Source organism: Microbispora amethystogenes, from assembly GCF_016863015.1.
GTDB lineage: Bacteria > Actinomycetota > Actinomycetes > Streptosporangiales > Streptosporangiaceae > Microbispora > Microbispora amethystogenes.
On the sequence record NZ_BOOB01000066.1, the window covers coordinates 1 to 45,446 of the forward strand.

Below are 45,446 nucleotides of genomic sequence, written 5' to 3' on the forward strand. Positions count from 1 at the left end.
CTCCCACCGCCACCTGCACCAGCCCCTGATCCGCACCTCCTGATCGGGGAGCCCTGATCGGTGGACACTGAGCCTCCGGTGCGCGGGACCTCCACCCGCGCACCGGAGGCACGCCGCACGGCCTCACAGTCCCCTGGCGAGGAGATCCTTGGCGGCCTGCGGCGCCTTGGCCGGCGATCCCGCGTCGTACGGCGGTTGCGGGTCGTACTCGATGGCGAGCTGGATCGCCTCGGCCGTGGTCTGACCGGCGACGCGCGCGACGAGCGCGAGCGCCATGTCGATGCCGGAGGAGACCCCCGCGGCGGTGACGATCTTCCCCTGGAACACCACCCGCTCGGCCGTGTAGACCGCGCCGAACGACTCCAGCACGTCCGCCGCGCCCCAGTGGGTCGTCGCCGAGAGCCCGGCGAGCAGCCCGGCGGCTCCCAGCAACGGCGAGCCGGTGCACACCGAGGTCGTCCAGGTGCTCGTCTCGTGTATCCCGCGGATCCAGCCGAGAAGCTCCTCGTCGTCCAGCAGCCCGCGCGCTCCCGGGCCTCCGGGAACGACCAGGACATCGCAGGAGCCGACCTCGGCGAACGCCGCGCCGGCGGTGAGCGCCAGCCATGCCGGGACGTCGCGCACCGGCCCGGGCGTGGCGGCCGCGAACACGATCTCGGCGTCCGGCAGGAACCTGAGCACCTCGTACGGGCCGACGGCGTCCAGCGGGGTGAACCGGTCGAAGAGCGGTATGACGATGCGCACGGGGACACCCTCCGGCGGCGGACGAGCGGGACGGGCGGAGGTCAGGACGATACCTGTCCTGTCTCGGTGGAAGTGCAGGGGGAGGCCGAGGTGGGGTCGAGATCCTCGAGCGACGCGTCAGCCGAGGCGAGCCAGGCGCGTACGGCGGCGTCGTGTTCGCCGAGCGCCGGCGGCGGCTCCGCCGGGCGGACCAGGTCCTCGGAGTAGCTCACCGGGTGGCGCACCTGCGGCGCGCGGTCCGGCCGGGGGCGTACGGCCGGATCGAGGCCGAGGCGCTCGGCCAGGCCGAACGCCTCGCCGATGTCCGCGACGCAGCCCGCGGGCACCTGTTCGGCGGTCAGCCGTTCCTGCCATTCGGCCGCGTCCGCGGCGGCGAGGAGGCGTTCCAGTGCCGCGACGAGCTCCTCGCGGTTGGCCACCCTGGAGGCGTTCGTCGCGAAGCGTTCGTCGGCGGCCAGCCCGGGATCGCCGAGCACGCGGGTGAGCCGGGCGAACTGGCCGTCGTTGCCGCAGGCCACGGCGAGCAGGCCGTCTCGGCAGCGCAGGGTCTCGTACGGCGCGATGGAGGGGTGGCGGTTGCCCATCCGCCCCGGCGGCGCGCCGGTCTCCAGGTAACCCTGCGCCTGGTTGACCAGCGCGGCGAGCAGGCTGGACAGCAGGTTCACCTCGACGTGGCATCCCTTCCCGGTGTTCGCCCGGGCGGCCAGCGCGGCCAGGATCCCGATGGCGGCGTCCTTGCCGGTCAGCACGTCGACCAGGGCCACCCCGGCCTTCGTCGGCTCCCCGTCGGCCGCGCCGGTGACCGACATGAGCCCGCCCACGGCCTGGACGATGAAGTCGTAGCCCAGCAGGCCGGCGCCGGTACCCGCGCCGAAGCCGCTGATCGTGCAGTAGACGACCCCCGGGTTCGCGGCCGCGACCTGCGCGTAGCCCAGCCCGCGCCGGTCGAGCGCGCCCGGCCGGAAGTTCTCCACGAGCACGTCGGCGCGCCGGGCCAGCTCGCGGGCGAGCGTCAGGTCGGCCGGATCGTCCAGGTCCAGCGTGACGCTCCGCTTGGTGCGGTTCACGCTCTCGAAGTACGTCGAGGAGGTGGCCGTCGAGGAGGTGGTCGTCGAGGAGGTGGCCGACCACGGCGGTCCCCACGAACGGGTGTCGTCCCCGGTGCCGGGGCGCTCGACCTTGACCACGGTCGCGCCCAGGTCGGCCAGGGTCATCGTGCAGGACGGGCCGGCCAGCACGCGGCTGAAGTCGGCGACGAGCACGCCGTGGAGCGGACGGGTCACGACACAAAACATACTAAATCGGATGTACGCGTAGCTTCTTGGCCGTCTTGCGACCGTAGCCTGGTGTAAGTCATTCGCGAAGTTTCACGCGTTAGGGTCGTTTTATGCGGGTTACCACCGACGCTGACGTACGACGGGTGTTCGACCGGATCGCGGATCGGTACGACGACCAGATGCGGGTCTGGGAGCGGCGCCTGTTCCCCGGCAGCCGGGAATGGGCCGTCGGGCAGGCGCGCGGCCACGTCGTGGAGATCGCGGTCGGCACCGGGCTGAACCTGCCGCTCTACGACGCCGGGACCACCGTGGTCGGGATCGAGTTGTCCGAGCGCATGCTGGACCTGGCACGGCGGCGGGTGGCCCGGGACGGCCTCGGCGCGCGGGTGGAACTGCGGCAGGGCGACGCGCAGCGCCTCGACCTGCCCGACGGCGTCGCCGACACCGTGCTGTCCACGTTCACGATGTGCACGATTCCCGACCCCGCCGCGGCGGCCCGTGAGGCCTACCGGGTGCTCCGGCCGGGCGGGCGGTTCGTGCTGGCCGAGCACGGGCCCTCCAGCAACCCGATCCTCCGGGCCGGGATGCGGCTGGTGGAACCCCTGTTCGTCCGGTTCGAAGCCGACTATCTCACCCGCGACCCCCGGCCGTACCTGGAGCGGGCGGGGTTCGAGATCGAGTCGGTCGCCCGGGCGGCGCGCGGCGTCAGCTTCCGGGTGCTGGCTGTACGGCCCTGACACGCCTATGGGTTTTAATCATTTGCCTAGTGTCATTAGGAATGACTAGCCTCGCCGCTCATGAGGCCGGTCACCGAGCACGAAGTGCGCACGTCGTTCATCAACTGTTCCAAGGGCGAGGCCAAGCGTCTCGACCTGCCCAGGGACCTCGCGGATCGTCCGTGGGAAGACCTCGACTTCCTCGGCTGGCGGGACCCGGGCGCACCGGAGCGGGCGTACGTGGTGGCGGAACGTGACGGCTCCCTCGTCGGGATCGCGCTCCGGGTGACCTCCGGCGTCTCGCGTAGCTTCACCTCCCGCAGCATGTGCTCACTGTGCCTGACCACCCACACCAGCGGCGGCGTGGCGCTGATGACCGCGCGCCGGACCGGCGAGGCGGGCCGTCAGGGGAACACCGTCGGGCAGTACCTGTGCACCGACCTCGACTGCTCCCTCTACCTGCGCGGCAAGAAGGAGGCTCCCGGGGCCGGGGTCGTCGAGGAGTCGCTCACCGTTGAGGAGAAGGTCGCCCGCACGAGAGCCAACCTCTACTCCTTCCTCGACCGGGTCGCGAACGGCTGACCGCCGGTGGGCGATCAGAGGGACATCCAGCAGTAGAGGTGCTGTTCCTGCCGGACGGCGCGCACCGCCAGGTCGCGCAGGTCGCCGAGGATCTCCGCGACCTCGGCCGGGTCCGTGTCGCCCCAGAACTCCTCCGTACGCGACCAGGGCTCCGCCACGGCCCGGATCTCCTCGTCGCCGGCCGCCGCGAGCGCCGCGGCGAACTCGTCGGCGAGGGCGAAGACGGCCTGTTCCCCCTCGTCGCCGATCCTGAGCACCCGGGCGTGCCCGGGCCGGTCGGTGATGTCCTCGTATCGATGTCCGGTGAGCAGGGCCTCCAGGGTTCCCATCATCACGTGCGGGTCGATGCCCTTGAGTTCGGCGCTGTCCTTCGGCTCGACGCCATCGGGCGGGCAGGTGGGACCGGCAGGCCAGTCGTGGACGGCCACAGCTTCGTCGTCCGTGCCGGCCCTGAAGTAATCGAAGAGGACTCCCATGATCGGGCAGCGTGCCAGGAACCGGGGCTCACCGCCATGGAAGCGCCGAAACCGGCGGGATTGGAGAGAATCGGCGGTATGAACACGAAGCCTGTCAACCTGACCGAGGCGCTGGCGTCGTTCGATGACGTCTACAGTCCGCGCATCGTGGCGCGGATGAACGACTACGACGTGCGGATCGCCCACACCCTGGGGGAGCACGTCTGGCATGTCCACGAGGACACCGACGAGTTCTTTCTCGTCCTCGACGGCCGGTTCGACATCGCCATACGCGACGCCGCCGGTGATGAGACGACGGTGGTGCTCCACAAGGGCGACACGTTCGTCGTCCCCAGGGGCACCGAGCACAAGCCGTCGTCGCCCGGAGGATCGATCCTGATGTTCGAGCCGTCGGGAACCCTGACGACCGGGGATCGCCACGACGGAGAGGTCCCGGCCAACGTGGACAGCACCACAGGCCACGAACTGCCCTGATTCGCCCGCACGCCGCCGCGCGCTTGTCAGGCCTGGTCCTTCCTGCGGCCGCGGGCGATCAGCCAGAGGAGCCACGCCTGGAAGAGCCCGGCGGCGGTGAACATGAGCAGGAAGATCTGCGGACCCGGTGGGTCGTCCGGCAGCGAGGCGAGCGGCAGGAACATGAGAAGCATCGATATCGGCGCGGTCACCGCGAAGAGAACGACCGCTTCCAGACCTTGACTGCCCGGCCTGTGCGTCGAGATCGCGACGTAGACCGTCGCGGCGACGACGATCAGCGCGTAGGGTCCGGCGATCGACGCGGCGAAGCCTCCGCGTTCGTATCGGGAGACGTAGCGGGTCAGTGCTCGCAGAGGTCGCATGGTCCCCACTTTGACCGACTGCGGGCGGCCTGTCCTGAGCGTGAATACTCAAGTGGCCCTGCGTGCGCCGCCAGGCGCGTGCGGCACGTCCCGCACGGCACGGCGGCCGCGTGGTCATGGCTACCCATCATCCGGCCGATGTGGCTCGCGGGCCCGGCCAGTTCACGGCCGGGCACGCCGCCGCTCCGGACGCGAGGCAGCCCTCGCGGGCGCGGACGTCGAGCCACGCCTGATGAGCGGCGTAGATCCGGTGCAGCCCGTCCTGCTCCTGGCGCAGCGTCAGGAAGTCGTCAAGGCATCGAAGCAGCGTCTCGACTGCGCGGGCGTCGGTGTCGGGGTCCAGGTCACGCGGGTTCTTCGGGCCTTCCGGCTCGGTCAGACGCAGGACCAGGTTCCACCAGACGACGTTGTCCCCACACCCGGCACGGGTCACCAGCCATTCCTGGAAGCCGGTGAGCAGGCTGCGAGCATTGCCGTGATCGCAACCCTCGACGAACGCGACGACACCGGTGAAGTCGGCCCGGGGCAGGTAGACAAGCGGCCGCTTCCGGAGCGCTGCGAACAGCTCCCGGTAGTCCTCGATCCTCAACCCGCTTCACCGCCTGTTCGTCCGTCGACGAGCCCGGGCGCTTCACCGCGGTGACGATCGTCGTCCTGGTGGTGCGTCCGGTGGGGCCGATTGACGAGGCCGGCCTTCCTCCGGGCTCTTGGTCGTGGAAACGCAGTGCGGGCGAGCAAAAGAAGGATCAAGGTCGACGAGTAGAGTGCGCCGCCTGGCTCCCGGTCGTACGGTCAGCCTGGTGCGGTGGAGGGGGCCGGGTGGTCCTGGTGGTCGTTGCGGACCAGAGTGCGGGTGGCGCGGTCGAGGAGGCTCGCGGTCACGGCGAGGACGATGAGCGCGGCGCCCGCGGTCAGCGTCGCCTGGGCGTTGAAGGCCGAGGCGGCGAGGGCCGTGACGGCGAGCCCGGCCGGTCGCAGGATGAAGGATCCCGCGTAGTCGAACGACGAGACCCGTGACAGCGACGAGTTGGGGATGTGCTGCTGGAGCGCCGTCTCCCACAGGGTGTTGGGGAAGGTGGTCGCGATCCCGGCCAGGAGCCCGCAGAGGATGAGCGGGATCGGTTCCGGCGCGACTCCGAGCACGACGATCAGCGGAGCCGCCGGCAGCATCATGAGCCGCCCGGTGAACAGGAGGCGGCGCGGCCGGAACCGTACGGCGAGGGCGTTGCCCAGCACGTCGCCGATGCCGAGGCTCGCGGTGACCGCTCCCCAGAGCAGGCCGCCGTTGTCCGAGCCGGACAGCGACACCGGCCCCAGCACGTAGAGGAAGGAGTAGACGAAGTTGAAGATCATGAACATGGCGATGCCCGTCCAGACCCAGGATCGCTTCGCGACCTCCTGCCACCCGCCGCGGAAGTCACGGAGGAAGCCGCCGCCCTCGGACGCGGGCCGGGCGGGGACCGCCAGCCGGCGGAGGAACAGCAGGCTGCCCAGGAAGGTCAGCCCGTCGGCGACGAGCACCCAGCCGGCGCCGGCCAGGACCACCGCCAGTCCCGCGATCATCGGCCCGACGCTCACCGAGATGTTGCGGGTGAGCGACAGCAGGGCGTTGGCCTCCTGAAGCAGGCGCGGCGGCACGGTCTCGGCGACCAGCCCGACCGACGCGGGCATGAAGAGGGCGCTCGCCGCGCCGGCGAGGCCGTGCAGCGCGATCATCGCCCAGAGCGGCGGATGTCCCGTCAGCAGGAGCAGGCCGAACGTGATCTGCGAGGCCGCGCTGACGGCGTCGGACAGCACCATCAGGCGCTTGCGCGGCAGGCGGTCGGCCCACACGCCGCCGCCCAGCATGAACACGATCTGGGCCGCCGAGTACGCCGCCAGCACCAGGCCGAGGTCGGCCGCGGAGCCGGTGGCCTCGAGCACGCCGAAGGACAGCGCGACGGGTGTCAGGGCGCTGCCCACCGAGGAGAGGGCGCTCGCGAGGAACTGGTTGCGGAACTGCGTGAACCCGGCCAGTTCCGCGAGGTTGCGCCAGTGGACCGCGGCCATCAGAGGCCGGTCGGCTCGAACTCGACGACGTACTCCCGCATGACCCTGCGGGCGGCGGCGCGAATGCCGCGCTCGTCCGGCCCGGTCAGCCTGAAGCGCCCGGGCACGTGGAAGTAGCCGCCGGTCCCGTCGAAGACGTCCCCCGGCTCCGGCAGCACCTCGGCGTACACCTGGGGGACGATGCCCGTCATCGGCGTACGGTGGACCACCCGGCCGGGGCGGAGGGCGGGTTCGGGCATCACCACCCACCCGGCCGGAGCGTCGCCGAAGCGGGCGCCCGCCGACTCCAGCGGCATGCCCAGGACCGTACGGAAGCTCTCCGTCACCAGGTCGACGCCGTGGAGTTCCCGGTGGACGTAGGGCACCTCGGCGCCGCCGGCGCGCATCCCCGCTTCGAGGAACACCAGGCCGCCGTCGGGCCGGCGGATGATTTCGAGGTGGAAGCAGCCGGTCTCCAGGCCGAGAGCCGTGAGACACGCGACGGCGAACTCGCGAAGCTCGTCCCGCAGCGGGCCCGGATCGAGCGTCGCCGAGCCGAGCGGCCTGCCCCGCAGGAAGTCCAGGGGCGTGTTGACGTAGCCGGAGACGCTCAGGAAGTGCGGCAGGCCCCCGGAGAGGACGCCGTCCGCGTGGTAGATCTCGGTGGAGACGAACTCCTCGCACTCGAACGCCGTGACGTCGAGACCGTCGAGCTCGGCGGCGAGTTCCGCCTCGTCGCGGATGATCCGCACCCCGACGGAACCGGCCTCGGCCCGCGGTTTGAGGACGAGCGGGAAACCGATCCCGGCGGTGATCTCGGCGATCGTGGTGGAGGCGCCGAGCTCCATGAACCGGGGCACCGGCAGGCCCCGCTTCGCCAGCCGCTCCTTCATCACGATCTTGTCCTTGAACGCCCGCACCAGGTCGGCGCCCGGGCCCGGGGCGCCGAACTCCTCGCGCAGCAGCGCCGCCGTCAGCACGTCGAACTCGGAGAGCGCGACGACCCCGTCGAACCGTCCGTACCGCTCGGCGAGGTCCCGCGCGGCCGGCACCAACGTCGCGAGCCGCAGGTCGGGAAGGGAGCTGACCCGGCCCGGCTCGACCGGGCCCAGCGCCGTCGTCCGCATCGGCAGGGTCAGGTACGACAGGTCGCACGGCTGATCCGCGCAGTAGCGGAAATACTCGGCGTCGCTGTCGTCGTAGCGGTTGACGACGAGGTAGTGCGGGCGGTCCGGCATCGTCGTTTCCGTCGGTCGGAGTGGCAAAGGACAGTGGCAAAAGGACAGTGGGAAAGAACAGTGGCGAGGGTCAGGCCAGGGCGTACCGCGAGGTGGCGGGCAGGACCGGCACGAGGTCGCCGATGCTCATCGTGCCGAATCCCAGCGGACGCGTGGCCTCGCGCGGTGACGTCGGGGCCAGGAAGTCCGCCAGCCGGGGCTCTCCCACACCGCCGAGATCCTCCCAGATGCGGCGGCTCAGCCGGGGCATGATCGGGAATCCGAGGACGCTCACCCCCTTGAGCCACCAGTAGGGGCTCTCGTCGAGGTCCGCGCCGCTCCGCCACCAGGCGTCGAAGGCCTCCAGCGCCCGGGAGGTCGCGACGACCGGGCCGTCCAGCGCCGACCGCTGCCGGTCCAGCAGCGTCTCCAGCCGCGTGAGCTGCGCAGCCGAGATCGCCTCCGGCACGGAGACCCCGGCGAGCCCACGGCGGGCTCGTTCCAGCAGGGGCGTCAGGCCGCCGGCCAGTCGCTGGTTGACCACCTCGACGAACGACTCCGGCTCCATGCTCTCCCGGCGCTCCTCCAGCCGGGTCCCGGCGAGGAAGTACCGTACGGCGTCGACGTCGACGTTCGGGGTGCCGGCGATGTCGGCGGCCCCGATCACGTGGCCCCTGCTGGTGGAGAACTTCTCCCCTTCGAGCCCGTAGAACTCGTTGATCAGCGTCCGGTCGTACGTCTTCATGTCCCCGTGGAGCAGCGACGTGCCGACGATGCAGACGAGCGTGGGGACGACGTTGTCGACGCCGAGACTGGTGACCGTGACGACGTCCGAGCCGGGGTCGAACGCGTTGACGCCGGTGCCGCTCAGCGAGCCGTGGACGGCGCCGGTCAGCCGGGCGAACATGAAGATCCCGGCGTACGGGAAGAGCGTGCGCGGCACGCCAGGGTCCACCTCGTCCAGCGGGATCCCCCAGCGTTCCGGGGCGCTGACGCGCACCATCCCCCCTTCGCGGCTGAGGTAGCGCCTGACCGTCTCCTGGTAGCGCGCGGGGACCCCGATGTCCGCCATCCGCGCCCCCAGGTCGCGGGGGTCGGCCGGCCGCAGGAACAGCGAGGTGATCTCCCGCCACTCAAGCGGGCCCACTCCGTTGGTGCCCTCGGGGTCGCGCAGGTTCTCCGGGCGGAAATGTCCTCCGCAGGCCTCGCAGAAGTAGCTTCCCGCGCCGGCGTCGCAGTCCGGGCACCGGCCCGCGAGCCAGGGGCCCACGGCGAACCGCCCCGCGGAGGGGCTGTAGGGCACCCGCTCGCGCAGCGTCGTCACGGCGCCCCGCTCCCGCAGCCGCCGGAGGCAGCCGGCCACCTCGCCCTCGAACGCCGTACGCCACGGCTCCTCGGCCGGGTTGACGAACGCGTCGAGGCCGATGTCCATCGCGGCCAGGTCCTCGGCGATGAGCGCGTGGTATTCGGCGGCGATCTCGCCTTCGGGGCGTCCGTCGACGGCCGACTTGAGCGTCATGTACGGCTCGTAGACGTCGATCCCCGTGATCGTGAGGGGCAGGTCCCCCCTCATCCGGGCGAACCGGCTGAGCATGTCCGACCGCAGGTAGGGGCCGGCGATGTGGCCTAAGTGGAGCCGTCCGTTGGGGGTCGGCTCGGGCGGGACCAGCAGGTAGTGGCGCGGGGGGCGGGAGCCCGCGCTGCGGATGAGGCCCGTGGAGCGAGTGCTCATGAGCGACCACTTCCAAGTGACTGGGGTTCCAGGTAACCGGGGCTGAGAAGAGCGAGGGCGCGTTCGGCGATCGCGGGCGCCAGGCGGAAGCCCGATCCGTTGCCGCCGACCGCGACCACGACGCCGGGGTGATCGGGCACCGGTTCGACCAGCGGCAGCCGGTCGGGGGTGTAGCCGTCGTAGAAGGCGCGCCCGCCGGAGAGCGCCCCGGCCAGCCAGGGGACGTACCGGCGCAGCACGCGCACCGCCTCTCGGTGATCCCCGTCGCTCAGGGCGGGCGGCCCCAGGACCGGAGAGCCGTCCCACTCCTGGGAGGTGAAGCTGAAGAGCCAGCGGCCGCTCTCCGGCTGCGGCAGCAGGAACGCGTCGTCGTCCTCGAAGATCAGCGCGGGCGCGTCGCCGGCGGGCCGGAGGTCCAGATGGAACGCGGCGACCTTCTTGATCCGCAGCCCGGCCGCCCGCATCCGCTCGCCGAACGGTCCGTGCAACGCCCACGGGCCGGTGGCGACGACCGCCGTACGGCACCACGCGAGTGCCCGTCCGCCCTCGCCGGCCAGGAGAAACCCGTCCCCGTACGGCCGCAGGGAGGTGACCTCCTCGTCCTCCCGGACGGCGCAGCCGGAGCGGCCCCGCTGCTCGTCGAGGAGCGCGCGGGTCAGCCCGGCGACGTCGGCGCGCCAGGAGCCGCCGGAACGGAGCAGAGCCTGGTCGCCGGATGGGCGCAGCCCGGGAAAGACGCCGCTGAGGGCGTCCGGGTCGGCCTCCTCCAGGACGGGACCGGCCATCGTCTCCCGGAGACGGCCGACGTTGTCGCGCGCCAGCAGCCAGAAGGTGTCGAGGGGACGGACGGGCAGGCCGGGCCGTCCGGCTCTGAGCCGCCGGTAGAGGGCGGTGCTCCGGGCCGCGAGCTCGCGCTGCCGTTCGTCCCGCCCCGTCGGCACGTCGAGCCCCGCCGACAGACCCGTCGCGTTGGGGCTCCCCTGGTCCAGTTGGTCCAGTTGGTCCAGCTGGTCCACGGTGAGCAGGCGCAGGCCCGGTTCCCGCTCCAGGGCGAGATGGCCGGTCATCGCGCCGACGATGCCGGCTCCGACGACCGCGAGGTCGAACTCCCGGAGGGCGCCGGTCATCCGGTCGTGCCCCACCAGATCGACAGCACGGAGAGCGGGACGCCGCGGTCCGCCATCGCGACATGTTCGGCGAAGGGCGCGAAACCGAGCAGATCGCCCTTGCCGACCTCGTACGGCCGGCCCTCGTAGAGCACCGTTCCGGTGCCGTCGAGGACCAGCCAGATCTCCTTCACGGCGTGGCTGTCGGGCGGCGTCGCGCCGCCGGGGGCCACCGTGAAGCGCGCCATCGAGAAGGGACGGTCGCCGTCGAACGGCCCGAGGAGCGCGGCCCATTCGTCCAGCTCCTCGAACTCGCGCGGCAGCGCCTCGAAGCCGAGCCGGGGGAGGCTCATGTGTTGTACCTCCGGTAACCGAGAATCGCGTTGAGGATGACCGCGCTGCGCCACGCCAGCAGGCTGAGGTTGGGATCGGCGATGCCCCAGGCGTGCCGGGCGCCGTTCTGCAGGAAGACGCGGCCAGAGGTCCGCAGGTCCAGCGACAGTGCGTAGTCGTCGCCGACCACGAGCCCGTCGGAGGTTCTGGCCAGGTGGGGAGCGAGCTCGGCCATGCAGTCCGGAAGGCGGTACTCGTACCCGGTCGCGAGGACCACGACGTCGGAGCGGACGACCGGGGCGTGCGGGCCCTTCACCTCCAGCTCCCAGCCGTCGGAGAGCCGGGCGCAGCCGGTGACCTCCGACCGGGGCATCAGGCGAAGCCAGTCCTTGCGGCCCAGCAGGCACTCGTGCCGGTAGCGCTCGCGGTAGACGTCCTGGAGCGTCGCGAGGTCGATCCCGTCGCTCGCGTACTTCTGCTCGGCCAGCAGCTCCCGCTTGTCGGCCTGCGGCAGCCCGTGGAACTCCCGCGCGTACGCCGGGAAGAAGTACTCGTTGGTGAAGGGGGAGTCGTCCATCGGCAGGAACCCGGGCCTGCGGGTGATCCAGGTGATGCTGCGCGGTGGCTCGTCGAGACGCATGAGGTGGCGGACGATCTCCGCCCCCGACTGCCCGCCGCCGATCACCGCGACGGCCCGGCCGGGCAGTTCCCGGGGCCGCGACAGGAACTCCTCGGCGTGGAACACGTCGGCGCCCAGGTGGGGGCGCAGGAAGCCGGGGACGAACGGCGTCTGGCCGGTCCCGAGCACCACGTTCCGCGCCGTGACCTCGCCGCGCCCCGTGTCGAGGACGAAGTGCCCGTCAGAGGAACGCCCGTCAGAGGAACGCCCGGCACGGACGCGGACGCCGCGCACCTCCGCGCCGAACTCGATGGACGGGATGCTCCGGGAGGCCCACTGGAGATACTGGTCGAACTCGGCGCGCAGGACGGCCGGGAACTTCGCGGTGAGGAACTGGTACAACCTGCCCTCGTTGGCGAGGAAGGCGAGGAACGAGTAACGGCTGGTCGGGTCGACCAGCGTGACCAGGTCCTTGAGCGGCGAGACCTGCAAAGTCGCCTCGGGCAGCAGGAGGCCGGGATGCCAGGAGAAGCCGGGGCGCGCCTCGAAGTGCACGCTCCGCAGGTTCTCGACGTCGGCGCCGAGGGCCGCCAGGCTCAGGTTGGCCGGGCCGACGCCCACCGCCGCGTAGTCCAGGACGTCGCTCACGGGAGCACCGCCAGGTCGTCCAGGCTCTTCCAGAACGCCTGGACGGCCTCGTACGACTCCGCGGTGTAGCGCACGCTGGCGAGCCGCGAACGGCAGTCGCCGGTCGGGGGGATGGGTGTGCCGGGTGGGATGACCAGCTGCCTGCCGATGACCTCCGGCCGGCCGTCCAGTTCGTCCCATCCGCGGATCCCGCTGTAGGAGTCGAGGTCGTCGGCCGTGAGGAAACGTATGGCGGCGTACGGCGCGGCGGGCGTGCCGAACGCCGGCAGCTCCGCGGCGCCGACGCCCAGCCCCGCCGCGAGCATGACCGCGGCGAGGTCGGTCCCGGTGGCGAGCCGGATCAGCTCGGGGATCCCGTCGCCGGGCAGCCGGGCGCCGAGCTCCATCAGGACCGGCCCCTCGTCGCTCAGCCGCACCTCGCAGTGGAACGGCCCGGCGGTCACGTTCAGCGCCCGGACCACCTGTTCCGTGTACGCGACGACCTCGCTCGCCACGTCGTCCGGGAGGTCGGCCGGCGTCAGGTGCCCCAGCTCGACGAAACGCGGCTCGGCGCCGAGAACCGTCCTGGTGATCGCGACGACGGTGGCCCGGCCGTCCTCGACGTAGCCGTCTGCGCTGACCTCCTCGCCCGCGACGTACTGCTCGACGACGACGGTGTGCCCCATCGGGCGGCCGAGGTCGAGCTCCCGGTCGCCGGTCAGGGCGGCGTACGCGGCGGCGAGCCCCGCCCAGTCGTCGGCCCTGCTCACGTGGATGCTGCCGGAGGACTCCACCGGCTTCATGACGCACGGGAAGCCGACGGTCCCGGCCGCCGTGCGCAGCTCCTCCGGCGAGGACGCCTCGGCGAAGCGCGGCGTGCGCAGCCCGGCGGCGGCGACCCGCTCGCGCATGCGCGCCTTGTTCCGTACGGCGTCCACGGTCTCCACGGGCAGGCCGGGCAGGCCCAGACGCGCCGCGAGCCTGGCCGTCGTGGCCACGTAGAAGTCGCAGCCCGGGAGCACCGCGGCGAGCGGTTCACGCTCGTGGTGCTCGGCGACCACGTCGAACAACGTCCGCTCGTCGTTGGTGTCCACGGTGAGCACCGTGGAGGCGAGCTTTCTCAGGTCGGGGGGTATCTCGCAGTCGCCCACGTCCTGCGAGGCGATCACGACTGTCATGCCGAGGTGGTGCGCGAGCCGGGCGACGTCTGCGCCGCCGGAGACCGGTTCTACGACGAGGACGGACGAGCCGACCGGATCGAACACGGACTGACCTCCACTTCCGGGTTCATGACTGCTTGGCCGTAGTGTTGACTACCAGCTCCCCCTCTCCGATCACTATCCGCACGTCGACCGAGGCCAGCTCGCCGAGACTGCCCAGGTGGGTGCCGCCGCAGGGGAGCCGGGCGTGACCCGGGGGCAGCGCGCAGCTCCACCAGCGGCGGGAGTTGATCCAGGGCCCGTCGGTGTCGATCGCGATCCGCCCGCCGCCGGCGATCCACTCCGCCAGCCGGGCCGTGACGCCCTCGCGCACCGCGTCGAGCCGCCCGGAGAGGGCTTCGGCGTCGAAGCCCGCCCTGCGGAGCGACTTGCCGAGGCGGTAACGGTCGACGCTCTCCCAGGGGGTGATGCTCGACCGGGTGATCGCCGTCTGGTCGAAGTCGGGACTGCCGAGACAGTCCGTACGCGGGACCTTGCGCCACAGGTCGCGCAGCTCCGTGTTCAGGGCGAGGGACATCAGGTGGCAGGCGGTGTGCGCGGCGCTCAGGCTCGACCGCCGCGCCACGTCCACCGCCAGGCCCGCCTGTTCGCCGGCGAGATCCGCCGGGTCCCCGTCCGGCGGCGTCTCGAGGACGTGACCGACCAGGAAGGACCAGCCCGGGTCCGTACGGCGGGCGGGGATCGCCTCCGCCCGGTACAGCGTGCCGTCCGGCCCGGCCGCCATCGTGACGGTGTCGACGACGGCGTGCTCCCGGCCCCCGAGCGTCAGGGTGCCCCGGTCGCCCGGCTGGTCGGGCCAGGTGTGGTCGAGCGGGTGGAACGGCGTCCGGTCGGTGGCGATCACGAACGGGCCGTCGTCGCCGGCCGCCTCCGCGAGGACGACGGTGGCCTCACAGGCGCTCACGCCCTGCGGGAACAGGGCGACGGTGCTGGGGGCCGAGGTGGTTTCGCCCATGGCGCGGTCCTTGTCCTTACACGAAAGGGATCAGACGGCGAACGCGGTGTCGATGATACGGCCGCGCATTCTCCGGTGTCCGGCGGAAGGAACGAGGTCCCGGACCACGCAGACGCGCTGGAGCCAACGGTCCCGGCCGTCGTACCTGGGGGTGAACTCCGAGCGGCCGTGGACAGCCCTGCGGTTGTCGACGATCAGCAGGTCTCCCGTGTCGAGGCACACCCACCGCCTGACCTCGTGGAGCACCGCGTGCAGCCGCTTCAGGGCGGCGTCCGCCTCGGGCACGATCCCCATCATGAGGTCGGGGTCGACGGTGAGATAGGGGTCGAAGGGGTCGCCGTAGAGCACGCGAAGCAGCGGCCCGTTGCCCTTCGTGCCGTGGGAGCTGCCGAACGAGTAGTCGATCCCGGTCCGGTAGAGGGGCTCGCTGAGGATCGCGCGCTCGCGGAGGCTCAACCGGGGCAGGGCCATCCGCAGGCTGGCGCTGATCGTCCTGGCCGCCCCCTCGTGGTCGGGCCGCAGGCAGTGCAGCAGCACGTAGTCGGGCATGAAGGGGTGGAACGCCGTCTCGGTGTGGTAGTCGAGCAGGATGGCCGAGCTCTCGGAGGAGAGCTTCGCGGCGTTGTGGGGCGTCGGCACCACGTTCTGGAACAGCAGGCCGTTCTTCTCCTGCCGGTAGCCGATGGGCTCGCCCAGCGCCTGCGCGAAGGCCGCCAGCCACAGCTCGCTGAGCGGGTTGGCGAAGCGGACGCGCGCCTTCGGGTCGGCGGGGGTGGGGGGCAGCCCGGGGTCCACGGGCAGGCCCTTCACCAGCAGGACGCCCGAGTCGGTGCCGTGCTGGCGGAACCGGCTCACCGCCTGCCTGACGACGCGCGGCATCTCGTGGAACCGCAGTTCGGCCTCGCGGAGGAACGCCTCCTCGTCGGTCTCCGAGTCGGGCAGGAACCCGTCGGCGAGCCCGGTGAACAGGTGGGCGTAGACACCGGCGTCGACGACGTGCGGCCCGGGCTCGTTCTTCAGGTTCTCCGTGGGGGAGAAGTCCCGGCCGGAGAACCGGTAGGCGCCGGTCACCTCGGCCGCCCGGTCGGCGGCCGACCCCTGGTGCCGGCCGTCCAGCAGCCAGGAGAGCAGGTTGAGCAGGAGCCGCGCGTTGTCCTCGCGGCCGAGGAAGGGACGCGCGAACATCTCGGCGTTGCCCACCGCGGCGACCCTGCCCGACCCGTGCCGCGCCGTCCCCAGGAAGATCTGCCCGTCCTTCTCCACCAGGCCGGTCAGCGGGAGGCGGGCGCCGACGGGCTTGGGCCGGTAGAGGTACGCCCGGGAGACGCCCTCCAGCGCGGGGTGCGTGCCGGTGACCCCGGCCGCGAACTGGTAGGGCCGCACATGGGGCTGGGCCGGATCCGCGGGGTCGCCGATCGCCAGATGGCCCGAGACGAACCCGAACGGGGCGGGGCCCTGAGGCGGCCGCGGCCACTCCCCGTCCCCGAGGATCAGCACCGCGCCACCCTCCTGGACGTACCGGTCGAGGGCCTCGCACTCCCCGGAAGTGAAGACCGCTCCGTCGACGCCCGGAGCGGGAATGAGCACGAGGTCCAGGCCCTTGAGCGCGTCGCCTTCGAAACCGTTCTCGAGAGCGGCCACCGTTCCGCCCAGAAGGTCGACGGCCAATTCTCCGAGGTCGGCGACGACACTGACCTCGGAGAAGTCGGCGGCCCGGCCGGCTCCCGATTTCCGCTGAATGTCGAACCTCCACACCGCAGCGTGCACCAGATCGATACCGATCACCATGTCGGATCCTCCAGGTGAGACTTCGCGAGGTGAGACTTTCGCGTCCATCGGAGAGGCTAGAGGACGAAGTTCGGATTTCTGTACATTCCTCGTATATCGGCGGAGGCTTTCCGGGCCTGTCCCGGGCGGTGGGGCATCGCGACCGTGCGCGCCGCATATACGGCGCTTATACAACGGCCGCCTAGCCTCATGTCCCAGCACGTCGCCCGGAGGAAACCGCTGATGTCGATCGAAGAGCCCGCCGCGCGGAAGACGGACGCGCCGGCCGCATGGATCGCCGAGTCGGGTCTCGTCGTGGTGGCCGCCGTTTTCGGGCTTACTTTCGTGGTAATTCAGGACGCCATAGAAGACGTGCCGCCGTGGTCGTTCGTGGCTCTCCGTTTCCTGCTGGCGGCCGGTGTGGTGGCCGTTCCGTACGCCGCGCAGATCGCCCGGCTCTCGCGTTCGGGATGGGGCGCCGGCGCGGGCCTGGGCCTGCTGCTGGTCGGCGGGTACGCGTTCCAGACGATCGGTCTCGTGTACACGACCGCGTCCAACTCGGGCTTCATCACCGGCCTCTACATCGTGTTCACCCCGCTCATGGCCGCGTTGCTGCTTCGTCAGCGGGTCACCCGCTGGAGCGCCCTGTGCATCGCGACCGCCGCCGTGGGCCTGCTGCTCCTCTCGGGGTACGGAGGGGCCTTCCACCCGCTGGGCGACGCGCTCACCCTGGCCTCCAGCCTCTGTTTCGCGCTGCACATCATCGCCATGGACCGGGCGGTCCGCCTTTTCCCTACGGGAGCCCTGGTCGCGGTGCAACTGGCGACGTGCGGAACGCTCGCCCTGTGCATCGCGCTGATCAAGGAGGATTTCCGCCTCCCCGGCGAATGGGACGCCTGGGGCGCGATCGCGTTCACCGGGCTGGCCGCCAGCGCCTTCGCCTATTTCGTTCAGGCGTACGCGCAGCGGCGTACCTCGCCGACCCGGGTCTCCGTCATCCTCGGGATGGAACCCGTCTTCGCCGGCGTCTTCGGATATTGGCTCGCGGGAGACCGTTTGACGCCGCTGGGCTGGGCGGGCGCCGCGACCATGGTGATCGGCGTGCTTCTCATGGACGTCAAGCCGTCCCGCATGTCGCTGAAGTGGGCGCTGGAGTGGGGGCGAAGCGTTTTCACAGGCCGCCCGCAGGCTTTTGACATAGTATTTACCCGCCATGGCCGGGGGAGAGCAGCATCCAGATCTGCGGTTCCGCATACTCGGACCGCTGGAGCTGACGGCGAATGGCTCCCAGGTCACCTTGAAGGGCCAGAAGGTGCGAACGCTCCTGGCCCTTCTGCTCTGTTATCCGAACACGGCCGTACCGGATGACCGGCTGATCGACGGGCTGTGGCCGACGGACCCGCCGGCGTCCGCGGCCGCCAACCTGCGCGCCTACATCCGCGGCCTGCGGACGACGCTGGGCGACCCGCGCCGCATCACCCGCGTCGATCGCGGCTACCTCCTCCACGTACGGCCTCCCGAGGTGGACGCCCTGCGGTTCTCCGCACTGGTCGCCGGGAGCGAGGAGGCGGCCGCCGGCGGCGACGTCGCGCGGGCGGCGGAGATCCTCCGCAGGGCACTGGACGAGTGGACCGGCGTGCCCTTCGCGGGGCTGGACGACTGCCCCGCGCTGCGGGCCGAGGCCGCGGTGCTGGAGGAGCAGCGGTTCACGGCGGTCGGCCAGTGGGTGGAGCACGAACTCGCGCTCGGCCGGCACGCGGACATGATCCCCGTCCTGGTCCAGCTCGTCGAGGAGTTCCCGCTGCGTGAGTCGCTGCGCGGCCGGCTGATGGAGGCGCTGCACCGGTCGGGCCGCCAGGCGGAGGCGCTGCAGCTCTATCGGGACACGCGCGCCCTCCTCGTCGAGTCGCTCGGCATCGAGCCCGGCCCGCAGTTGCGGGAGCAGGAACAGGCGATCCTGCGGGAGGCCGTGGCACCGGGCGAGGAACCCGCCGCCGCCTCCCCGCGCCCGTGCAACCTCCCGGCCGACACCCCCGACTTCACCGGCCGGGCCGAGGAGATCGCGCGGATCACCCGCTGGCTGACCTCCGAAGACCGGGTCGGCCCGTCGATCGTGGCGGTGTCCGCCCGCGGCGGCGCGGGCAAGACCACCCTGGCCGTTCACGTCGCCCACCGGTTGCGGGAGGACTTCCCGGACGGGCAGATCTTCGTGCCGCTCCGCGGGGCCGAGGCGGCGCGCCGCATCCCGCCGGGCGTCGCGCTGGCCGGCTCGCTGCGCACCCTGGGGGTGCCCGACCACCGGCTGCCCGAGCACATCGAGGAACGCAGCGCGATGCTCCGGGAGGTGCTCTCGGAGCGACGTGCGCTGCTGATCCTCGACGACGCCGCGGACGAGAGCCAGGTGATGCCGCTCATCCCGGGCACGAGCGGGTGCGCCGTCCTGATCACGAGCCGGCACCGCCTCACGGCCGTTCCGGGCATCCGGCGGCTCGAACTCGAGTCGTTCACCGAGGAGCAGGCGATCGACTTCCTGCAGCGGATGCTCGGCGACGACCGCATGAGGAGCAGCCCGGAGGCCGGCGCGCGGCTCGTCCGCCTGTGCGGGCGTCACCCGCTCGCGTTGCGCATCGCGGGCGCGCGGCTCGCCGCCCGGCCGCACTGGCCCGTACGCCGCATGGTCGACCGGCTGGCCGGAGAGCACCATCGGCTCGACGAGCTCGTGCACGGCGAGCTGGACGTGCGCGCCAACCTGATGCTCTCCTACGCGGCGCTGGGGCCCCGGGCGAGGCTCCTGCTCATGCTGCTCGGCAGCCTCGACCTCGTCGAATACGAGGAATGGGCGGCGGCGGCGCTGCTGGACTGCCCGCTCCGGGAGGCCGAGGACCTCCTGGACCAGCTCGCCCACAGTCACCTGGTCACCGTGGCGACCGGAGACCACAGCCAGCCCCGGTACGGCCTGCACGATCTGGTCCGCATCTTCGCCCGGCAGCAGGCGCAGGCGCAGCTTCCCTGCGAGGAGGTGCGCGCCGCCCTGGAGCGGGCCGTCGCGGCCCTGCTGACGGTGACCGAGTACGCCCACACCCAGCTCGCCGGCCACGACCATCTGGTGCTGCACAGCACGGCCCGGCGCCGGCCGATGGCGGAAGAGCAGCTCAGGGAGATCGTCACCGATCCGGTGACCTGGTGCGAGGCCGAACTGCCGAACATCCAGGGAGCGGTCCGGCAGGCGGCGCACCTGGAATTCGACGACCTCTGCTGGGATCTCGCGGTGACCGCCGCGCCCCTTCTGGAGGTCCGCAAACACCACGACGAGTGGGAGCAGACGCACGAGATCGCCCTCGACGCCACCCGGGCCGCCGGCAACCGCCGCGGCGAGGCGGTCATCCTCGCCGAGCTCGGCGAGCTCAGCCTGCACCGGCACGACTACCGCGCGGCGGCCAACTTCATCGGGCAGGCCGCCACGATCTTCACGGCGTTGCGCGACCGGCACGCCGAGGCCATCACCGAGCACAAGCTGGCCGTGCTCGACCGGCTCGGGGGCCGGCTGCACGACGCCCTCTCCCGCGCCCGGCGCAGCGCCGCCGCCCTGAGCGCCCTTGGCGACGTCGGCAACGAAGCGCTCGTGCTCCGCCAGGTCGGGCAGATCCATCTCCAGCTCGGCAATCACGAAGAGGCCCGGATCAACCTGGAGCAGGCCCTGCAGATGGCGCAGAAGGCGCAGGGCGCCCGCCTGGCCCAGCAGGTGAACTACCGGCTCGGCGAGCTCAGCCTGGAGTGCGGCGAACCGGCCGACGCCCTCCCCCGGTTCGAGCGCGTCCACGAGTTCTGCCAGACCATCGAGGACCAGGTCGGCATGGCCCACGCCCTGTACGGGATGGGCCGGGCATGGGCCGCCCTGACGCGATGGGACACCGCCCATCGCACTCTCACGCTCGCGCTGGCGCACGCGAGGGCGGCGGGGGAGCGGATCGTGGAGGCCGACGTGCTCCACCACCTCGGACGGGTCGCCCGCAGCCGGGGGAGAACGGAGGAGGCGGCCGAGTCCTTCGCCCTCGCCGAGGCCATCTGCCGGAACCTCGGCATCACCCCGACCTGGCTCGGTGAACCCGAGGCGGCGGCCCATCCCTGACGGGGAGCGCCTGCCCGAGTGCCTGCCCGAGTGCCTGGCCGAGTGCCTGGACGAGCGTGGGAAGCGCCCGGCGCGCGACGGGGCCGCACGCCACCGAGACGCGCAGTGCCGGGCCGAGGCCCCCGGCCGTGCCCAGGTCGCGGATCCGGAAGCCGGAGGCGCTCATCAGCGCCTCCACCCGGCCGGCGACGTCCGGGTCCCGTACGAGGATCGGGACGAAGTTCCCCCCTGACGGCAGGGTCTGCCAGCCGAGTTCGAGCAGGCTCGCGTTCCATCGGTCCCGTTCGGCGGCGAGGTCCTGCCAGATGCGCGCGAACTCGCCGTACACCAGACCGGTCCGGGCCACCGCGTGCAGCGTGAGGGCGCTCAGCTGACGTTCCGCCTCCCAGCTCCGCAGGCGTTCGACGAGGCGTGCGGACGAGAACAGCGCCGCGACCCGGCCGCCGGCGAAGCCGAAGATCTTCGACCAGCTCAGCAGCACGACGCACGCGTCTCCCGCCAGGTCGACGACATCCCGCGGGTCGGTGGTGAACCCGGCGTAGCACGCGTCGATCACCAGCAGGTGCCCGCGCGCCGCGCACCGGCCGGCGAACGCGCGTACGGCGGAGAGATCGGGCGTGAAGCCGGCGGGTCCGTTGGGCCAGGACATGACCACCAGGGACGGCTCGGCCGACGCGATCGCCGCGTCGAGGGCGGCGAGCGAGCCTCCGGAGGTCCCGTCGGGGGAGAGCACCTCCCGCACGGTCCAGCCCTGTGCCTCCCGGGCGGTCCACCAGGCGGCGTAGTTGGGCGTTTGGATCAGGAGCCGCCCGCCGAAACGGCCGGCCGTCTCCCGCAGGAGCAGCCGGATCCCGCTGTCGGAGCCGGGCGTGAGGGTCACCTCGGTCTCGCCGCACCGGAAGAGCACCGCGACCTCCCGGACGGGCCTGTCCAGCACGGGGTAGGTGCGAAGCTCGTCCCCGCACAGCCCTTCGAGCATCCGCCGGTGCAGTGGCGCCACATCCGGATGGATCAGTTCGTTGGACGCGAGGTTGACGCGGCTGTCGGCGCCTCGCCGCGGCATGGCGGTCCCCGGCGTCACGCCGGATCCATGGCGTGCGACGGAGTCCCGGCGGCCTCGGCGCGGCGGGCCTCCGCCCACCTGGCCACCGGCGGGAGCAGGGCGCCCGTCGCGGCGAACAACGCCGCGATGAGCAGCCACCCCGTCATCCCCCAGGTGATCGCCAGCGTGGTGAAGACGAGCGGCGCGAGCAGGCCGCCGATGTCGAGCCCGGCGTTGAAGAGCCCCTGGTACTGGCCGTGCGCGTGGTCAGGGGCCAGGTCGTAGCTCAGCGTCCAGGCGGCCGCCGCCTGCTTCAGTTCGCCGGCGGTGTGCAGGGCCGCCGCGACCAGGAGCAGCGGGGCCGCGACGGCGACAGGTACGCCGCCGGTGAGGGAGACCGCGACGCACGCGGCGGCGAGCAGCAGACCGGCGTGGCGGGCGGCGGACGCCGCGCGGGACACGTCGGTGATGTGCACGGTCGCCTTCACCTGGAAGACGATCACACCCAGGGTGTTGAGCACGAGGACGAGTGAGATCGTCCACGTCGGCGCGGTGGTGTCGCGCGCGATCCACAGGGGCAGGCCGATCTCCAGCATGCCGACGTGCAGGAGGAGAACCGCGTTGAGCCCCGTGACCACGAGGTACGGCACGTCGCGGATCGCCGTCGCGGGCCGCGCGGGGTGACGGGCGGGGTGACGGGCGGTGGGCCGCCGGGCCTCCGGCGGGTTGGCCTGGGCCCCTCGCGCGCCTCTCATCGTGAGCACGAGGATCGCCGCGGCGGCGAACGTGGCCGCGTTGAGAGCGGTCGCGGCGAGGAACGCCGCGTGCGTTCCCCAGGCCAGGATGACGCCCCCGAGCATCCCTCCCACGGCCGAGCCGACGTTGGAGGCCGACCGGAGGGCGGCGCGGTAACGGACGCGGTCGGTCCGATCGAACAGCCCGGCGATCAGCGCTCCGCGGGCCGCGGACGCTCCCCGCTCACAGGCCGTGGCGACGCCCACCAGGACGATGAACGCGAGGACCCCCGTGACCAGGACGTATCCGATCACGCACACGCCCTGGGCGGCCAGCAGCAGGGCGTAGACGCGGCTCGGCTCGCGCGCGTCGACCAGGTGACCGATCAACGGGCCGGCCACGAGGCCGAGCACTCCCGCGACGCCGAGACCGAGCCCGATCTCGGTGGGGGACAACCCCATGACGCGGATGAACAACAGGGCGCCGACCACCAGGAAGGACCCGTTGCCGACCGCGTTGACCACCAGGGCGACGGCCAGCCGGCGTGCCTGCCCGGTGCCGAAGGAACCCTCCGGGAGGAGACTCTCCCGGAGGGCCCGTACGGGGGACCGGCGGCGACGGGGATCGGTCATCGAGTCTGTGGCCGTGGCTTGCCGATCCAGGTGCACAGGTAGTCCATGTGCACGAGTCGTTTGTCGGTGGGCACCGTCGGCCGCTGCGGGAAGGTCTGGGCGGGCGCGACGTCCCTGGGGCAGTAGGGATCACGGGCGAACAGGGACCGGTGCCCCGTCTCGTGGGCGTGATGGAGGTAGGAGCGGCCCGCGCAGCCGCCGCGGCACTGCGCGAGCAGCCCGCAGCCCTCGCAGCCGTCCACCTTGTCGGGGTTGGCGTTCCTCCTACGGAACGACCGGAACTGCGGCGAGCGGACGATGTCGTAGAGGTCGTCCTTGCGCAGGTCTCCGAACTTGTAGTCGTGCAGGTAGACGCAGGGCGAGACCGGGATGCGGCCGTCGGGGGTGATCGAGTGGATCCGGAAGGACGTCCGCCCGCACGGGCATCCCTTCGCCCCCTGGTAGTCGGTGACCGCGGCGATCGGCGGCTCGCCCAGGTCGACCGGATCGCACCGGCTCATCAGGAGGGAGAAGCCCTCGTAGTACTGCTCGGCGGGGAGCAGTGAATCCATGTGCGCCGGCTCGACCGGCTTGATGGGATTGATCCGGATATGCGCGTCGTAGCTTTCGGCCAGTTCGAGCAGCTTCTCGATGTGCCGAGGGGTGAAGTTCCAGTTCATCCCGCACATGATCACCGTGTGGGGGATGTCGTACTTCCGGGCCAGTTCGAGAGCCTGGATCGCCTGCTTGTAGATCTTCGCGCCGCGGTTCGCGTTGTGCTCGTCCTCGAAGGGCGAGTCGAAGCTCACGTCCAGGTCGTTGAGCTTGCGCCAGCTCTCGTTGTGATCCCGTTCCAGGTGGATCGCCGTGATGCCGGAGGTGGTCAGGCCGACCAGGATGCCCGCGTCGACCAGCCTGTCGATGATCTGCGGAAGCAGGGTGTTCCGGGGGTTCGCCCCGTTCGTGAACAGCGGTTCGTTGCCGCCGAGGTTCACCGTCTCGACCCCGTTGATCGCGAGCTGCTCGACGATCCGGTCGATCATGTCCAGGCTGAAGTCCATGCCCTTCTCGCGCGCGGACATGGAGTAGCAGTGCGTGCAGCGGTAGGGGCAGTCGTTGCCGAGGGTCCAGCCGATGTTCCTGATCGTTATGGGGCACTCGTCGAGATCCTCGTGCTCGATCGGCCCGACGGCCCTGTCGTAGTGCTCCTTGGGGTTGATCTCGCTGGGAGAGTTCGGCTGGGGGCGTTCCCAGGGGAAGGAGGGGCGGAGTCCCAGATCAACGATGTCGCTCATGCGGTCTCCTGTCCAAGGTGGTGCACGGGGGGGATTGCTACGGCGTCGGGAGCGGCTCAGAAGGGCGTTTCCGTGGGGAGCAGGGGCAGCTCGGCCCGTTCGAAGCCGACGAGGCGGCTGCCGTCGATCGTCGACCACAGCTCGGGATGCTGGCGCCTGGACTGGTCGATGTGGAACGGGTTGACCAGGGGGCAGCTCCAGCAGGTGGTGCGCTGGTAGCCCAGTCCGTACAGCGGGTTCACGGGCAGGTCGTAGGTGTGGATGTAGCTCCAGATGTCGAAGCCGTTCCAGTCGGCCACCGCGTGCGCCCAGATCTGCTGGGAGTTGCGGTAGCCCTCGATGCCGGTGACGAAGTTCACCCGGGGGTGCGAGCGCCGGAAGTCGTTCTCGTACCAGCGGGAACCCTCGAACGCGATCGGCACGCCGTCGGGATAGAGCCGCTCCACCGCGCCGTTGCGGATCGGATACTTGAGCTTCGAACGGCACCACATGTTGGAGGGTTCGAGCTTCCCCTCGGTCTCCAGGAGCTGACGGGCCAGCGCCTGGTCACCGGGCTCGATGTGCAACTGGAAGAGGTCGCGGTACTCCGGCCCGCGGAGGAACCCGGCCAGCTGCTCGATGAAGGCCTCGTCCTCGGGGAAGTCCATGCCGACGCCGGCGAAGAGCAACTGGGCCTTCACGCCGGCCCGCTTGAACAGGTGCATCGTGACGATGCTCTCCTTGCCGCCGCTGAAATACAGCAGGGGCAGGCCGAGGTCACGCGAGCAGATCTCCTCGATCAGCATGACGGAGTCGAGCGCCAGGCGGTCGAGAGCGGCGGCGTTGGCCCGGATGTGCCGGTCACGCTCCTCGGTCTCGTCGCCGGTGACGCTGAACGACCAGTCGACCTCCTCGAAGGCCGAGGTGTAGCCGATGGTCCACTCCTCCTCCCGCTCTCCGGTGAAGTCGATCCGCATCACGACGCGGCCGTGCGCGACCACCTCCCAGAAGAAGACGCCGTCCGAGAGCCCGTTGTTGGCGAGCAGCAGCGTGTCGGGCGGGAGCGCCCGCCCGAGGCGCCGTTCGATGAGCCCGCGCAGCCAGTCGCGCTCTACTCCGGTGCAGAACCAGGGGTCGCAGGGAGGGGAGAGCGGCACCTGCACCAGAGAGGGGTCGCGCAGGGCGGCGTCGAGCTCGTTGACGTACAGATGCTCACGCTGGTTCCAGTGCAGCTTGTTCCACCGGTGCAGCGGCACGAGGAACTGGTCGCCGGCATACCGCTCGTACGTCTCGCGGACGGATTCCTCCGTCGTCCCGAGGGCGGCGGCGATCTCGGCCGTGGTCCGGAAGCCGCGCATCTCCCGGAGCACCGGCGCGTCCTCGGGAGCGACGTGCTTCAGGGTGCCCTCTCCCGCGATGAGGGCGTGCCGGCCCGAGTCGTACCGCTTCAGCTTGCTCAGGAGGATCGGGGTGAGGTCAGAGGTGGGAGGGGAGGTGTCCATGTTCCGCTGCTCCTTCCGGGATCGGGAACCCGCTCAGCTGACGAGTGCTCCGCGGTCGGTGGGGCCGACGAGACGCCGATAGCGGCGCAGATAGGGATACTCGCGCGGCACCGGGGGCGGCGGCGGGGCCCCTTCCGCGGCCCGCCTGGCCAGTTCGGCTTCGTCCACCAGCAGGTCGAGCCTGTTGCCGGGGATGGAGATCTCGATGGGATCGCCGTTCCTGACCAGGGCGAGCGGGCTGCCGGGCTCGGCCGCCTCGGGCGCCAGGTACCCGATGATGAAGCCGTTCGAGGCCCCGGAGAAGCGGCCGTCCGTGATCAACAGGAAGTCGTTGTTCAGCAGGTTGAGGTGGTTGATCACTTCGGACACGCGGTGGGCCTCGCGCATGCCCGGCCCCCCGATCGGCCCTTCGAAACGGATGACCACCGCGGCGCGCGGGTCGAGCGCACGGGTCGCCACGTCGGCCGCGAAGAGCTCGTAGGAGTCGTAGACCGCCGCCTGGCGGACCTCGCTGAGCCCGAGCCGGTCGCGCGGCACGTTGGACGCGTTGAACAGGGCGCCTCTCGGCGCGAGGCTGCCCCGGAGCACCCTGATCCCGCCTTCGGGCGCGAGGGCGCGGCCTTCGTCCGCGATCGAGGAACCGACCTTGGGGAGACCGTCGAGGAGAGTGCCGAGCTCCACGCCGTCGACCGTCATCACGTCGCGATGCACGCGCGAGCCCAGCCGCTTGAGCACGCCGAGCACGCCTCCGGCCGACCGGAACAACGTCATGTTCAGGGTGTGCTGGTTCTTCAGGTCGACGAGGAAGGGCGTGCTCGACGAGAGCCGGGAGATGCCGGAGTAGTCCAGGTCAACGCCGGCCGTGTTGGCGACCGCGAGGGCGTGCAGGATCGCGTTCATCGAGCCGCCGCTGGCGATCACGCTGCGGATCGCGTTCTCCACCGACCTCTCGTTCACGATGGCGGACGGCCGGATCCCGCGCCGGGCGAGCTCGACGACGCGGACTCCGGCGTCCTTCGCCCGCAGCGCCTTCTCGGTGGAGAGCTCGGGCACCAGCGCGCTTCCGGACAGGGCGAGCCCCAGGGCCTCGGTGAAGTAGTTCATCGTGCCCGCGGTGGCGTACGGCCGGCATATCCCGATGGTGGAGTTGGTGCTGTAGTAGAGGTCGACGAACTCCTCTTCGGTGATGAGGTCGTCGAGATAGAGGGACTTGATGTACTTCTCGTCGCCGATCCGCTCGGTGTCCACGTCCAGGCGCCGGCGCCGCTGAATGTCGGCGCAGACGGACTGGTTGACGTCGTGATTGAGCTCGGCTATTTGCGGCCCGCCGGTGACGACGACAGCCGGGACGTCGACCCGGATCGCGGCGATGAGCATGGCGGGCAGCACCTTGTCGCAGGTGCCGATGAACACCAGGCCGTCGAAGACGCCGTGCGCGTTGACATAGGTCTCGATCGAATCGGCCATGACGTCCCGGCCGGGCAGGATGTATTTCTCGTGCAGCCGGCCGTGCGCCATGGAATCGCACAGCGCGATCATTCCGGACTCGATCGGCATTCCCCCGGCCATCAGCACGCCCTCCCGCACGCGCTGGGCCATCGCGCTGAAGCTGAGCTGGGCGAGGTTCAGCTCACTGTAGGAATTGACGATCCCGATGACGGGTTTCGAGAGGTCTGCCGACCGGAAACCGAGTGTCTTCTTCCGGGCGGCGACGACGCCGTCGGACAGCTTCTGGATCGGGTCGTGCAGTCTGTCATCCATAGGATTTCCCCATCTGGGCGACTGCCGTGAAGGGACCGAAAGGGCTCGCCACAGAGGTGAGCGAGATTTCCCGGATCTCGACCAGGGGAGGTTGCGCGAGGACGAAGCCGACCACCTCGGCGACGGACTCCGGCCGCAGCGCCTCCGGCCGGGAGCCCGCCCGCCCGCCGTTGAAACCCGTGTCGACACGGCTCATCGTGAGCACCGAGACGCGGGTGCCGTACGGCCGCAACTCCTCCCGGAGGGCGTCGGCGAAGCCGACGAGCCCGTGCTTGCTGGCGCAGTACGCGGTCCGGTCCGGGAACGGCCAGCGCGCGGAGTCGCTGGCGACGACCACCACGGCGCCGCCGGGCCGCCGGCGGATCAGCGGGACGGTGTGCCGGGCGACGAGGAAGGCTCCCCGGAGGTTGACGCCGACGATGTGGTCCCAGTCGTCCGGGGTGACCTTCTCGACGGGATTCCACCCCCCGACGCCGGCGCAGTTCACCACTCCCGTGACTCCCTCGGGCCGGCTTTCCAGAACCGAGGCGATTTCGGCGAGTTCCTCGTCCGCAGTCGGCGCGGCCAGGTCCACTTTCCACGAGAGCGCCGTGGTTCCCTCGCTCGCGATCTCGTCACACACGCTCCGGAGAGCGTCGCCGTCCCGGTCCAGGAGCGCCAGTGCGTATCCCCGGCGGGCCAGGACACGGCTGGTTTCGCGGCCGATTCCCGCAGCCGCTCCCGTAATCAACACGAATCCGCGAAGAATTTCCAGCGTGCCAACTCCTTGCGTTAAATCGTGCAGGATGGCAGGGCAAAGACGGCGCGCCGGCTTTGCTTGTTACGCAGGTATTACGGGGGCCAGATGTACGCCCGATGGGTAACGTTACCTCCATGTCATCAAGTGGAGTCAAGTCCTTGATGCTGTTGCTGTCGGTGCTGTAGCCTGCGACCGCTCGGAAGTGGGAGGGGAGCTTCGCGGGTTCATGCACGAGGGCAATTCGTTTTCGCTGTCCGTCGAGACGGTCGGCACCCTGGCCGATCTGCCTCCTTCGGCGATGAAGGACCTGGCCGATTCCTCGGCGGCCTCCTTTTACGGATCGCCACTCTGGTTACTCTCGGTAGAGGACCATGACGACTTCGCGGCCCGGTATTCGGTGGCGCGGCAGGGGGACGCCGTTCGCGCGGTTCTTCCCCTCTACACCGCGACCGCGCCGCCCCACAACGACTCCTACGACCCGTGGGCGACGGTGACGAGGTGGGTGCGGCCGGAGATCGGGCAGCGCGATCTCTATCCGGCCATGCTCGCGGGTTCGCGATCCGGTTACACCAACGACGGTGTCGTCACCGGGTCGCCCGGCGACGACGAGGCCGTCGCCGCTCTCCTGGCCGACGTTTGTGCGCGTCTCCGCGCGGGGGAGGCCCGGAGCCTGACGTTCGCCTACCTGACGCCCGCGGGACTGGCGTCCGTCCTCCCGGCACTGCCCGACGCCCCGCCGCTGGTTCCGGCCGAGCCCGACACCGTCATCGACCTGCCGGGTGACGACTTCACGGACTATCTGGCCGCCCTTCCCTCGGACCGAAGGCGGAAGATCGTACGCGAGGCGGCGGCGTTCGCGAAACTGGGCTACGAGGTGGAGTTCGGCACCCTCGCGGGGTGGGCGGACGAGTTCGCGCCGCTGCTGGCCGCCGTCCAGGGACGGCACGGGTCAAGCGACTCGGTCGAGCGGATGCGGCGATACCTGCTCGCGCAGGAGCGGGCGATGGGCGGGTCGGCCCTGGCCCTGCGCTGCGTGCGGGACGGCCGGCTGGTCGGGTTCTCGCTCTTCTACGAGCACGGGAACGAGCTGTACGGGCGCGTCGTCGGCCTCGACCACTCCCGGCTCGAACGGGACGCCGGTGTCTACTTCACCCTCGCCTACTACGCCCCGATCCGATACGCCTACGCCCGGGGACCGCGCCGCGTCCGGTACGGCCCGGGGTCGTACGAGGCCAAGCTGCTGCGTGGCGCGCGGCTTGAGCCGCGATGGTCCTGCACACTGCTGCCCGAGCCGCCCCGCCAGGACGACCGGGCCCGCGCGGCGCGGTACGCCGAGCGGTGGGTCGCGGACTGGAACAGTCGTCATGCCGGGTTCCACCAGGCCGCCGACGGCAGGACGACCATGTGGATGAATCCGCCGATGCCGGCACAAGGCGCAGGACAAGTCGCAGGACAAATCGCAGGACGAGGAGTTTGATGTCACATCTTCTGTCGCTCCGGGAGTTCACCGGCGAGCAGCTCGACGCGCTCGTCCGCAAGGCACTGGAGATCAAGCGGAATCCCGAGGCGTACCGGAGCGCACTGGCCGGAAAAGGTCTCCTCCTGCTGATGCAGAAGACCTCGACCCGCACCGTCCTCGCGTTCACGGCGGCCGTCCACCAGATGGGCGGCTACGCCGTACGGCTCAACTGGGACGAGAGCAACTTCGCCATCTCTCCGCTGGACCTCGAGGCCAGATACATCTCCACCACGGCCGACGCCGTCATGGCCCGCCTGCGGAGCTTCGACGACATCGCCGCGCTGGCCGCCAGCAGTTCCATCCCAGTCGTGAACGGCTGCTGCTCCCGCTACCACCCGTCCCAGGTCGTCGCCGACTGCCTCACGGTCCTGGAGACGGCGGGCCGCCTGGAAGGGACGCGGCTCGCGTACGTCGGCGTGCACAACAACGTGACCAACTCGCTCCTCGCCGGCTGCACCAGGCTGGGAATGCGGGTCAACCTGGTCACGCCGCTGCGGCACGACGGCGCGATCGACGACGAACTGGTCGCGGAAGCCGAGGCCACCGGGCTGGTCGGCAGGTTCGACACGGTCGCCGCGGCGGCGGCCGAGTCCGACTTCGTCTACACCGACACCTGGGTCGACATGGAGCACTTCGACGACCCGGACTACCAGGAGGAGAAGCGGCACCGCATCAAGCTGATGTCGCCGTTCCAGCTGAACCGGGAGAACCTGGGCGGAGCGGACCCGTGGATCATGCACGACATGCCGATCCATCCGGGATACGAGATCTCCAGGGACCTCGTGGACGCCCCGAAGTCGGTGATCTTCCAGCAGGCGGAGAACCGCCTCTACGCGGCCAAGGCGATCCTGCACGAACTGATGACCACGTGACCCACGCCGCCACGTCCGAGAAGTCTCCGCCATGACAGATCGCACGCCGTACATCGCGGCACCGAAGGTCATCTCCTCCATCCTGGCCTCGCGCCCGGAGCGCCGCGCGGAGAGCCCGCCGTACGTCATCGTGATCTACGATCACGAGCTGTTCACGGCCGCGCGGGCCGCTCTCGGGGCCGAACTCGTGCCCGACTGGCTGTACGCGGACCGGCCCGGACGGCGGATCTTCGTGCCTCCCGGCGCTCCGCACATCGCTCTCATGCACACCGAGATCGGCGCCCCACTGATCGCGTTTCTGCTGGAGATGCTGGCGGGGTGCGGTCTCCAGGAGATCGTCATCGTGACGAGCGCCGGAGGGATCGCGTCGGACCTCCAGGTCGGCAGCCTGTTCGTCGTGGAGGCGGCGGACAGCGAGAACGGCGTGACGCGGGCGTTCGCACCGGGCCGCCGGGAGTTCCGGCCCTCGGCGTTGGTGACCGCGAACCTGCACGAGGCGTGCCGGGTGAGCGGCGTACGGGCCAAACCGGCGCGTTCCCACTCTTCCGACGTCTTCTTCAGGGACACGCCCCTGCCCCCGCACACGGACGGCGGTCCTGACCTGGTCGAGATGGAGGCCGCCACCGTCTTCGCCGTGGCCGAGCGTCGCGGGGTGCGCGCGGGGGCCGTCGGCTACGTCTCGGACGTGCTCGCCGAGGAGTGGAGCCGCCCCGACGATCATTACTATCCGCCGGAGAGGATGCGGCTCCTGGACGTCATCCGGGCCTACGTCGCCGCCCTTCCCGTGGACGCGGCCGGGGTGACGCTGTGACCGACCGGCGGCCGACCGTGCTCCTGATCAACTCAGGGAAGACCGCACCCGTTCCCCTCCTGGAAGCGGACGACTCGCACCTGCTGGCGGTCATCACCGAGCCCGGCTATCGGCGGCTCTACTCGCCCGGCACCCGCGTGCGCCTCGTCGAGGACATCGCCGACCTGCACGCCGTCGAGCAGGCGGGCGTCGAGATCGCAGCGGGAGAACCGCCGCTGGCCGTCGTCGCTCCGAGTGAGCGCAGCCTCGTGCCGGGGGCCTACCTGCGCGGGCTCTTCGGGCTCGACGGGCTGGACGTGACCACGGCGATCGGGTTCACCAGCAAGTACGCGATGAAGCGCCGGCTTCGCGCCGCCGGCGTTCCCGTCGCGGATTTCGCGCTGGTGGACGGTGTCCGCGATCTGCCCCGCGCCGTCGGCGAACTCGGGTGGCCGCTCGTCGTCAAGCCGGTGTTCGGCACCGGCTCCATGCGAACCGTACGGCTCGGCGGACGCGCCGAGTTTGAAGCTGCGCTCGGCGCCGGGCTGCTGGCGGAGCTCGACGACGCGGGTCGCCCCCTCATCGCCGAGCGGTGGATCGACATGGACGCGGAGTACCACTGCGACGCGGTCGTCTGGGACGGCGAGGTCCGGCACGCGGTCGCCTCCCGCTACTTCGAGCCGCTGCTCGGCCGCCTGACGGAGGTCAACGGCTCCCACACGCTCCCGGAGGGCCCGGTCGCCGGGTCGATCCTCAGGCTGAACCGGAAGGTGATCGAGGTCCTCGGGCTGAAGGCGGGGGTGACGCACATGGAGGTCTTCGAGGCGGACGGGAGGCTGCTGGTAGGGGAGATCGCCGCGCGCCCCGGGGGCGGCGGAATCCCTCGGATGATCGCCCTGAGCACCGGCGTCGACGTCTGGCGGGCGTTCGTCGACATCTCGCTCGGGCGCGAACCACGGCTCGAACCACGGCTCGAACCGTTCGCCACCGACGGGATCCATGTGAACGTGCAGCTTCCCGTGAAACTGGGCAAGGTGCTCGAGGTGCCGCCCTGGGAGGAGATCGAGAAACTGCCGGGCGTGCTCGAAGTGGAGCCCCAGATAGCCCCTGGAGATGTCGTACAGGGCAGCATCCACTCCTCGCGCGGTGCCGCGCAGGTGCACGCGTGGCTCTCCAGTGAACGGGAGGCGGGCCTTCTGCACGACGAACTGGAGCGGTTCTCGATCACGGTGTCCTCGTCCTGAGCGTCGGCACGGGCCGCGTGCGGACCGTCCGCGGCGACATACCGGCGGCCCGGCTGGGTGTCACGCTCACGCACGAGCATCTCAGGAGCGCGCCCCCGCGGTGGGCGGTCGAGGCCGACCGCGGCCTGGAGTTCGGTCACGTGAGCGGTGCGACCGGCGAACTGGGGTCGTACGCCGAGGCGGGCGGTGGCGCCGTAGTCGAGATGACCACGCCGGACTGTGGTCGTGATGTGACCGTCTCCGCGTCCGCCTCCGCCGCGAGCGGTGTCCACGTCATCCAGGCGACGGGCCTGCAGAAGGGCAGTTACTACCCGCCGGAGGTCCACCGGCAGAGCGTGGAGGCCATCGCCGAGGGATTCCTGGGCGACATCGAGCGCGGGATGGAAGGCACCCCCTGGCGCGCCGGAGTCCTCAAGGTCGGCACCTGCGGAACCGACGAGATCCTGGCGGTCGAGAGACGAGTGATCACGGCCGCCGGGCTGGTGGCACTCGCGACGGGGGTGCCGGTCCTCACCCACACGGAGGCCGGCCGTCTGGGACACGAGCAGCTCGACGTGCTCGAAGCGGCCGGACTCGATCCGGCCCGCGTGTGCGTCGGGCACCTGGACCGGGATCTCGTCCCCGCCACCCTGGAATCCATCGCCCGCCGGGGCGCGTGGCTGGGAATGGACCAGTGGAGCAAGGCGAAGTACGCGCCCGACAGCCTCCGCGCCAGGGTCACCCGTTCCCTGGTGGACGCGGGTCACGACCGGATCGTCGTCTCCGGTGACTTCGGCCACGCCCGATACCACCCCTCCTACGGAGGCGCGCCGGGGCTGGCGGGCCTGGTGCGGACCATCCGTTCGGCGTTGGGCGACGAACTCGCCACGCATGTGCTCGTCACGAATCCGGCGAAACTGCTCTCCATTGAGGACATTTAAGCGCTTTAGTGCGTGACCGAAAATGCCTTGTGTTCCGAATAGTTGTCGCTTACGTTAAAAAAAACCCCTTGTGCGCAGCGATCCCGGAGGGGAAGTGGCAGTGCAGACGAGAAGGTTGTTCGCCACCGCGGCCATGCTCACCGCCGCGTGCGTGCTTGCCGCCTGCTCCTCGGACGCGGGGAGTAAAAGTGCGGCAGGTGCGAGCGACAGCGGAAACGACACGACCGGAAACAAGGCGAGCAACTGCACGAACACGATCGGCAAGAAGAACCTGCCGGTCGTGACCTTCTGGGGCTGGTATCCCAACATGCGGCTCGTCGTCGACAACTTCAACAAGCAGAACAACGAGGTGCAGGTCTGCTGGACCAACGTCGGCCAGGGCGGTGACGAGTACGACAAGTTCCAGACGGCCATCTCGGCGGGCACCGGCGCGCCCGACGTGATCATGATCGAGGCGGACCGGATCCCGACCTTCCAGATCCAGAAGGCGCTCGTCGACATCAGGAAGTACGGCTACGACGCCGTCAAGGACAACTACGGCCCGGGGGCGTGGAAGGACGTCTCGATCGGCGGCGCGGTCTACGGCGTGCCGGTCGACGGCGGGCCGATGGCGATGATCTACCGCAAGGACGTCTTCGACAAATACAAGATCACGCCGCCGAAGACGTGGGCCGAGTACGAGCAGGCGGCGCAGAAGGTGAAGGACGCCGGGGGCCCGCTGTTCGGCGACCTCGGCGCGAACGTGCCGGCCGTCATGATGGCGCTGCAGATCCAGAAGGGTGCGACTCCGATCACCTACGACCCGGCGCGGCCCGAGTCGATCGGCATCGCGCTGAACGACCAGGCGTCCAAGGACGTGCTCGACTACTGGGGGAACCTCGCGCGGAAGGGCCTGGTCGGGACGCAGGACCAGTTCACACCGGAGTACATCTCCGGCGTGGTCAACGGCAAGTACGCGACGTACATCTCGGCGGCCTGGGCGCCCGGATATCTCACCGGCGCGGGCGTCGGCAAGGGCAAGGACACCGGCAAGTTCGCGGTGGCGCCGCTGCCGCAGTGGGATCCCGCCAACCCGGTGCAGGTGAACTGGGGCGGGTCGGCCTTCTCCGTGACAAGCCAGGCGAAGAACCCCGGACTCGCGGCGAAGGTGGCGTACGGCCTCTACGCCGACGACGAGTCGCTCACCGACGGCTGGACCAACCAGATCATCTTCCCGCTGAACCTCAAGGCGCTGCGCGATCCGGAATTCGTGGATCTGAAGGTGTCGTTCTTCGACGGCCAGCAGGCGAACAAGGAGGTCTACGTCCCCGCGGCGAACGCCTACAAGGGCATGACCTACAGCCCGTTCGGCCAGTACTACTTCGATGCCTTGACGAAGCAGATCGGCGCGGTCATCGAGGGCTCGATCACCGGTGCGCAGGCGGCCGACCGCGTCCAGGAGGACGTGGCGAACTACGCCAAGGAACAAGGCTTCACCGTCCAGTGACCACACGGGCAGCATCGACCCCCCGGAGCCCGAGATGACCCTCCTGATCGAGGAGAGCGCACCGAGCACCCAGGAGAAAGCGCACAAGGCCCGCGGCACGGTGCGTCTTCGTGAGCACCTGATGGGGTGGCTCTTCGTCGGGCCGTTCGCGCTCGTCTTCCTGGCGCTTCTCATCGCGCCGCTCGCGTACGCGCTGTACCTCAGCCTGTTCCGCAAGAAGCTGATCGGCGGGACCAGTTTCGTCCTGTTCGACAACTATGTGAAGGCGTTCACCGACCCGAGTTTCCTCTCGGGGGCGTGGTTCGTCGTCCGCTTCTCCCTGGTCGCCATCCCGCTGCAGATCGTCGTCGCGCTCGCGATGGCCCTCATCCTGGACGCCGTCACATCGGCGTTCGCCCGGTTCTCGCGGTTGATGATTTTCCTTCCGTACGCGATTCCCACCGTCATCGGGGCGGTGATGTGGGGGTTTCTGTACAGCAGGAGCTTCGGGCCGCTCTCCGACGTCTTCGGGGTGTTCGGCGCCACCGCGCCCGACTTCCTCGGCGGCAACCTGATCTTCTACGGCCTGGCCAACGTCGTCACCTGGCAGTGGGCCGGCTACTACATGATCATCCTGTACGCCGCGCTGCAGGGCATCGACCCGGCGCTCTACGAGGCGGCCCGCATGGACGGCGCCGGCGGACGGCAGATCGCGCTGCGGATCAAGATCCCGCTGATCGCCCCCGCGCTGCTCCTGATCCTGGTCTTCGCACTCATCGGCACACTGCAGTTCTTCAACGAACCACAGTTCCTGCGATTCCTCGCGGCCGGCACGATCGGGCCGGACTTCACCCCCAACATGTACGCCTACCAGCAGGCGTTCGCACTCGCGAACTTCAACTACGGGTCGGCGATCTCCTTCGCCCTCGGCGGGATCGTGTTCGCCGGCGTCTACGCCTTCCTGTTCTTCACCCGAAAGCGGAGGAGCTTCCTGTGACGACCGGCCGCTCCCGCGCACGCCGCGCGCCACAACGCCACCTGCCCCTGCAGGTGCTCCTCGGCTTCCTGGTCGTCTACTTCCTCGTGCCGTTCTGGTGGGTCGTCGTCAACAGTTCCAAGGACGCCCCTGGCCTCTTCGGCGGCGGCAACACCCTGTGGTTCACCGACCGGGTCGACTACTTCGGCAACCTCAGGCAACTGTTCACCTACGACGGCGGCATCTACGGCAGATGGATCCTCAACTCCACGCTGTACGCGTTCGCGGGCGGGATCGGCGCCACGATCCTGGCCGTCATGGCCGGCTACGGCTTCGCCAAGTACCGGTTCGCCGGCCGGCGCCTCAGCTTCTCCGTCCTGCTCGGCGCGTTGATGGTGCCCGCGACCGCCCTGGTGATCCCCACCTTCGTGATGTTCTCCGGGCTCGGCCTGACGAACACGATATGGGCGGTGATCCTGCCGTCACTGCTCAACCCGTTCGGCGTCTACCTGATGCACGTGTACGCGCGGGACGCCGTTCCCGACGAGATCCTGGACGCGGCGCGGGCCGACGGCGCGGGTGAGGTGCGGACGTTCCTCCAGGTCGCGCTCCCGCTGATGCGGCCCGCCGTGGTCACGGTGCTGCTCCTGTCGGCCGTGGCGTCCTGGAACAACTACTTCCTGCCCGTCGCCATGCTCTCCGACAACCGCCTCTTCCCCGTCACCGTCGGGCTCGGCCTCTGGCAGGGAATCGCCTCCGCGAACAACGCGGGCAGCACCTCCCTCTGGAGCCTGATCATCCTGGGCGCGCTCGTGTCGGTGATCCCGCTCATCGTCGCCTTCTTCACCCTCCAGCGGCACTGGCGCGGCGGACTGGCCGTCGGAGGCCTGCGCTGACGCGGCCGGGGCCGACCCTAGTGCCAGCCGGTCCGCTGTCGCAGCCAGGTCAGCGCCACCCTGCCCTGCGCGAGCTGGAAGGCCCGCAGGGTGGGCAGACCGGGCGGCGGGGGCAGGAGCCCTCGCTGCAGGAAGTATCCGGTGATCGCGGCGAGGACGGCGGTGACGGCGCCGGGGTCGGCGTTCCTCGCGACCGGGTGGCCGTCGAAGACCTGGGCCGGTGGCGGCCCCCCTTGCATCGTCACGCTGGGCAGCATCCCGACCAGGTCGAACCACGGCGCGGCCAGGCACGCGTGCGGCCAGTCCACCACGAGCACCCGGCCGTCTCCGGTGAGCAGCAGGTTGTCCGCCCGCATGTCGGCGTGGGCGAGGCAGGCGCCCTCGGCGGCCCGGCCCCAGTGCTCCTCCAGCTCCGCCAGCCGCGGCAGGTGCCGTACGGCCCAGGGGTCGAGCGCGCCGGTCAGGTCCGCGCCGTCCGCGGCCAGGCGCCGCCAGCCCCGGAACTCGTCGCCGAACCTCTCGGCGGCGGCCGGCACCTGAATCGGAGCGGGGGTGAGCGCCTCGGCCATGCGGGCCAGCGCGCCGAGCACGAGGGCCAGCTCGTCCGGGTCCCACGGTTGGGCGGGCAGGCGCCCCTCCACGTCCTCGAACAGCAGCACCACCCAGCCGTCCCGGTCGAAGGAGGCGAGCAGCCGGGGCGCGGGAACGCCGGCCGGCAGCGCGGCGGCCACCCTGGCCTCGGCGCGGTGGAACGCGGGGCTGTCGGGGTTGGGCTCCGGGCCGACCGCCTTGACGAACGCCCTGCCGCCGCCCGCGAGCCGCAGCCGGGCGGCCGCACCCGGTGAGAAGCCTCCCGGCTGCGTGACCGCCTCGGCCACCCGGTCGCCGAGATGCCCTTCGACCGCGAGCCGCAGCTCCTCGGGCACCGCCGACCACGGGATCCGTACGCCCTCGGCGGGCGGCGGAAACTGCTCCTCACTCATCCCGGCATGATCTGGCCCCCGTACGCCCACGGCAATCGAGTTTCCGGCCCCCGGTGCCTCGTGTCGGCGTTCCACGGAGGGCGCGGGGCGGGCTAGGAGTCGCCCGTCGCGTGGCTCAGTTGGGCGAAGGCATGGTCCGCGTCGGCGACCGCCTCGGGTCGCACGTCGTGCGCGGTCCGCCCGTCGGCGATCTTCTGCCAGTTGGTCCGGGCCAGCACGCGTCGAACGGCGATCACCTGGGCGGCCTGCAGCCGGCCCCGGACACCCGGGTCGAGGACGGCGGCCAACGCGTCCTCGTCGTCGAGCATGTACTGCAGGAGCCGTCCCGCCAGGCTTGGGGTGGTGAACACCAGCCGATGAAACGCCACCACCTGGGGATGATCGTTGAGGCCGGTGACCGGATCGAAGCGATCGAGACCGTCCCGGAAGTGCCGGTGCAGCGCCGTCATCGGCGCGATACCGGGGGGCCGGTCACGGACCACGCGTGCGGCCTCACCGCTGTGGTCCGCGAAGCGGTGCAGGATCAGGTCTTCCTTGCTGGCGAAGTAGCGGAACAGCGTCGGTTTGGACACCTCGGCCATCGCGGCGATGTCGGACACCGATACCTGGTCGAACCCGCGCGCCAGGAACAGCGAGATCGCCGCGTCGGCGATCGCGTCCCGGGTTCGTCCCTTCTTGCGGGCCCGCAGCCCGACCGGCTCGCTCACCTTGTCAGGGTATCGTTCGTTACTCAGTTGCTTTTTTAACTCGGTAACGAAAGGATGATGGTCGTGGAACAGACAGACATGTCCGTCGGCGACGGCGAGGCTGCCATGACACCCGCAGGAGGGCCTCCGGTGCTCGTCACCGGGGCGACCGGGCGCATCGGCCGCGCCGTGGTCGACCTGCTGACCGACACGGGCGTGCCGGTCCGTGCCCTCGTACGCCGCTCCGAGTCGGCGGCGACACTGCCCGCCGGCGTCGAGATCGTCACCGGCGATCTCACGGTGCCCGAATCGCTCGACGCGGCACTGCACGCCATCGGTACGGTCTTCCTGGTCTGGACCGCCCCGCCGCAGACCGCGGCGGCTGTCGTCGACCGGCTGGCCGCCCACGCGCAGCGGATCGTCTACCTGTCCGCCCCGCACCGGACCCCGCACCCGTTCTTCCAGCAGCCGAACCCGATGGCGGCGCTGCACGCCGAGATCGAGCGGCTCATCGCGGCCACCGGACTCGACTCGACGATCGTCCGGCCGGGGATGTTCGCGTCGAACGCCCTGCTCTGGTGGTCCGCCGCGATCCGTGGCGAAGGCGTGGTCCGGTGGCCGTACGGCGCGGCCGAGACCGCCCCGGTCGACGACCGGGACGTGGCCGCGGTCGTCGCGCGGACCCTGCGCGAGGACGGACACGCAGGCGGCGACTACGTCCTGACCGGCCCCGAGTCCCTCACCCAGGCCGAACAGATACGCATCATCGGGGAGACGCTGGGCCGCCGCCTGACATTCGAGGAACTGTCGCCCGACGAGTTCCGGCGAGAGGCTCCGGAAGCCTCGCGCCCGGCCGTGGACATGCTCCTGGCGGCGTGGAACGCCGCGACGGGACGCCCGGCGTACGTCGCCTCGACGGTGTCCGACCTCCTCGGAAGGCCGGCGCGAACCTTCCGCCAGTGGGTCACCGACCACGCCACATCCTTCACCGGTGTGAGCTGACCGATCTCTTGGCATCGCCGGCCGTAGGCTCGTCCGATGCCTCGTGCACTCATCCTCGGCGGAACCGGCATGCTCGGCCGGGCCACCGCGCTCCGCCTCCTCGCCGCCGGATGGCGGGTAACCGTCACCGGTCGCGACCCCGCCAACATGCCGTCCGAGGTCGCCGCCGCCGGGGCCGAATTCGTTCCGGCGGACCGCGCCGACGCGGGCCGGCTTCGGGCCGCCCTCGCTGACGGCGCGGAGCTGCTCGTCGACTGCGTCTGCTACACCGCCGCCGACGCGCGACTCCTGCTTCCGTTGGCCGAGGACGCCGACTCGACGGTGCTCATCTCCAGCAAGGCCGTCTACGTCGACGCCCACGGCAATCACCCCAACTCCGACGTCGAGCCGCGGTACGACGGCCCGATCCGGGAGACGCAGGCCACCATGGCCCCCAGCGACATCGACCACAACTCCCGGGAGGGGTACGGCGCCAACAAGGTCGCGGCCGAGCACGTGGCGCTCGACAGCGGTCTGCCTGTCAGCGTCCTGCGCCCATCGTTGATCCACGGCGTTGGCGCGGCCTTCCCGCGCGAATGGGTGTTCGTCAAGCGCGCCCTCGACCGGCGTGCCGCTGTGCTGCTCGCCCGCCGTGGCAGCGGAACCGTGCACCCGACGGCCGCGGCCAACGTGGCCGCGCTCATCGAGACCGTCGCCCACGCGCCGGGCGCCCGCGTCCTCAACATCGCGGATCCGGACGTCCCGAGTGCCCTCGACATCTCCCGCGCGATCGCCCGGCACCTCGGACACGACCGGGAGGAAGTGCTGCTCGACGACTCGGCGGACCCGGACCTCGGCCTGACCCCGTGGGACTCGACGCATCCGGTCGTGCTTGACATGTCGGCCGCCGTGGAGCTCGGATACCGGCCCGCGGGGGACTACGCGACGACGGTCGCCGCCGAGGTCGACTGGCTCGTCGATGCCGTACGGAACGGTGACCGAGCGGGGATCGTGCCCGAGGCGGGCGACCCGCGTTTCAGCCGATTCTTCGATTACGCGGCCGAAGACGGGTATCTCGCGGGACCTCGACCCCGGCACGACACTTGATCACTCATCAGTGTGTCGAGGAGCATCCGGTGCCTGAGACAGGCGGAGATGGGTGGCCACCTCGGCGACGAGGTCGTCGAGGGGGCGGGTGCCGTCCACCGAGACCGTACGCAGCCCGTAGGCGGCGGCTTGCGAGCGGACCTCCTCATCCCACAGTGCGTCTCGGGCGAGGCGCTTGGCGAGCATTTCTTCCGGGTCGTGGGATCCCCATGTCGTTCGGGCCCGCAGCCGGTCGGCATAGCGCATTTCCAGAGCACGCCGGCGGAACTCGGGGGAAGGCAGCAGGAACACCGCCTGGTGAAAGCCGGCAAGCAGGGGCGCGACGTCGCGGGGCAGGACGCCGAAGTAGTCGACCAGGACGATCCTGTCGTCGGGAAGGGCAAGGAGATCCTCGGTGAGGAAGCCGATCATCTCTCCGTGCAGGCTTGGCATCGACTGGAACACCTCCTGCGCCGACCGGCCTGCCCACGCCTGTCCAGACGCAGCGCCTGACAGGGCGTGCAGGTGAGGGTGACGCTGCTGCGTGCTCCGGGCCACCCAATCGTGTTCCGCTCGGTCACCGTCGTAGCGCCGGGCGTCGTGACGACGGGTCAGCGCCATGGTCACTGTGCTCTTGCCGGCTCCTGTTCCACCGGCGATCCAACGTACGTGCGCCAGAGCTTCGATGAGCGTCCTGTCGCTCCCTGGGGCGGTGCGGGGAGGCTTCATGCACACGAGTGTCCTCAGGTATCTCGTGTGATCACAGTCTTGTTCTTCACATGCACGGGGATCGAAGATGAGAGAGAGGGCGAACTCGTTCAGCCCGCGACCTGAATTTTCCGCGCGGCGCGCACGCCTCACCGGCGTCGTCGGCTGTCTATCGCTGGGATCGGCGCATCCGGAGAAGGCGATCTGTCGGAACGGGTCGAAGATCTGCTGGTGGAACGGTTCAATCGGTCGGTGTGATCGCTACGCTCCGGGACACGGGGGGTCGTCGCCTCGCCGACCAGCTCTTAGGGGCGCCCAGGTTGTCACCCACATTCGAGATCACCGCCTCGGCCATGCGTGACGCGGGCGTCCCCGGGCGCGGGGCCCTTCGGGCACGGGCTGGCCACTCGTATGACCAAGCAGTCGATCGACCCAGCGCCCCGCAGGAGACCGCGTACGGGATGTCAGGCTCGGTCCTCAGGGTGGCGATGAACGCGGCCGGCTTCACCGGCCCGTGTTGCCTAGGGCGCACACGAAGCGGCGGAGTGTGACGGCCCCCCGAAAGTGCCGCGTATGGCGGTGAAAGCTAGTGTGGATGCACATATGTGGTGACTTGCCCCATTTTTGTGCTTATGCCGGGAGGTGAGGTGGCGGCCGCGAGAGTCAGGTCCGAGGGCCACACTGAGCAGCCGCAGGCGGAGCAGCTCGGCGTTGTGCGGGCCTCGGACGAAGGACAGTGGAACGCGCAGACGCTGACGCTGGCTCTCCAGCAGGCGATGACGAGCCTGGGCGGTCTGGCCGCCCTCGTGCACAGGTGCGATTCCGCTACCGGTTCCCTGCACCTGGCGGCGGCCAGGGGGCTTCTCCCGGAGACCGCCGAGGCGTGGGCAGATCTTGACACCGTGCAGGACGTGGCACCCACACGCGCCGTGCGGCGTGGTGGCTACGTCTGGGTGTGCGGGGACAGCTTGGGGATTGGGGCAGCCGGTACGGCGGCACTGCCCCTCCCGGGTGCCGACGGGCCGGTCGGGGTGTTGTCCGTGCTTACGGCAGGGCCCGCCGAGCCGGACGACGAGCAGCGTTCCTTTCTCGGTGCGGTAGCGGCATGGGCCGCCGCGCGCCTGGAAGGCTTGCCCGGCACGGCGCCGGGCCTTACTTCGGCGGCAGGGTCCGAGCAGACGGTCCGGATGGGCGAACTCACCGCGGCGCTCGCCGAGGCCGTCACCAGCCGGGACGTCGTGCAGGCCGTCGCGGACCATGTCCTGCCTCCGTTCTGTGCCGACGGGCTCGTGGTCTGGCTGATCGAAGGCGACCGAGTGGATGTGGTCGGCGCCGCCGGGTACCCAGAGGAATTCCTCAGTCTTCTCGACCGGGTCCCGCTCACCGAAACCGCATCGGTGACCGATGTGCTGGCGACCGGTACTCCCCGGTTCATCGGATCGCGCGATGAGTTTCGCCGACGCTATCCAACGATGGCGATCGTGGCGGAGGCGTCACCGAAGAACGCCTGGGCGCTCCTGCCCGTGATCGCCTCCGGGCGGGCCATCGGCGTATGTGTGGTGTCGTTCACCCGGGAGCGTGTCTTCAGCGACGAGGAGCGCACCCTGCTGACGGCGTTGGGCGGTCTGGTCGGCCAGGCGCTGGAACGGGCCCGGTTGTACGACGTGGAACACGCCCGCGCGCAGGAACTGCAGCGCGGCCTGCTTCCCCGGGAGCTTCCCCGTCTCCCCATGGCCTGCGCCGCTGCGCGCTACCTGCCCGCGGGCCGGGGCGAGGAGGTGGGCGGCGACTGGTACGACCTGATCCCGCTGTCCGGCGGCCGGGTCGCCATGGTGATCGGCGACGTCATGGGACATGGCATCACCGAAGCAGTCACCATGGGTCGCCTGCGCACCGCTGTGCGCACCCTCGCCGACCTCGACCTGCCGCCCGACGAATTGATCGGCCACCTCAACGACCTGGTCAGCGACCTCGGTGACGACTTCTACGCCACCTGTCTGTACGCCGTCTTCGATCCCACCACCCGGACCTGTACGCTCTGCCTGGCCGGTCATCCCCCACCGGTCATCGTCCACCCCGACGGCACCGTGCTGTGCCCCCGTCTGGCCGCCGATCCGCCGCTGGGCGCCGCGGAACCGCCCTTCGAAATCCACGAATTGCATCTGGCTGAGGAGAGCCTGCTGGTGCTCTGCACCGACGGCCTGGTCGAATCCGCCACCCGCGACATCGACCAGGGACTGGCTCAGCTCTGCCGGATCCTGGCCCAGGCCGTGCCCCGAATTCCTGACCTCTGGTCAGGAGGCCAGTGCGACGACGTCGGGCGCCTGGAGGATCTCTGCGACGCGGTCGTTTCGGCGCTGCTGCCCGCCCGTGAACAGACCGACGATGACGCCGCCCTGTTCATCGCCCACACCCACGGTACCGCCGCCGACGATGTCGCCACCTGCAGCCTCCCCGACGATCCCAGGGCAGCCGGACAGGCCCGCAGATATGTCCGCAAACAATTGGCCATCTGGGGACTGGACGATCTGATGGTCACCACCGAACTTCTGGTCAGCGAGCTCGTCGGCAACGTGATCCGGCACGCGAAGGGCCCCCTGCGCCTGCGCCTGCTGCGCAGCCGCTCTCTGATCTGCGAGGTCTACGACGGCAGCCTCAGTACCCCGCGCATCCGCCACGCCTCCTACACCGACGAAGGCGGCCGGGGCCTGCAGTTGGTGGCCGCCCTCTCCCGGCGCTGGGGCGCCCGCTACCTCTATGACGGCAAATGCATCTGGACCGAGCAATCCCTCCCTGCTGGCGGCAACGCGAAACGGCCCCTCGGGTGAGATGGACTCTCCTCCGAGCCGCGGGCCGCGTTGATCTACCTCCACATCCGTTCTGGCGCGACGGCCCTCCTCATCGGTGCTCTGAGGGGGTATCTGCCAGGATGCGTTCCAGGGTGCGTTGGCCCATCAGGCTCATGGCCGGGTTGGTTTCCAGGTAGTACCAGACGAGCCCCATCGCCTGTTCGAAGGCCCACGCTTTGCCTCGTTCCCATTCGAGGTCTTCGCACTCGAGGTCGAGGCGGAGCACCTGCCGCGGCCCGGCCTCAAGCAGATGCCAGGCACTCACGAGATCTAGAGCAGGGTCGGCCGGTCCGAAGCCGCCGACGTCGAGAAGCCCGGCCAGCCGACCAGCGGACACGAGGATGTTGCCGGGAATGAGATCACTGTGGGTCATCACGTCGGCTGCTTCGCGTGGGAGATTTCGAAGGTCTTCCCACATCCGGCGAAGCCGGCGAACGTCCAGCAGTTGTTCACTGTGCTTGAAACAGGTCTCCATCCACGCGTCGTGGGCTTGAAGGTCGCCTCCCCGACCGCTACCGGCGAACGTGCGGCCACGTGTGTCGATCGCGCGCAGGTCATTGATGAGATCGGCCAGGTCGTGGGCGAATGCGACCGATTCGGCCGGGTCCTCGTCGGTGGCCACGACGCCGGGCAGCCACGTCTGGACCGACCACGGAAGGGGGTATCCCGCGCCGGGTTCACCGAGCGCGACCGGCTCGGGCGTGGGAAACCGCGTTCGACCTGCCAGCTCGCGCGCTGCTTCCGCTTCGGACTCCAGCCAGCGCCGCGTCTGGTCGATGTCTCCGGGCAGTAGAGGGAACCGAGCTGCGAAGCGGTCGCCGATGCGAAAGATGGCGTTGACAGTCCCATGGGTGGCGATGCGGGTGACGGGTAGGCTCCGCCACTCGGGGAACTGCCCATCGACCAATATGCGCACTGTCTCCAGGCTCACCGTCAGCTGGTTGGCGTGCATCTTCACGCTGGCAGCCTTCCTCGACCCAGTCTTCTTCTGCAACGTGTTTCCGGCGTAGCAGGCGGCGTCGGGCCGTGCCCGCCCACTACAAGCAGGCACCCAGAAATGATCAAGGCCTGGGTTGGGATGTGCTCCCTGACCTGGGCCTTCGTTCGTGGAGCGGGTGATGGGAATCGAACCCGCGCTGTCAGCTTGGGAATAGGCTACTGATCTTGCCGTGCTGAGCTGGGAAAACAGGGGTGCAGGTCAGGGATGGCCGAGTGACCGTGAGTCTCCGCGATTCACCGCTGATCGCCACCCGTTCTGGCACGCATCTGGCACGCCATCGCTCGCCTGTGCTTACGTGTTCGGTGTGACTTCTGATTCGTATATGGGTAGGCGACTCGAACCTGTTGTGGCGAAGACGGAGCCGGCGGTTGGGAAGGCGGAGTACGTCACGCCAGCCCTTCTTCTGGGCGCGGTCCCCCTTCTGTTCGCCAACTGGTTCATCT

The 45,446-nt window shown here is 70.3% G+C and carries 40 protein-coding genes; 16 read left to right on the forward strand and 24 right to left on the reverse strand.

Annotation, left to right across the window (positions count from 1 at the left end; translation table 11 throughout):
* Positions 1 to 123: 123 nt before the first annotated feature.
* Both Mam01_RS34030 and Mam01_RS34035 read right to left on the reverse strand, forming a co-directional pair.
* The gene (locus tag Mam01_RS34030; RefSeq protein ID WP_204289281.1) at positions 124 to 744 is read right to left on the reverse strand and encodes a DJ-1/PfpI family protein; all 621 of its coding nucleotides are present in this window, start codon (positions 742 to 744) and stop codon (positions 124 to 126) included.
* A 41-nt stretch (positions 745 to 785) separates the two neighbouring features.
* Positions 786 to 2,027 (reverse strand): CaiB/BaiF CoA transferase family protein, encoded by a 1,242-nt coding sequence (locus Mam01_RS34035; RefSeq protein WP_239101827.1) that lies wholly within the window; start codon positions 2,025 to 2,027, stop codon positions 786 to 788.
* 104 nt (positions 2,028 to 2,131) lie between these two features.
* Here Mam01_RS34035 and Mam01_RS34040 point away from each other — a divergent pair, with 104 nt between their 5' ends.
* Positions 2,132 to 2,758 carry a class I SAM-dependent methyltransferase gene (locus Mam01_RS34040; protein ID WP_204289283.1) on the forward strand — a complete coding sequence of 209 codons (627 nt, stop codon included), beginning with the start codon at positions 2,132 to 2,134 and terminating at the stop codon, positions 2,756 to 2,758.
* A gap of 60 nt (positions 2,759 to 2,818) precedes the next feature.
* The gene (locus Mam01_RS34045) at positions 2,819 to 3,319 is read left to right on the forward strand and encodes an FBP domain-containing protein (RefSeq protein WP_204289284.1); all 501 of its coding nucleotides are present in this window, start codon (positions 2,819 to 2,821) and stop codon (positions 3,317 to 3,319) included.
* A gap of 14 nt (positions 3,320 to 3,333) precedes the next feature.
* On the opposite strand, the gene Mam01_RS34050 is transcribed toward Mam01_RS34045, so the two are convergent.
* The gene (locus tag Mam01_RS34050) at positions 3,334 to 3,795 is read right to left on the reverse strand and encodes a hypothetical protein (protein WP_204289285.1); all 462 of its coding nucleotides are present in this window, start codon (positions 3,793 to 3,795) and stop codon (positions 3,334 to 3,336) included.
* Positions 3,796 to 3,873: 78 nt separating this feature from the next.
* On the opposite strand from Mam01_RS34050, the gene Mam01_RS34055 reads away from it, so the two are divergent.
* Positions 3,874 to 4,269 carry a cupin domain-containing protein gene (locus Mam01_RS34055; protein WP_204289286.1) on the forward strand — a complete coding sequence of 132 codons (396 nt, stop codon included), beginning with the start codon at positions 3,874 to 3,876 and terminating at the stop codon, positions 4,267 to 4,269.
* Between the two features lie 26 nt (positions 4,270 to 4,295).
* Here Mam01_RS34055 and Mam01_RS34060 read toward each other — a convergent pair whose 3' ends face one another.
* The 11 genes from Mam01_RS34060 to Mam01_RS34110 form a co-directional block, all read right to left on the reverse strand.
* Complete coding sequence (locus Mam01_RS34060) at positions 4,296 to 4,631, reverse strand: SCO4225 family membrane protein (protein WP_204289287.1); 336 nt, start codon at positions 4,629 to 4,631, stop codon at positions 4,296 to 4,298.
* Between the two features lie 127 nt (positions 4,632 to 4,758).
* Positions 4,759 to 5,220, reverse strand: a complete 462-nt coding sequence (locus tag Mam01_RS34065) for a hypothetical protein (RefSeq protein WP_204289288.1) — start codon at positions 5,218 to 5,220, stop codon at positions 4,759 to 4,761.
* Positions 5,221 to 5,423: 203 nt separating this feature from the next.
* Positions 5,424 to 6,680 (reverse strand): MFS transporter, encoded by a 1,257-nt coding sequence (locus Mam01_RS34070; protein ID WP_204289289.1) that lies wholly within the window; start codon positions 6,678 to 6,680, stop codon positions 5,424 to 5,426.
* Positions 6,680 to 7,897 carry an ATP-grasp domain-containing protein gene (locus tag Mam01_RS34075; protein WP_204289290.1) on the reverse strand — a complete coding sequence of 406 codons (1,218 nt, stop codon included), beginning with the start codon at positions 7,895 to 7,897 and terminating at the stop codon, positions 6,680 to 6,682. The genes Mam01_RS34070 and Mam01_RS34075 overlap by 1 nt, the downstream gene beginning before the upstream one ends.
* Before the next feature lie 70 nt (positions 7,898 to 7,967).
* Complete coding sequence (locus Mam01_RS34080) at positions 7,968 to 9,608, reverse strand: class I tRNA ligase family protein (RefSeq protein WP_204289291.1); 1,641 nt, start codon at positions 9,606 to 9,608, stop codon at positions 7,968 to 7,970.
* Complete coding sequence (locus Mam01_RS34085; RefSeq protein WP_204289294.1) at positions 9,605 to 10,735, reverse strand: NAD(P)/FAD-dependent oxidoreductase; 1,131 nt, start codon at positions 10,733 to 10,735, stop codon at positions 9,605 to 9,607. The genes Mam01_RS34080 and Mam01_RS34085 overlap by 4 nt, the downstream gene beginning before the upstream one ends.
* The gene (locus Mam01_RS34090; RefSeq protein ID WP_150931120.1) at positions 10,732 to 11,067 is read right to left on the reverse strand and encodes a cupin domain-containing protein; all 336 of its coding nucleotides are present in this window, start codon (positions 11,065 to 11,067) and stop codon (positions 10,732 to 10,734) included. The genes Mam01_RS34085 and Mam01_RS34090 overlap by 4 nt, the downstream gene beginning before the upstream one ends.
* A complete protein-coding gene (locus tag Mam01_RS34095; RefSeq protein WP_204289295.1) occupies positions 11,064 to 12,314 on the reverse strand; it encodes a lysine N(6)-hydroxylase/L-ornithine N(5)-oxygenase family protein in 1,251 nt (416 codons plus the stop codon). Before Mam01_RS34095 ends, Mam01_RS34090 begins: the two co-directional genes overlap by 4 nt.
* Entirely contained in the window at positions 12,311 to 13,558 is a 1,248-nt protein-coding gene (locus Mam01_RS34100) for an ATP-grasp domain-containing protein (protein WP_204289296.1), read from the reverse strand. The genes Mam01_RS34095 and Mam01_RS34100 overlap by 4 nt, the downstream gene beginning before the upstream one ends.
* A 22-nt stretch (positions 13,559 to 13,580) precedes the next feature.
* Complete coding sequence (locus Mam01_RS34105) at positions 13,581 to 14,468, reverse strand: alanyl-tRNA editing protein (protein WP_204289301.1); 888 nt, start codon at positions 14,466 to 14,468, stop codon at positions 13,581 to 13,583.
* Positions 14,469 to 14,498: 30 nt separating this feature from the next.
* The gene (locus tag Mam01_RS34110; RefSeq protein ID WP_204289310.1) at positions 14,499 to 16,256 is read right to left on the reverse strand and encodes a TauD/TfdA family dioxygenase; all 1,758 of its coding nucleotides are present in this window, start codon (positions 16,254 to 16,256) and stop codon (positions 14,499 to 14,501) included.
* A 222-nt stretch (positions 16,257 to 16,478) separates the two neighbouring features.
* Here Mam01_RS34110 and Mam01_RS34115 point away from each other — a divergent pair, with 222 nt between their 5' ends.
* Both Mam01_RS34115 and Mam01_RS34120 read left to right on the forward strand, forming a co-directional pair.
* The gene (locus tag Mam01_RS34115; RefSeq protein WP_204289312.1) at positions 16,479 to 17,603 is read left to right on the forward strand and encodes a DMT family transporter; all 1,125 of its coding nucleotides are present in this window, start codon (positions 16,479 to 16,481) and stop codon (positions 17,601 to 17,603) included.
* Positions 17,548 to 20,364 carry an AfsR/SARP family transcriptional regulator gene (locus Mam01_RS34120; RefSeq protein WP_204289314.1) on the forward strand — a complete coding sequence of 939 codons (2,817 nt, stop codon included), beginning with the start codon at positions 17,548 to 17,550 and terminating at the stop codon, positions 20,362 to 20,364. Before Mam01_RS34115 ends, Mam01_RS34120 begins: the two co-directional genes overlap by 56 nt.
* Here the strand turns inward: Mam01_RS34120 and Mam01_RS34125 are convergent.
* The 6 genes from Mam01_RS34125 to Mam01_RS34150 are packed head-to-tail and all read right to left on the reverse strand — an operon-like array spanning position 20,318 to position 28,022.
* Complete coding sequence (locus Mam01_RS34125) at positions 20,318 to 21,445, reverse strand: aminotransferase class I/II-fold pyridoxal phosphate-dependent enzyme (protein ID WP_204289322.1); 1,128 nt, start codon at positions 21,443 to 21,445, stop codon at positions 20,318 to 20,320. The genes Mam01_RS34120 and Mam01_RS34125 overlap by 47 nt on opposite strands.
* Positions 21,442 to 22,773 carry an MFS transporter gene (locus Mam01_RS34130; protein WP_204289324.1) on the reverse strand — a complete coding sequence of 444 codons (1,332 nt, stop codon included), beginning with the start codon at positions 22,771 to 22,773 and terminating at the stop codon, positions 21,442 to 21,444. The genes Mam01_RS34125 and Mam01_RS34130 overlap by 4 nt, the downstream gene beginning before the upstream one ends.
* Positions 22,770 to 24,047, reverse strand: coding sequence for a radical SAM/SPASM domain-containing protein (locus tag Mam01_RS34135; RefSeq protein WP_204289326.1), 1,278 nt, complete (start codon positions 24,045 to 24,047; stop codon positions 22,770 to 22,772). Before Mam01_RS34135 ends, Mam01_RS34130 begins: the two co-directional genes overlap by 4 nt.
* A 56-nt stretch (positions 24,048 to 24,103) precedes the next feature.
* Positions 24,104 to 25,528, reverse strand: a complete 1,425-nt coding sequence (locus Mam01_RS34140) for a phosphoadenosine phosphosulfate reductase domain-containing protein (RefSeq protein WP_204289334.1) — start codon at positions 25,526 to 25,528, stop codon at positions 24,104 to 24,106.
* A 33-nt stretch (positions 25,529 to 25,561) separates the two neighbouring features.
* A complete protein-coding gene (locus tag Mam01_RS34145; protein ID WP_204289336.1) occupies positions 25,562 to 27,289 on the reverse strand; it encodes a dihydroxy-acid dehydratase domain-containing protein in 1,728 nt (575 codons plus the stop codon).
* Complete coding sequence (locus Mam01_RS34150) at positions 27,282 to 28,022, reverse strand: SDR family oxidoreductase (RefSeq protein ID WP_239101828.1); 741 nt, start codon at positions 28,020 to 28,022, stop codon at positions 27,282 to 27,284. Before Mam01_RS34150 ends, Mam01_RS34145 begins: the two co-directional genes overlap by 8 nt.
* 232 nt (positions 28,023 to 28,254) lie before the next feature.
* Here Mam01_RS34150 and Mam01_RS34155 point away from each other — a divergent pair, with 232 nt between their 5' ends.
* The 8 genes from Mam01_RS34155 to Mam01_RS34190 all read left to right on the forward strand — a co-directional run bounded on the left by Mam01_RS34155 (position 28,255) and on the right by Mam01_RS34190 (position 36,710).
* Complete coding sequence (locus Mam01_RS34155) at positions 28,255 to 29,505, forward strand: GNAT family N-acetyltransferase (RefSeq protein WP_204289340.1); 1,251 nt, start codon at positions 28,255 to 28,257, stop codon at positions 29,503 to 29,505.
* Positions 29,505 to 30,419, forward strand: coding sequence for a Rossmann-fold NAD(P)-binding domain-containing protein (locus tag Mam01_RS34160; RefSeq protein ID WP_204289341.1), 915 nt, complete (start codon positions 29,505 to 29,507; stop codon positions 30,417 to 30,419). The genes Mam01_RS34155 and Mam01_RS34160 overlap by 1 nt, the downstream gene beginning before the upstream one ends.
* Before the next feature lie 31 nt (positions 30,420 to 30,450).
* On the forward strand, positions 30,451 to 31,230 hold the full coding sequence (locus Mam01_RS34165; protein ID WP_204289343.1) for a phosphorylase family protein: 780 nt from the start codon (positions 30,451 to 30,453) through the stop codon (positions 31,228 to 31,230).
* On the forward strand, positions 31,227 to 32,453 hold the full coding sequence (locus Mam01_RS34170; protein WP_204289345.1) for an ATP-grasp domain-containing protein: 1,227 nt from the start codon (positions 31,227 to 31,229) through the stop codon (positions 32,451 to 32,453). Before Mam01_RS34165 ends, Mam01_RS34170 begins: the two co-directional genes overlap by 4 nt.
* 17 nt (positions 32,454 to 32,470) lie before the next feature.
* Positions 32,471 to 33,373, forward strand: a complete 903-nt coding sequence (locus Mam01_RS34175) for a phosphotriesterase family protein (RefSeq protein ID WP_204289347.1) — start codon at positions 32,471 to 32,473, stop codon at positions 33,371 to 33,373.
* A gap of 94 nt (positions 33,374 to 33,467) precedes the next feature.
* Positions 33,468 to 34,859 (forward strand): ABC transporter substrate-binding protein, encoded by a 1,392-nt coding sequence (locus tag Mam01_RS34180; protein ID WP_204289349.1) that lies wholly within the window; start codon positions 33,468 to 33,470, stop codon positions 34,857 to 34,859.
* A 34-nt stretch (positions 34,860 to 34,893) separates the two neighbouring features.
* The gene (locus Mam01_RS34185) at positions 34,894 to 35,835 is read left to right on the forward strand and encodes a carbohydrate ABC transporter permease (protein ID WP_204289351.1); all 942 of its coding nucleotides are present in this window, start codon (positions 34,894 to 34,896) and stop codon (positions 35,833 to 35,835) included.
* Positions 35,832 to 36,710, forward strand: a complete 879-nt coding sequence (locus Mam01_RS34190; protein WP_204289353.1) for a carbohydrate ABC transporter permease — start codon at positions 35,832 to 35,834, stop codon at positions 36,708 to 36,710. Before Mam01_RS34185 ends, Mam01_RS34190 begins: the two co-directional genes overlap by 4 nt.
* 17 nt (positions 36,711 to 36,727) lie before the next feature.
* Here the strand turns inward: Mam01_RS34190 and Mam01_RS34195 are convergent, their stop codons facing one another.
* Together Mam01_RS34195 and Mam01_RS34200 are read right to left on the reverse strand one after the other, a co-directional pair.
* Positions 36,728 to 37,693 carry an aminoglycoside phosphotransferase family protein gene (locus tag Mam01_RS34195; RefSeq protein ID WP_204289355.1) on the reverse strand — a complete coding sequence of 322 codons (966 nt, stop codon included), beginning with the start codon at positions 37,691 to 37,693 and terminating at the stop codon, positions 36,728 to 36,730.
* A gap of 92 nt (positions 37,694 to 37,785) precedes the next feature.
* Positions 37,786 to 38,400 (reverse strand): TetR/AcrR family transcriptional regulator, encoded by a 615-nt coding sequence (locus Mam01_RS34200; RefSeq protein ID WP_204289357.1) that lies wholly within the window; start codon positions 38,398 to 38,400, stop codon positions 37,786 to 37,788.
* 63 nt (positions 38,401 to 38,463) lie between these two features.
* Here Mam01_RS34200 and Mam01_RS34205 point away from each other — a divergent pair, with 63 nt between their 5' ends.
* Both Mam01_RS34205 and Mam01_RS34210 read left to right on the forward strand, forming a co-directional pair.
* Positions 38,464 to 39,381: an NAD(P)H-binding protein gene (locus Mam01_RS34205; protein ID WP_204289365.1), complete on the forward strand. Its 918-nt coding sequence runs from the start codon at positions 38,464 to 38,466 to the stop codon at positions 39,379 to 39,381.
* A 36-nt stretch (positions 39,382 to 39,417) separates the two neighbouring features.
* Positions 39,418 to 40,467 (forward strand): NAD-dependent epimerase/dehydratase family protein, encoded by a 1,050-nt coding sequence (locus Mam01_RS34210; protein WP_204289367.1) that lies wholly within the window; start codon positions 39,418 to 39,420, stop codon positions 40,465 to 40,467.
* Here the strand turns inward: Mam01_RS34210 and Mam01_RS34215 are convergent, their stop codons facing one another.
* Positions 40,468 to 41,175, reverse strand: coding sequence for a hypothetical protein (locus Mam01_RS34215; RefSeq protein ID WP_204289369.1), 708 nt, complete (start codon positions 41,173 to 41,175; stop codon positions 40,468 to 40,470).
* Positions 41,176 to 41,801: 626 nt separating this feature from the next.
* Here Mam01_RS34215 and Mam01_RS34220 point away from each other — a divergent pair.
* Positions 41,802 to 43,982 (forward strand): ATP-binding SpoIIE family protein phosphatase, encoded by a 2,181-nt coding sequence (locus Mam01_RS34220; protein WP_204289371.1) that lies wholly within the window; start codon positions 41,802 to 41,804, stop codon positions 43,980 to 43,982.
* Positions 43,983 to 44,052: 70 nt separating this feature from the next.
* Here the strand turns inward: Mam01_RS34220 and Mam01_RS34225 are convergent, their stop codons facing one another.
* Complete coding sequence (locus Mam01_RS34225; protein WP_239101829.1) at positions 44,053 to 44,955, reverse strand: aminoglycoside phosphotransferase family protein; 903 nt, start codon at positions 44,953 to 44,955, stop codon at positions 44,053 to 44,055.
* Positions 44,956 to 45,446: the final 491 nt, after the last annotated feature.

What these genes read in the sequence shown, in the direction of transcription:
- Mam01_RS34040 (WP_204289283.1), top strand. Translation starts at nt 2,132, where the DNA reads ATGCGGGTTACCACCGACGCTGACGTACGACGGGTGTTCGACCGGATC.
- Mam01_RS34045 (WP_204289284.1), top strand. Translation starts at nt 2,819, where the DNA reads ATGAGGCCGGTCACCGAGCACGAAGTGCGCACGTCGTTCATCAACTGT.
- Mam01_RS34050 (WP_204289285.1), bottom strand. Translation starts at nt 3,795, where the DNA reads ATGGGAGTCCTCTTCGATTACTTCAGGGCCGGCACGGACGACGAAGCT.
- Mam01_RS34055 (WP_204289286.1), top strand. Translation starts at nt 3,874, where the DNA reads ATGAACACGAAGCCTGTCAACCTGACCGAGGCGCTGGCGTCGTTCGAT.
- Mam01_RS34060 (WP_204289287.1), bottom strand. Translation starts at nt 4,631, where the DNA reads ATGCGACCTCTGCGAGCACTGACCCGCTACGTCTCCCGATACGAACGC.
- Mam01_RS34070 (WP_204289289.1), bottom strand. Translation starts at nt 6,680, where the DNA reads ATGGCCGCGGTCCACTGGCGCAACCTCGCGGAACTGGCCGGGTTCACG.
- Mam01_RS34075 (WP_204289290.1), bottom strand. Translation starts at nt 7,897, where the DNA reads ATGCCGGACCGCCCGCACTACCTCGTCGTCAACCGCTACGACGACAGC.
- Mam01_RS34080 (WP_204289291.1), bottom strand. Translation starts at nt 9,608, where the DNA reads ATGAGCACTCGCTCCACGGGCCTCATCCGCAGCGCGGGCTCCCGCCCC.
- Mam01_RS34085 (WP_204289294.1), bottom strand. Translation starts at nt 10,735, where the DNA reads ATGACCGGCGCCCTCCGGGAGTTCGACCTCGCGGTCGTCGGAGCCGGC.
- Mam01_RS34090 (WP_150931120.1), bottom strand. Translation starts at nt 11,067, where the DNA reads ATGAGCCTCCCCCGGCTCGGCTTCGAGGCGCTGCCGCGCGAGTTCGAG.
- Mam01_RS34105 (WP_204289301.1), bottom strand. Translation starts at nt 14,468, where the DNA reads ATGGGCGAAACCACCTCGGCCCCCAGCACCGTCGCCCTGTTCCCGCAG.
- Mam01_RS34110 (WP_204289310.1), bottom strand. Translation starts at nt 16,256, where the DNA reads ATGGTGATCGGTATCGATCTGGTGCACGCTGCGGTGTGGAGGTTCGAC.
- Mam01_RS34115 (WP_204289312.1), top strand. Translation starts at nt 16,479, where the DNA reads ATGTCGATCGAAGAGCCCGCCGCGCGGAAGACGGACGCGCCGGCCGCA.
- Mam01_RS34130 (WP_204289324.1), bottom strand. Translation starts at nt 22,773, where the DNA reads ATGACCGATCCCCGTCGCCGCCGGTCCCCCGTACGGGCCCTCCGGGAG.
- Mam01_RS34135 (WP_204289326.1), bottom strand. Translation starts at nt 24,047, where the DNA reads ATGAGCGACATCGTTGATCTGGGACTCCGCCCCTCCTTCCCCTGGGAA.
- Mam01_RS34140 (WP_204289334.1), bottom strand. Translation starts at nt 25,528, where the DNA reads ATGGACACCTCCCCTCCCACCTCTGACCTCACCCCGATCCTCCTGAGC.
- Mam01_RS34145 (WP_204289336.1), bottom strand. Translation starts at nt 27,289, where the DNA reads ATGGATGACAGACTGCACGACCCGATCCAGAAGCTGTCCGACGGCGTC.
- Mam01_RS34155 (WP_204289340.1), top strand. Translation starts at nt 28,255, where the DNA reads ATGCACGAGGGCAATTCGTTTTCGCTGTCCGTCGAGACGGTCGGCACC.
- Mam01_RS34160 (WP_204289341.1), top strand. Translation starts at nt 29,505, where the DNA reads ATGTCACATCTTCTGTCGCTCCGGGAGTTCACCGGCGAGCAGCTCGAC.
- Mam01_RS34165 (WP_204289343.1), top strand. Translation starts at nt 30,451, where the DNA reads ATGACAGATCGCACGCCGTACATCGCGGCACCGAAGGTCATCTCCTCC.
- Mam01_RS34185 (WP_204289351.1), top strand. Translation starts at nt 34,894, where the DNA reads ATGACCCTCCTGATCGAGGAGAGCGCACCGAGCACCCAGGAGAAAGCG.
- Mam01_RS34195 (WP_204289355.1), bottom strand. Translation starts at nt 37,693, where the DNA reads ATGAGTGAGGAGCAGTTTCCGCCGCCCGCCGAGGGCGTACGGATCCCG.
- Mam01_RS34210 (WP_204289367.1), top strand. Translation starts at nt 39,418, where the DNA reads ATGCCTCGTGCACTCATCCTCGGCGGAACCGGCATGCTCGGCCGGGCC.
- Mam01_RS34215 (WP_204289369.1), bottom strand. Translation starts at nt 41,175, where the DNA reads ATGAAGCCTCCCCGCACCGCCCCAGGGAGCGACAGGACGCTCATCGAA.
- Mam01_RS34225 (WP_239101829.1), bottom strand. Translation starts at nt 44,955, where the DNA reads ATGCACGCCAACCAGCTGACGGTGAGCCTGGAGACAGTGCGCATATTG.